The sequence below is a fragment of the Sulfitobacter geojensis genome (assembly GCF_000622325.1).
GTDB lineage: Bacteria > Pseudomonadota > Alphaproteobacteria > Rhodobacterales > Rhodobacteraceae > Sulfitobacter > Sulfitobacter geojensis.
This window is the reverse complement of sequence record NZ_JASE01000005.1, coordinates 3322390-3377095: the sequence shown is the minus strand read 5'-3', so window position 1 is coordinate 3377095 and position 54706 is coordinate 3322390. Positions and strand designations below refer to the sequence as shown.

General features: G+C 58.5%; 60 protein-coding genes and 1 pseudogene (2 of these 61 running past the window's edge). 32 read left to right on the top strand and 29 right to left on the bottom strand.

From position 1 onward, the window contains the following. The 7 genes from Z947_RS0118495 to Z947_RS0118465 form a co-directional block, all read left to right on the top strand. A protein-coding gene (locus Z947_RS0118495; protein WP_179453258.1) for a F0F1 ATP synthase subunit delta crosses the window boundary here: on the top strand, positions 1-24 show its end. Its footprint begins 537 nt before the window's first position; the window shows 24 of its 561 coding nt (coding positions 538-561); its start codon lies beyond the left edge, outside the window; the stop codon is at positions 22-24. Then, positions 25-1563 carry a F0F1 ATP synthase subunit alpha gene (gene atpA / locus Z947_RS0118490; protein WP_025045767.1) on the top strand — a complete coding sequence of 513 codons (1539 nt, stop codon included), beginning with the start codon at positions 25-27 and terminating at the stop codon, positions 1561-1563. A gap of 13 nt (positions 1564-1576) precedes the next feature. Further along, positions 1577-2455, top strand: coding sequence for a F0F1 ATP synthase subunit gamma (locus Z947_RS0118485; protein WP_025045766.1), 879 nt, complete (start codon positions 1577-1579; stop codon positions 2453-2455). Positions 2456-2474: 19 nt separating this feature from the next. Next, positions 2475-3899 (top strand): F0F1 ATP synthase subunit beta, encoded by a 1425-nt coding sequence (gene atpD, locus Z947_RS0118480; RefSeq protein ID WP_025045765.1) that lies wholly within the window; start codon positions 2475-2477, stop codon positions 3897-3899. 14 nt (positions 3900-3913) lie between these two features. Further along, the gene (locus Z947_RS0118475; protein ID WP_025045764.1) at positions 3914-4342 is read left to right on the top strand and encodes a F0F1 ATP synthase subunit epsilon; all 429 of its coding nucleotides are present in this window, start codon (positions 3914-3916) and stop codon (positions 4340-4342) included. Positions 4343-4495: 153 nt separating this feature from the next. Then, on the top strand, positions 4496-4855 hold the full coding sequence (locus Z947_RS21275) for a hypothetical protein (protein WP_025045763.1): 360 nt from the start codon (positions 4496-4498) through the stop codon (positions 4853-4855). Positions 4856-4950: 95 nt separating this feature from the next. After that, positions 4951-5301 (top strand): H-type lectin domain-containing protein, encoded by a 351-nt coding sequence (locus Z947_RS0118465; protein WP_025045762.1) that lies wholly within the window; start codon positions 4951-4953, stop codon positions 5299-5301. Between the two features lie 7 nt (positions 5302-5308). On the opposite strand, the gene Z947_RS0118460 is transcribed toward Z947_RS0118465, so the two are convergent. Beyond that, complete coding sequence (locus Z947_RS0118460) at positions 5309-6325, bottom strand: ribose-phosphate pyrophosphokinase (RefSeq protein WP_025045761.1); 1017 nt, start codon at positions 6323-6325, stop codon at positions 5309-5311. Between the two features lie 92 nt (positions 6326-6417). Between Z947_RS0118460 and Z947_RS0118455 the strand changes: the two genes are divergently transcribed. Both Z947_RS0118455 and Z947_RS0118450 read left to right on the top strand, forming a co-directional pair. Continuing rightward, on the top strand, positions 6418-7014 hold the full coding sequence (locus Z947_RS0118455; RefSeq protein ID WP_025045760.1) for a 2-hydroxychromene-2-carboxylate isomerase: 597 nt from the start codon (positions 6418-6420) through the stop codon (positions 7012-7014). Further along, positions 7011-7814 (top strand): alpha/beta fold hydrolase, encoded by an 804-nt coding sequence (locus Z947_RS0118450; RefSeq protein WP_025045759.1) that lies wholly within the window; start codon positions 7011-7013, stop codon positions 7812-7814. Before Z947_RS0118455 ends, Z947_RS0118450 begins: the two co-directional genes overlap by 4 nt. Before the next feature lie 26 nt (positions 7815-7840). Here Z947_RS0118450 and Z947_RS0118445 read toward each other — a convergent pair whose 3' ends face one another. The 7 genes from Z947_RS0118445 to Z947_RS0118415 form a co-directional block, all read right to left on the bottom strand. Then, positions 7841-8875, bottom strand: coding sequence for a threonine aldolase family protein (locus Z947_RS0118445; RefSeq protein ID WP_025045758.1), 1035 nt, complete (start codon positions 8873-8875; stop codon positions 7841-7843). After that, positions 8875-9345: a YcgN family cysteine cluster protein gene (locus Z947_RS0118440; RefSeq protein WP_025045757.1), complete on the bottom strand. Its 471-nt coding sequence runs from the start codon at positions 9343-9345 to the stop codon at positions 8875-8877. Before Z947_RS0118440 ends, Z947_RS0118445 begins: the two co-directional genes overlap by 1 nt. After that, positions 9342-10274, bottom strand: a complete 933-nt coding sequence (locus tag Z947_RS0118435) for a bifunctional riboflavin kinase/FAD synthetase (protein ID WP_025045756.1) — start codon at positions 10272-10274, stop codon at positions 9342-9344. The genes Z947_RS0118440 and Z947_RS0118435 overlap by 4 nt, the downstream gene beginning before the upstream one ends. 82 nt (positions 10275-10356) lie before the next feature. After that, a complete protein-coding gene (locus tag Z947_RS0118430) occupies positions 10357-10800 on the bottom strand; it encodes a MaoC family dehydratase (RefSeq protein ID WP_025045755.1) in 444 nt (147 codons plus the stop codon). A gap of 89 nt (positions 10801-10889) precedes the next feature. Further along, the gene (locus Z947_RS0118425; protein ID WP_025045754.1) at positions 10890-11762 is read right to left on the bottom strand and encodes a TIGR01459 family HAD-type hydrolase; all 873 of its coding nucleotides are present in this window, start codon (positions 11760-11762) and stop codon (positions 10890-10892) included. Positions 11763-11864: 102 nt separating this feature from the next. Next, positions 11865-12785, bottom strand: coding sequence for a manganese-dependent inorganic pyrophosphatase (locus tag Z947_RS0118420; RefSeq protein WP_025045753.1), 921 nt, complete (start codon positions 12783-12785; stop codon positions 11865-11867). A 74-nt stretch (positions 12786-12859) separates the two neighbouring features. Further along, complete coding sequence (locus Z947_RS0118415) at positions 12860-13213, bottom strand: MmcQ/YjbR family DNA-binding protein (protein ID WP_025045752.1); 354 nt, start codon at positions 13211-13213, stop codon at positions 12860-12862. A 52-nt stretch (positions 13214-13265) separates the two neighbouring features. Between Z947_RS0118415 and Z947_RS0118410 the strand changes: the two genes are divergently transcribed. From Z947_RS0118410 to Z947_RS0118385, 6 genes are all read left to right on the top strand, one after another. Continuing rightward, the gene (locus Z947_RS0118410; RefSeq protein WP_025045751.1) at positions 13266-13946 is read left to right on the top strand and encodes a DUF2161 domain-containing phosphodiesterase; all 681 of its coding nucleotides are present in this window, start codon (positions 13266-13268) and stop codon (positions 13944-13946) included. Between the two features lie 154 nt (positions 13947-14100). Next, the gene (locus tag Z947_RS0118405; RefSeq protein ID WP_025045750.1) at positions 14101-14388 is read left to right on the top strand and encodes a co-chaperone GroES; all 288 of its coding nucleotides are present in this window, start codon (positions 14101-14103) and stop codon (positions 14386-14388) included. Between the two features lie 71 nt (positions 14389-14459). After that, positions 14460-16109 carry a chaperonin GroEL gene (gene groL / locus Z947_RS0118400; RefSeq protein WP_025045749.1) on the top strand — a complete coding sequence of 550 codons (1650 nt, stop codon included), beginning with the start codon at positions 14460-14462 and terminating at the stop codon, positions 16107-16109. A 257-nt stretch (positions 16110-16366) separates the two neighbouring features. Then, a complete protein-coding gene (locus Z947_RS0118395; protein WP_025045748.1) occupies positions 16367-17011 on the top strand; it encodes a sensor histidine kinase in 645 nt (214 codons plus the stop codon). A gap of 117 nt (positions 17012-17128) precedes the next feature. Next, positions 17129-17794 carry a response regulator gene (locus tag Z947_RS0118390; RefSeq protein ID WP_025045747.1) on the top strand — a complete coding sequence of 222 codons (666 nt, stop codon included), beginning with the start codon at positions 17129-17131 and terminating at the stop codon, positions 17792-17794. 81 nt (positions 17795-17875) lie between these two features. Further along, entirely contained in the window at positions 17876-18724 is an 849-nt protein-coding gene (locus Z947_RS0118385; RefSeq protein WP_025045746.1) for a DMT family transporter, read from the top strand. Here Z947_RS0118385 and Z947_RS21270 read toward each other — a convergent pair. Beyond that, positions 18690-19142 (bottom strand): annotated as a pseudogene (locus tag Z947_RS21270) (NUDIX domain-containing protein). The gene Z947_RS0118385 and the pseudogene Z947_RS21270 sit on opposite strands and share 35 nt — an antisense overlap. Positions 19143-19226: 84 nt before the next feature. On the opposite strand from Z947_RS21270, the gene Z947_RS0118375 reads away from it, so the two are divergent. Further along, a complete protein-coding gene (locus Z947_RS0118375) occupies positions 19227-20006 on the top strand; it encodes an alpha/beta fold hydrolase (protein WP_156026704.1) in 780 nt (259 codons plus the stop codon). Beyond that, positions 19993-21135: an alpha-D-ribose 1-methylphosphonate 5-triphosphate diphosphatase gene (locus Z947_RS0118370; protein ID WP_025045744.1), complete on the top strand. Its 1143-nt coding sequence runs from the start codon at positions 19993-19995 to the stop codon at positions 21133-21135. The genes Z947_RS0118375 and Z947_RS0118370 overlap by 14 nt, the downstream gene beginning before the upstream one ends. Here Z947_RS0118370 and Z947_RS0118365 read toward each other — a convergent pair. From Z947_RS0118365 to Z947_RS0118355, 3 genes are all read right to left on the bottom strand, one after another. Beyond that, positions 21125-22192, bottom strand: a complete 1068-nt coding sequence (locus tag Z947_RS0118365; protein ID WP_025045743.1) for a 5-(carboxyamino)imidazole ribonucleotide synthase — start codon at positions 22190-22192, stop codon at positions 21125-21127. The genes Z947_RS0118370 and Z947_RS0118365 overlap by 11 nt on opposite strands. Next, positions 22185-22673: a 5-(carboxyamino)imidazole ribonucleotide mutase gene (purE, locus tag Z947_RS0118360; protein ID WP_025045742.1), complete on the bottom strand. Its 489-nt coding sequence runs from the start codon at positions 22671-22673 to the stop codon at positions 22185-22187. Before purE ends, Z947_RS0118365 begins: the two co-directional genes overlap by 8 nt. Before the next feature lie 98 nt (positions 22674-22771). Further along, the gene (locus Z947_RS0118355) at positions 22772-22996 is read right to left on the bottom strand and encodes a YdcH family protein (RefSeq protein ID WP_025045741.1); all 225 of its coding nucleotides are present in this window, start codon (positions 22994-22996) and stop codon (positions 22772-22774) included. 158 nt (positions 22997-23154) lie between these two features. Here Z947_RS0118355 and Z947_RS0118350 point away from each other — a divergent pair, with 158 nt between their 5' ends. The 3 genes from Z947_RS0118350 (at position 23155) to Z947_RS0118340 (ending at position 24758) form a co-directional block, all read left to right on the top strand. Continuing rightward, complete coding sequence (locus Z947_RS0118350; protein ID WP_025045740.1) at positions 23155-23568, top strand: Hsp20 family protein; 414 nt, start codon at positions 23155-23157, stop codon at positions 23566-23568. A 4-nt stretch (positions 23569-23572) separates the two neighbouring features. Continuing rightward, positions 23573-23806 carry a DUF1150 family protein gene (locus Z947_RS0118345; RefSeq protein ID WP_025045739.1) on the top strand — a complete coding sequence of 78 codons (234 nt, stop codon included), beginning with the start codon at positions 23573-23575 and terminating at the stop codon, positions 23804-23806. Between the two features lie 76 nt (positions 23807-23882). Next, the gene (locus Z947_RS0118340; RefSeq protein WP_025045738.1) at positions 23883-24758 is read left to right on the top strand and encodes a PhzF family phenazine biosynthesis protein; all 876 of its coding nucleotides are present in this window, start codon (positions 23883-23885) and stop codon (positions 24756-24758) included. A gap of 60 nt (positions 24759-24818) precedes the next feature. Here Z947_RS0118340 and Z947_RS0118335 read toward each other — a convergent pair whose 3' ends face one another. The 3 genes from Z947_RS0118335 to trxB all read right to left on the bottom strand — a co-directional run bounded on the left by Z947_RS0118335 (position 24819) and on the right by trxB (position 29434). Next, positions 24819-26534: a bifunctional sulfate adenylyltransferase/adenylylsulfate kinase gene (locus Z947_RS0118335; protein WP_025045737.1), complete on the bottom strand. Its 1716-nt coding sequence runs from the start codon at positions 26532-26534 to the stop codon at positions 24819-24821. Between the two features lie 123 nt (positions 26535-26657). Beyond that, positions 26658-28364: an adenylate/guanylate cyclase domain-containing protein gene (locus Z947_RS0118330; protein WP_025045736.1), complete on the bottom strand. Its 1707-nt coding sequence runs from the start codon at positions 28362-28364 to the stop codon at positions 26658-26660. A gap of 59 nt (positions 28365-28423) precedes the next feature. Next, the gene (gene trxB, locus Z947_RS0118325; RefSeq protein WP_025045735.1) at positions 28424-29434 is read right to left on the bottom strand and encodes a thioredoxin-disulfide reductase; all 1011 of its coding nucleotides are present in this window, start codon (positions 29432-29434) and stop codon (positions 28424-28426) included. Between the two features lie 215 nt (positions 29435-29649). On the opposite strand from trxB, the gene Z947_RS0118320 reads away from it, so the two are divergent. Beyond that, positions 29650-30150 (top strand): Lrp/AsnC family transcriptional regulator, encoded by a 501-nt coding sequence (locus Z947_RS0118320; RefSeq protein WP_025045734.1) that lies wholly within the window; start codon positions 29650-29652, stop codon positions 30148-30150. 35 nt (positions 30151-30185) lie between these two features. On the opposite strand, the gene Z947_RS0118315 is transcribed toward Z947_RS0118320, so the two are convergent. The 5 genes from Z947_RS0118315 to lgt form a co-directional block, all read right to left on the bottom strand. Continuing rightward, positions 30186-30971: a Hint domain-containing protein gene (locus Z947_RS0118315; protein ID WP_025045733.1), complete on the bottom strand. Its 786-nt coding sequence runs from the start codon at positions 30969-30971 to the stop codon at positions 30186-30188. A gap of 381 nt (positions 30972-31352) precedes the next feature. After that, positions 31353-31496, bottom strand: coding sequence for a hypothetical protein (locus Z947_RS22245; protein ID WP_169737476.1), 144 nt, complete (start codon positions 31494-31496; stop codon positions 31353-31355). Positions 31497-31785: 289 nt separating this feature from the next. Beyond that, complete coding sequence (pgeF, locus tag Z947_RS0118300; RefSeq protein WP_025045732.1) at positions 31786-32541, bottom strand: peptidoglycan editing factor PgeF; 756 nt, start codon at positions 32539-32541, stop codon at positions 31786-31788. Next, entirely contained in the window at positions 32538-33599 is a 1062-nt protein-coding gene (locus Z947_RS0118295; RefSeq protein ID WP_025045731.1) for a class I SAM-dependent methyltransferase, read from the bottom strand. Before Z947_RS0118295 ends, pgeF begins: the two co-directional genes overlap by 4 nt. Then, positions 33596-34480, bottom strand: coding sequence for a prolipoprotein diacylglyceryl transferase (gene lgt / locus Z947_RS0118290; protein ID WP_025045730.1), 885 nt, complete (start codon positions 34478-34480; stop codon positions 33596-33598). Before lgt ends, Z947_RS0118295 begins: the two co-directional genes overlap by 4 nt. Positions 34481-34573: 93 nt before the next feature. Here lgt and Z947_RS0118285 point away from each other — a divergent pair, with 93 nt between their 5' ends. From Z947_RS0118285 to Z947_RS0118270, 4 genes are all read left to right on the top strand, one after another. Then, a complete protein-coding gene (locus Z947_RS0118285; RefSeq protein WP_025045729.1) occupies positions 34574-34819 on the top strand; it encodes an accessory factor UbiK family protein in 246 nt (81 codons plus the stop codon). 299 nt (positions 34820-35118) lie between these two features. Beyond that, positions 35119-35619 (top strand): type III secretion system chaperone family protein, encoded by a 501-nt coding sequence (locus Z947_RS0118280; RefSeq protein ID WP_025045728.1) that lies wholly within the window; start codon positions 35119-35121, stop codon positions 35617-35619. Between the two features lie 31 nt (positions 35620-35650). Continuing rightward, positions 35651-36466: a pyrroline-5-carboxylate reductase gene (gene proC, locus Z947_RS0118275; RefSeq protein ID WP_025045727.1), complete on the top strand. Its 816-nt coding sequence runs from the start codon at positions 35651-35653 to the stop codon at positions 36464-36466. After that, a complete protein-coding gene (locus Z947_RS0118270; protein WP_025045726.1) occupies positions 36459-36797 on the top strand; it encodes a tRNA-binding protein in 339 nt (112 codons plus the stop codon). The genes proC and Z947_RS0118270 overlap by 8 nt, the downstream gene beginning before the upstream one ends. 168 nt (positions 36798-36965) lie before the next feature. Here the strand turns inward: Z947_RS0118270 and Z947_RS0118260 are convergent, their stop codons facing one another. Further along, positions 36966-37550, bottom strand: coding sequence for a thymidine kinase (locus tag Z947_RS0118260; protein WP_025045724.1), 585 nt, complete (start codon positions 37548-37550; stop codon positions 36966-36968). A gap of 300 nt (positions 37551-37850) precedes the next feature. Between Z947_RS0118260 and Z947_RS0118255 the strand changes: the two genes are divergently transcribed. Continuing rightward, complete coding sequence (locus Z947_RS0118255) at positions 37851-38309, top strand: hypothetical protein (protein ID WP_025045723.1); 459 nt, start codon at positions 37851-37853, stop codon at positions 38307-38309. Further along, on the top strand, positions 38302-39018 hold the full coding sequence (arsH, locus tag Z947_RS0118250) for an arsenical resistance protein ArsH (RefSeq protein ID WP_025045722.1): 717 nt from the start codon (positions 38302-38304) through the stop codon (positions 39016-39018). Before Z947_RS0118255 ends, arsH begins: the two co-directional genes overlap by 8 nt. A gap of 7 nt (positions 39019-39025) precedes the next feature. On the opposite strand, the gene Z947_RS0118245 is transcribed toward arsH, so the two are convergent. After that, positions 39026-40150, bottom strand: a complete 1125-nt coding sequence (locus tag Z947_RS0118245; protein WP_025045721.1) for a beta-ketoacyl-ACP synthase III — start codon at positions 40148-40150, stop codon at positions 39026-39028. 137 nt (positions 40151-40287) lie between these two features. Between Z947_RS0118245 and Z947_RS0118240 the strand changes: the two genes are divergently transcribed. Then, positions 40288-41127 (top strand): hypothetical protein, encoded by an 840-nt coding sequence (locus tag Z947_RS0118240; RefSeq protein WP_025045720.1) that lies wholly within the window; start codon positions 40288-40290, stop codon positions 41125-41127. Between the two features lie 36 nt (positions 41128-41163). Here the strand turns inward: Z947_RS0118240 and carB are convergent, their stop codons facing one another. Next, positions 41164-44523 (bottom strand): carbamoyl-phosphate synthase large subunit, encoded by a 3360-nt coding sequence (carB, locus tag Z947_RS0118235; RefSeq protein ID WP_025045719.1) that lies wholly within the window; start codon positions 44521-44523, stop codon positions 41164-41166. Positions 44524-44791: 268 nt separating this feature from the next. After that, positions 44792-45556 carry an alpha/beta fold hydrolase gene (locus Z947_RS0118230; RefSeq protein ID WP_025045718.1) on the bottom strand — a complete coding sequence of 255 codons (765 nt, stop codon included), beginning with the start codon at positions 45554-45556 and terminating at the stop codon, positions 44792-44794. A 54-nt stretch (positions 45557-45610) separates the two neighbouring features. On the opposite strand from Z947_RS0118230, the gene Z947_RS0118225 reads away from it, so the two are divergent. Continuing rightward, positions 45611-45985 carry a hypothetical protein gene (locus tag Z947_RS0118225; protein ID WP_025045717.1) on the top strand — a complete coding sequence of 125 codons (375 nt, stop codon included), beginning with the start codon at positions 45611-45613 and terminating at the stop codon, positions 45983-45985. A 3-nt stretch (positions 45986-45988) separates the two neighbouring features. On the opposite strand, the gene Z947_RS0118220 is transcribed toward Z947_RS0118225, so the two are convergent. Beyond that, a complete protein-coding gene (locus tag Z947_RS0118220; protein WP_025045716.1) occupies positions 45989-46384 on the bottom strand; it encodes a (R)-mandelonitrile lyase in 396 nt (131 codons plus the stop codon). A 186-nt stretch (positions 46385-46570) separates the two neighbouring features. Here Z947_RS0118220 and Z947_RS0118215 point away from each other — a divergent pair, with 186 nt between their 5' ends. Further along, positions 46571-47044, top strand: coding sequence for a tRNA (cytidine(34)-2'-O)-methyltransferase (locus Z947_RS0118215; RefSeq protein ID WP_025045715.1), 474 nt, complete (start codon positions 46571-46573; stop codon positions 47042-47044). A gap of 96 nt (positions 47045-47140) precedes the next feature. Here Z947_RS0118215 and glyA read toward each other — a convergent pair whose 3' ends face one another. After that, the gene (gene glyA, locus Z947_RS0118210; protein WP_025045714.1) at positions 47141-48418 is read right to left on the bottom strand and encodes a serine hydroxymethyltransferase; all 1278 of its coding nucleotides are present in this window, start codon (positions 48416-48418) and stop codon (positions 47141-47143) included. A 182-nt stretch (positions 48419-48600) separates the two neighbouring features. On the opposite strand from glyA, the gene Z947_RS0118205 reads away from it, so the two are divergent. After that, the gene (locus Z947_RS0118205; RefSeq protein ID WP_025045713.1) at positions 48601-49356 is read left to right on the top strand and encodes an NAD kinase; all 756 of its coding nucleotides are present in this window, start codon (positions 48601-48603) and stop codon (positions 49354-49356) included. A gap of 20 nt (positions 49357-49376) precedes the next feature. Here Z947_RS0118205 and Z947_RS21265 read toward each other — a convergent pair whose 3' ends face one another. Next, positions 49377-50627, bottom strand: coding sequence for an adenylate/guanylate cyclase domain-containing protein (locus Z947_RS21265; RefSeq protein WP_240477546.1), 1251 nt, complete (start codon positions 50625-50627; stop codon positions 49377-49379). 15 nt (positions 50628-50642) lie between these two features. Then, positions 50643-52538: a propionyl-CoA synthetase gene (locus tag Z947_RS0118195; RefSeq protein WP_025045712.1), complete on the bottom strand. Its 1896-nt coding sequence runs from the start codon at positions 52536-52538 to the stop codon at positions 50643-50645. Positions 52539-52753: 215 nt separating this feature from the next. Here Z947_RS0118195 and Z947_RS0118190 point away from each other — a divergent pair, with 215 nt between their 5' ends. Next, the gene (locus Z947_RS0118190; RefSeq protein WP_025045711.1) at positions 52754-53524 is read left to right on the top strand and encodes a MipA/OmpV family protein; all 771 of its coding nucleotides are present in this window, start codon (positions 52754-52756) and stop codon (positions 53522-53524) included. Between the two features lies 1 nt (position 53525). On the opposite strand, the gene Z947_RS0118185 is transcribed toward Z947_RS0118190, so the two are convergent. Next, positions 53526-54706, bottom strand: the 3' portion of a protein-coding gene (locus Z947_RS0118185; protein WP_025045710.1) for an NADP-dependent malic enzyme. It continues 1093 nt past the right edge of the window; only the last 1181 of its 2274 coding nucleotides appear in the window; the start codon falls outside the window, past its right edge; it ends in the stop codon at positions 53526-53528.

Genomic DNA, 54706 nt, shown 5'->3' with positions numbered 1-54706 from the left:
AATGTAATGAAAGAGGTCGGATAAATGGGTATCCAAGCAGCAGAAATTTCTGCAATCCTGAAAGACCAGATCAAGAATTTCGGTCAAGAAGCCGAAGTTGCCGAAGTGGGTCGTGTACTTTCCGTCGGTGACGGTATTGCGCGGGTTTACGGTTTGGACAATGTTCAGGCTGGCGAAATGGTCGAATTTCCCGGCGGCATTCAGGGCATGGCCCTGAACCTCGAAGCGGACAACGTTGGTGTTGTTATCTTCGGTAATGACCGTGATATTAAAGAAGGTGACACCGTCAAGCGCACCAACTCCATCGTGGACGTGCCAATCGGTAACGGTCTGCTGGGGCGTGTTGTTGACGGTCTGGGTAACCCCATCGACGGCAAAGGCCCGATCGCATCCACCGAGCGCGGCATCGCCGACGTTAAAGCGCCGGGCATTATCCCGCGTAAATCCGTTCACGAACCAATGTCCACAGGTCTGAAATCTGTCGACGCGATGATCCCGATCGGCCGTGGCCAGCGCGAATTGATCATTGGTGACCGTCAGACCGGCAAAACTGCTGTTGCTCTGGACGCCATGTTGAACCAAGCGCAGGTCAACGCCGCTGCTGAAGGCGACGAAGGCAAAAAGATGTACTGTGTGTACGTCGCGATTGGCCAGAAGCGTTCGACTGTTGCGCAGCTTGTTAAAAAGCTCGAAGAAGCCGGCGCGATGGAATATTGCATCGTTGTTGCCGCGACCGCGTCCGAGCCTGCACCGATGCAGTTCCTCGCACCCTATGCTGCGACAGCCATGGCGGAATTCTTCCGCGACAACGGCCGCCACGCTCTGATCATCTATGATGACTTGTCCAAGCAGGCTGTATCCTATCGTCAGATGTCCCTGCTTCTGCGTCGCCCACCAGGCCGCGAAGCTTATCCTGGTGACGTTTTCTATCTTCACTCCCGTCTGCTTGAGCGTTCCGCGAAGCTGGGTGATGACGCAGGCAACGGCTCTTTGACAGCTCTGCCGATCATCGAAACCCAAGGTGGTGACGTTTCTGCGTTTATTCCGACAAACGTGATTTCGATCACCGACGGTCAGATCTTCTTGGAAACAGAATTGTTCTACCAAGGCATCCGTCCTGCTGTGAACACCGGTCTGTCGGTTTCACGTGTTGGTTCATCCGCCCAGACCAAAGCCATGTCTTCGGTTGCCGGTCCGGTGAAGCTGTCCCTCGCTCAGTACCGCGAAATGGCTGCTTTTGCGCAGTTCGGTTCCGATCTGGACGCCGCGACACAGCAGTTGCTGAACCGTGGTGCGCGTCTGACCGAGCTGATGAAACAGCCACAGTACGCGCCATTGTCGAACGCCGAAATCGTCTGCGTCATCTACGCAGGCACCAAAGGCTACCTCGACAAGCTGCCCGTGGCCGAAGTGGGCCGCTGGGAACAGGGCTTGCTGGCACATCTGCGCGGCAAACACGCCGACCTGCTCAAGGACATCACCGACAACGATCGCAAGGTGAAAGACGAGCTGGAAGACAAAATCAAAGCAGCGCTCGACTCTTACGCCGCTGACTTCGCTTAAGGAGAGATAGCCAATGGCAAATCTCAAAGTCCTTAAAAACCGGATCGCGAGCGTCAAGTCGACGCGCAAGATCACGAAAGCCATGCAAATGGTTGCCGCGGCGAAACTTCGCCGCGCGCAGGAAGCTGCCGAAGCCTCCCGTCCTTACACAGAGCGTTTCAACGCTGTGATGTCGGGGCTGGCGGCGAGCGTAGGCGGGTCTGATGCCGCACCCAAGCTGCTGAGCGGCACCGGGTCGGATAAGGTCAACCTACTGGTTGTGATGACGTCAGAACGCGGCTTGTGCGGTGGTTTCAACACGAACATCGTGAAGAAAGCAAAACTGCACGCGCAGCAACTGCTTGCCGAAGGTAAAGAGGTGAAAATCCTTACCGTTGGCAAAAAGGGCCGTGACCAGCTGAAGCGCGATTTTGCCGACCATCTGGTCGGGCATGTCGATATGACCGAAGTCAAGCGCCTGAGCTATGCTGATGCGCAGGGCATTGCCAAAGACGTATTGAACCGTTTTGACGCCGGCGAATTCGACGTCGCGACGCTGTTCTATGCGAATTTTGTGAACGTGGTCAGCCAGATTCCTCAAGCACAGCAGATCATTCCTGCGTCGTTTGAAGAAGCCGGCGAAGGTGACGCGGTCACGACGTTGTTCGATTATGAACCCTCCGAAGAAGCAATCCTTGCGGATTTGCTGCCCCGCGGTGTCGCGACGGCAATCTTCTCGGGGTTGTTGGAAAACGCCGCGTCCGAACAGGGCGCACGTATGTCAGCGATGGACAACGCCACACGCAACGCGGGCGAGATGATCGACAACCTGACAATCGAATACAACCGTTCACGTCAGGCCGTCATCACAAACGAGCTGATCGAAATCATTTCCGGCGCGGAAGCGCTGTAAGCAAAACCGGAGAAACGACATGGCAAATGCAGTCGGCAAAATTACTCAGGTCATCGGCGCCGTCGTTGACGTGCAGTTCGAAGATAACCTGCCAGAGATCCTGAACGCTCTGACTACAGACAACAACGGCTCACGTCTTGTGCTAGAAGTGGCACAGCACTTGGGCGAAAACACCGTGCGTACCATTGCGATGGACGCGACCGAAGGTCTCGTTCGCGGTGCTTCCGTGACAGACACAGGTGCCCCTATTCAGGTGCCAGTTGGCAAGGCCACATTGGGTCGCATCCTGAACGTGACCGGTGACCCGGTTGACGAAAAAGGCGCGGTTGAGACTCAGGAAACACGCGGTATCCACGGCGAGGCACCTGCCTTTGCCGAGCAGTCCACCGAAACCGAAATCCTGACCACAGGCATCAAGGTTATCGACCTGCTGGCCCCCTACACCAAGGGTGGTAAAATTGGTCTGTTCGGCGGTGCCGGCGTTGGTAAAACAGTTTTGATCATGGAACTCATCAACAACATTGCGAAGGTACACTCCGGTGTGTCCGTGTTCGCGGGTGTGGGTGAGCGTACACGTGAAGGTAACGACCTTTACCACGAGATGATCGAATCCGGTGTTATTGTTCCCGACAACCTGGTCGATTCCAAAATTGCACTGGTCTACGGCCAGATGAACGAACCTCCCGGTGCGCGTATGCGGGTTGCCCTGTCCGGTCTGACATTGGCCGAGCAGTTCCGCGACGAATCCGGTTCCGACGTTCTGTTCTTCGTGGACAACATCTTCCGCTTCACACAGGCCGGTTCCGAAGTTTCCGCTCTGTTGGGTCGTATTCCTTCTGCGGTTGGCTACCAGCCAACACTGGCGACCGACATGGGTGCGATGCAGGAACGCATTTCATCCACCAAGAACGGTTCGATTACATCGGTTCAGGCCGTATACGTTCCTGCGGATGACTTGACCGACCCTGCACCTGCGACATCCTTTGCGCACCTTGATGCGACAACGGTTCTGGATCGTGCGATCTCTGAAAAAGGCATCTACCCTGCGGTTGACCCACTGGGTTCCACATCGCGCCTGCTTGATCCACAAATCATCGGTGAAGAGCACTATTCTGTTGCGACCGACGTTCAGCAGATCCTTCAGCGCTACAAATCGCTTCAGGACATCATCGCGATCCTCGGCATGGACGAACTGTCGGAAGACGACAAACTGGCCGTGTCACGTGCACGTAAGATCGAACGCTTCCTGTCACAGCCGTTTGACGTTGCGAAAGTGTTTACGGGTTCCGACGGCATCCAGGTGCCACTGGACGATACAATCGCATCCTTCAAAGCGGTTGTTGCCGGTGAATACGACCACCTGCCCGAAGGTGCCTTCTATATGGTTGGCGGCATCGAGGACGTGAAGGCGAAAGCCGAAAAAATGGCAGCTGACGCAGCCTAAGGGAGACTTGAGCAATGGCAGACACGATGCAATTCGATCTGGTGTCGCCTGAACGGCGGCTGGCCTCTCTTCAGGTCACATCCGTCCAGATTCCCGGCGCTGACGGCGACATGACGGCGATGGAGGGGCACGCCCCCACCATCACCACATTGCGCCCCGGTGTGCTTTCGATCGAAGGTCCTGACGGGCATGACCAATACGTCGTCACGGGTGGCTTTGCCGAAATCCGCGCCGATGGCGTTTCGGTTCTGGCCGAACGCGCTGTGCATCAGGGCGACATGACGCAAGAGCACCTCGACGAGATGATGGAAGAAGCCAAGACCATGTATACAAACGCGAAAGAAGCGTTTGAGAACGAACCCGGTCCGGTGGATGACGCAGCCAAGCTGTTGTCTGACATGGTCGCGATGGGGGATCACATGGGGCTGACTGCCAAGCAGTAAGCAGCTTTCGACCTGAGTAAATTGAAAAGGCTCCGCATCACGCGGGGCCTTTTTTACGTTTTGATATCCCTCGTTTTGCCGCCTTTGCGGCCCAGTCCTGCCGTGCTTGGCCACTAATGCTGGCCCTCTGATCAAAATTTGCGAGGTCCGATTATGCGAACGCTTCTTTCGGCAATTGCCTTGATACTTCCCACCAGTACGGGCGCACAGCCCTATAGCGAAAGCATGGCGGATTGTGCGTCGGTCTATCAGAATGCGGCGCAATGGGTGAATACCGATGAAAGCGCGGATAAATTGATGCACGCCGCGATCCAATGGGCAGAGGCAGCAGTGACCCAGTCCAAAGCAGAGGGGGCACCGGTGTCGTCAGATGTGATCTGGCAACGGATCGACGGGAAAACCGAGAAATGGGAAGCCAAAGGCGGGGCGGTGTTTTTCTCGCAGGAGTTTCGGGACTGGACGCAGTATTGCCGCAAGTTCGCCAAGGCGCGGGGTGTTTCCATCACCCCGTGAATCCGCTTGCCCGGATCATGCCGCGGCCTCTTTAAGACCGGCGCTTGGTCCGTTATCTTACCGGCAAATCTCTCACTTATTCAGGTCCACAAAACATGAAGAAACTGCGCAGCCATACTGTAGGAATCGACAGCGGCGATGTGATCCTGTTCACCGATTATGAGGACGGTGGCGAGATGTGGACCGGCCGTGGCCAACGCGAGCGCCGCCGCCACATCAAGTTTTCCGAAAAGTATAAGGTCGCGCCGACGGTACAGCTGTCCCCGTCGCTTTGGGATCTGGACGCCTCTACCATCATGCGCGCGGACATCGAGGCGGAGTCCGTCACCAAAGCGGGGTTCGATATGGTGTTCCGCACGTGGGGGGACACCCGCATCGCGCGGATCCGCATCGCATGGATGGCGATCGGCGAGATGTCAGAGCTGGACGATTGGGACGTGGTGTAACGCCCGATTAAGGCGTGTACATCCCGTCATAGATAGGTCCCAGCGTGTCTGCTTCGAACAGGGACGATACCGACGTGCCGTTCCAGATGTTCAGAATTGCCTGAGCAAAGATCGGTGCCGTCGGCACGATGCGGATATTGGCCGCGTTCTTGACCTCTGGCGTGGGTTGAATGCTGTCGGTGATCACCAGTGATTTCATCACGGAGTTGGTCACACGTTCGACGGCAGGGCCGGACATCACGCCGTGGCTGATGTAGGAATGCACTTCCTTGGCACCGTTTTCCAACAGCACCTCGGCCGCTTTGCACAGGGTGCCGGCCGTATCACAAATGTCGTCAACGATCAGGCAGGTCTTGCCGGTCACATCGCCGATCACGGTCATTTCGGCAATCTCGCCGGGTTTTTCGCGGCGTTTGTCGACGATGGCCAACGGCGAATTGATCCGCTTGGCCAGCTCGCGTGCACGGGCCACACCCCCGACGTCGGGCGAGACGATCATCAGATCGCTCATCTGGTCTTTGAAGTGGTCCTTGATATCCAATGCAAAAACCGGTGACGCATAAAGGTTATCGACCGGAATGTCGAAAAAGCCCTGAATCTGTGCGGCATGCAGATCCATCGTTAAAACCCGTTCGATGCCGGTGCCAACCAGCATGTTTGCGACCATCTTGGCAGTGATCGGCGTGCGCGCCTTGGTGCGGCGGTCCTGACGGGCATAACCGAAGTAGGGCAGAACAGCAGTGACACGCGCAGCGGAAGAGCGGCGCAGCGCATCCGCCATGATCAGCAGCTCCATCAGGTTGTCATTGGCCGGGTTGGAGGTGGATTGGATAATAAACATGTCCTCGCCACGGACGTTGTCGAAAACCTCGACAAAGATTTCACCATCGTTGAACCGTTCCACCCGCGCTTCGACCAACCCGACGTTGACCCCGCGGTGTAGCGACATCCGTCGGGCGATGGCTTTGGCCAAGGGCATATTGGCATTGCCCGAGATGAGTTTCGGCTCTGATGTGCGTGGCATAGGGGCTCCGTGGCAGCGGTATATGACAGAATCGTTACGTTGAACCTCGCTTAACACGCAGCTACGGTGCGGCAAACCTTAGGGAGGTCCAAATGGCCCAGATCGATTATTTTTTCGCGACACTATCGCCTTATTGCTACCTTGCCGAGCAGCGGTTGGAAGAAGTCGCCGCTAAGCATGGCGCAACCATCAATTACAAGCCCTTTGACTTGCTCACGGCCTTTGGGCGCACGGGCGGCACCCCGCCGAAGGATCGCCACATCAGCCGGATCGAATACCGCGCACAGGAATTGCCACGCCAGGCCAAAAAGCTGGGGCTGCCGTTCAACTTGCAGCCGGCGCATTGGCCGACCAATGGCGCACCTGCGGCCTATGCGTTTATCGCCGCGCAGAACGCAGGCGGTGGTGATCTGGGCAAGCTTGCGCATGCGATTTTCCGTGCCGTTTGGGCGGAAGAAAAGGACATTGCCGAGGATGCGGTGGTGCGGGCCTGCTTGAGTGAAGCCGGATTTGACCCCGAGCTTGCCAACAGCGGTTTGCTGGAAGGGGCAGAAACCTATGCCCGCAATCTGGAAGACGCGGTTGAGGCCGGTGTTTTCGGTGCGCCGTTCTATATCATCGACGGGCAGCGGTTCTGGGGGCAGGACCGGATCACGGATGTTGACGCATATCTGGCAGGCGACTTGTGACGGTTCAGCAAGGATTTACCCCGCATATCACCACGATCGGGCAAGGGGCGCGCCGCGGCCTTGCATTGCATTGTACGATGGCTTTCGGTGGGGCATGGGCCGGTATGGCGCAAGCGCTGCCGGGGCTCAGATTGGTGGCACCCGATATGCCCAGCCATGGACGCAGTGCCGATTGGGACGAAATCAGCAGCTTTGGTGAAACGGCCTTTCAGGCGACATTGGCGGCGATGGACGAGACGCCAATGGATGTGATCGGTCATTCCTTCGGCGCGATGATTGCGTTGCGTCTGGCGGTGGAAGCGCCCGAAAGGCTGCGCAGTCTGACTGTGATCGAGCCGGTGTTCTTTGCGGTGGCGAAAGCGGATGCGCCTGAGTTGTTAAGTGACCATGCCATCAAAGCGAAACCGTTCAGTGATGCGACGGACGCGGGCGATCTTGAAACGGCGGCGCGGACGTTTAACCGGATGTGGAGCGATGCTGGCCCGCCGTGGGACACATTGCCTGAACGCACGCGTGCGGCAATGACCCGCGCGATCCATGTGGTGCCGGACACGCATGAGATGCTGTTTGATGATACGTTGGGGTTGCTGGAACCCGGTGCATTGGATGCCTGTACCATACCCACGCTTGTGGTGCGCGGCGGTGCGTCCCACCCTGTCATGACGGCGACCAACGACGGACTGGTGGCGCGGATGCCGAACGCAACCTCGGCCGCGATCAGCGGGGCAGGGCACATGGCCCCGATCACCCATCCCCTTGACGTGGCAAAGGCAATGGCGCCGTTGTTGGCGCGCAGCTAGCGCAACGCCGACAGGCGGTGGCTGGTTCAGAAGTGGCTTACAAACGCGTCGATCTGATCGCAACCAATGGACCAGTCGCAGACCAGCCGCGCGGCCACGTCCTCGTTCGCGGGACCTTCAAGCGGGCCGTCCCACAGGTAATACCGCGCGCCTGCGTCATGCAGTTTCTGATGTATGGCGCGGGGCCAGCGGGCAAAGATCATATTGGCCTGCGGCTCATGCAGGAAAGTGGCACCAGCCGCGCGCAGCCCTTCGGCAAGGTAGGCGGCATTGGCGTTTGCCGTCTGTGCGATCTCGATGAATGCATCGTCTTGGAGATATCCGGCCATCTGCGCCGACAGAAAACGGTGTTTGGAGAACAGATGCGCCCCGCGTTTGCGGCGCAGTTCGAATTCCCAGGCTTTGGCTGGATCGAAGAACACAACCGCTTCGACGCCCATGCATCCGTTCTTGGTGCCGCCGAAACTGACCACATCGACACCTGATTTCCATGACATTTCCGCTGCTGTGCATCCCAGCGCGGCCATCGCATTGGCAAAACGCGCGCCGTCCAGATGGACAGGCAGGTCATGGGCCTTGGCCACAGCGCTTAGCGCCTTGATCTCTGCTAGTGAATGCACTGAACCGCGCTCGGTGACTTGCGTGATTGATACCGGGCCCGGCTGTGCGCCGTGGACGTTGCCCACTGCCTGTTTCTCAATCGCGGCTTCCAACGCAGCCGGCGTCATTTTGTCGTCGGTATCAATGAGGCTTAGCTTGGCCCCGCCGGCATAGAATTCGGGAGCGTTGCACTCGTCCTCTTCGATATGGGCAACCTTGGAACAGAAAATCGTCTGCCACGGCTGGGTGTAACAGGCCAGCGCCAAGGCATTTGCAGCGGTGCCGGTGGCGACCAGATAAACGGCGGCCTCGGGGGCTTCAAATACCTCGCGGATGCGGGTGCGTACCTCATCCATGATGGTGTCTTTGCCATAGGGCATCTGGTGGGCGCTGTTGGCCGCAATCACGCGTTCCATGACCTTGGGGTGTACAGGGCCGGCATTGTCAGAGGCGAAAAACATCAGGTTGGTTCCTCTATGATGTGGTCTTCCCATTCTTCGAAAGGGGTGTCGAATTCCGAAACGGTTTGCCCTTGGACAGAGATGCCCGCCGCATGCACGCTGTCCTGTGTGCCACTGATCAGCGGGTGCCATTCGGGCAGGGGTTTTCCTTGCCACAGCAGACGATAGGCACAGGTTTGCGGCATCCAATAGGCGTGCGTGTCGAGGTTTTCAGGCTTGAGCACAATGCAGTCAGGCACAAACTGGTGACGGTTTTCGTAATGGGTGCACAGGCAGGTCGCATCGTCGAGAAGCCGGCAGGCAACACGGGTCAGGGCGACCTCTTCGGTGTCCTCGTCCTCCAGTTTGTTCAGGCAGCATTTGCCGCAGCCATCACAGAGGGCCTCCCATTCAGTGGGCGACATTTTCTTGAGCGGTTTCTTTTCCCAGAAGCGCGGAGTCAGACCGGCACGGGTGATCAGATCACTCATAGGGCGGCCAGAATTGCGCGGGCTTGCAGGCTGTCGGCGTCCATTTGGGTGATCAACGCCTCAAGGCTGTCGAATCTTTCTTCACCCCGCAGATGTTGGACCAAGGCGACAGAGAGTTGCGTGCCGTAAAGGTCGCCTTTGAAATCAAAGAGAAAGCTTTCAAGGTTGGCTTTGTTCTCGCCGAACATCGGGCGCACGCCAAGGCTGGCGACGCCATGATAGGTGCCTTTGTGCGGCCCTTCCAGAACATCGACGAGAACCGCATAGACGCCAAAGGCGGGCTGGTGCAGCCCGTCGATGGACATGTTCGCAGTGGGATAGCCCAGCTCGCGGCCCCGTTGTTCGCCGGTGATGACAGGACCGTCGATCCGGTGCCAATGGCCCAACATCGTTCCTGCCGCGGCCATGTCACCGGCGCTGAGCGCCATGCGGATCGCGGTGGAAGAAACAGTTTGCGCATCCTGCGCCATCAGCGGTGCGACCGTCACGCCAAAGCCCAGCTCCTGCCCGAAGCGGATCAGGTCCTCAGCTTTGCCAGCACGCCCTTTGCCAAAGCAGAAATCGGCACCGACGACCACGTGACGCAGGCCCAGCCCGTTCTTGATCACGTCGCGGGCAAATTCCAACGGCGTGAGGGAGGCCAGACCCTTGTTGAAGTTCAACTCATAAAGCCGCTCGACGCCAAGCTTTTCAAGCCGGTGTGCGCGGGCCTCGGAGGACATCAGGCGAAAGGGAGGGGCATCGGGCGCGAAATATTCGCGTGGATGCGGTTCAAAGGTGACAATGCCAAGGGGCGCATCCGGCACGGCGGCGCGTGCCATGTCGATGACCGAAAGGTGCCCTTGATGGACGCCGTCAAAGTTCCCAATCGCGGCGGTTGCCCCGCGATCGGCCTCACTTACAAATTGATAGTCACGTATGATCCGCATGGGCCAAATCTCTAGCCCTGCAATGGGTTAAGGGCAAGCGGTGCATGGCTTGCCCTTTGAAAAATACATCGGGATGGAAAAATCAGTCGAACTTGCGCGACGGGGCCAGCACGGTTGCCTCACCGATCAGGACTTTCTTGCCATCGACGGAGCAGTGGCAATCCATCTTGACCCGGCGTTTGGAGAATTCGATGTCGGTCACTTTGACCTCGGCATAGACCATGTCGCCGGGGCGCACGGGTGCGAGGAATTTCAGCGACTGGCCCATGTAGACGGTACCGTGGCCCGGCAATTGTTCACCGATAACGGCAGAGATCAGCCCCGCCGTCAGCATGCCGTGGGCGATGCGGCCCTCGAATATCGTGTCGCGGGCGTAATCATCGTCCAGATGCACAGGGTTATGGTCGGTGGAAATCTGCGCGAACATCTCGATATCTTCATCCGTCACGACCTTGCGCAGATAGCGCATCATGCCGATTTCGATGTCTTCGATACAGATCGTGCCGCGCGGAAGATTGTCCAACATTTGTCACCCCTGAGTAATAATCTGCTGTTTAGATTGCGTTAGTTGTAACTTAATTACTTCGCAGGCGCAGAAAATCAAGGGGAAAATGATCAGCGCAGAAACCCGATTGTGTAGGTCGGGTTAGACATTTCCTTTTGTAAATAGTCGTTTAGCGCATTCGGGTCCGGCTGCGCGTCAGTTTTTGTTTCTGCAGCGGCCAGACCACCGGAGATGAAAAGAGAATCGATGTCCTCGCCCATCGCCCCTTTGATGTCGGTCAGAACACCGTCGCCGATGCATAGGATGCGGTCATCGGGGATCGTGGTGCCAAGGGCGGCAAGCCGGCGGCGGGCAAGGTCGTAAATTGGCGGATGGGGTTTGCCGAAATACAGGCTTTCGCCACCCATTTCGGTATAAAGCGCGGCCAAGGCACCGGCACACCATTCACGGGTTTCACCGCGATCAACCACTATATCTGGGTTGGCGCAGAGCAATTTTAGGCCCTTTTGCTTGGCATAGAGGAACTGGGGGCGCATCACTTCGGGGGCGGCGAGGGGGTCTTCGGGGCCGGTGCAGATGATGCCTTCGGCCTCTTCCAGCGGAACTTGGGTGATGTCGACCGGATCGTCGAGCAGTTCGAGGGGTTCAAAGAAGTTCTGGTCGTGCGGCTGGCCGATGAACCATACTTTGCGGCCCGCGGTGCCGCGAAACATCGCCGAGCGTGCGGAATCGCCGGAGGTGGCAATGGCGTCCCAGCTGTCGGTGGCCACGCCAAACCGGTCTAACTGTTTGGCAACGCTGTCAAAAGGGCGCGGCGCATTGGTGACAAGCGCGACCTTGCCGCCGGATTTGCGGTAGGTTTGCAGGGCGGCAACTGCGTCGGGCAGGGCCGCGACACCGTTGTGGACGCAGCCCCACAGGTCGACAAAAAGCGCGTCATATTGCGCGGAAATCTCGGCAAGGGTTTCGACGATTCGGGTCATGGGACGGGCCTTTTTCTGGGACTGTGGAGCGTCGAAAAGGGGGGGCACCGGGCGTACACCCCCTGTACACCCCCCATGCACCCCTTCGGGTGCATCATTCGCTTACATCTTGAGGTTCGGGATGATCTGCTTTTTGCGGCTCATGATGCCGGGCAGGACCACGGAGTCGCCGCTGACCGTCGCGCCAAAACTGTTTTCAGCGATGGTTTTGACGGTGTCGTTGGGGACCAGCAGTGTCGCTTCTTCTTTCAGGATATCCACAATGAACAGCAGCACTTGCGCCGCGCCGTCAGCCGTGGCGACCGTGGGCATTGCGCCCATCAGCGCATCCTTGCGCGCCAACAGCGGTGCCGGCGAAGTGGTTTCAAGGACGGACACGCGCAGGTTGGTGCCGTTCAGATCGAATTCCTTGCTGTCCATGCGCAGCAGCTCTTCTTCGGAGAAGGCAGAGACATCGGATTTTGCGGCGAACATGTCAGCGGCAAAGGCAGAGATGTCGACGCCCAGTTCTTCGGCGATGGAATAGGCGATTGCCTTGTCTTCCTGCGTGGTGGTCGGGCTGCGGAATTCCAGCGTGTCGGACAGGATGCAGGACAGGGCCGCGCCCTTGATCTCGCGGGGGGCTTGTGCCCAATCCTTGCCGATCATCTTCCACATGATGGTGGCGGTACAGGCCAGCGGCTGGATGTTGATTTCGATCGGGCCACGGGTTTCCAGACCGGCCACAAGCCGGTGGTGGTCGATGATGCCGGTGATATTTGCATCGTTGATGTTGTCGGGCAGTTCGGCGGGGTTGTTGGTGTCGACGATCACAACGTCTGTATCAGCCGCGAGGTCGGTCATGATTTCGGGTTTGTCGAGGTTCCAGTGGTCCAGCATGAACAGGGCTTCGGTGTTGGGTTCGCCCAGCAGGACGGGCTTGGCAGGGACACCTTTGATTTCGTTCAGATACCACGCCCAGACAATCGGGCTGCCGGTGCTGTCTGTGTCGGGGGATTTATGGCCAAATACGAGGGTTGTCATGGAAGGGTTCCTTGCGTGGGATATCGGTTCGAGGGCCTTATATGCACGGCTGGCAGGCTTGTCACGACCCAGCGTCAGAGACCCAGTGCGCTACGCTTTTTGCGGGTTAGTCCGGCCACAACCATATCATAGGACGCGCGGATGTGATCACGCAGGCTGTCATCGGAAAGGCCCGGTTCGGCGTAATGCTGGATCCATTTGAGGCCGCGCGAAGCGAGATAGGGGGCGGGGCGCAGACCGGGGCTGTCGGAGAGGATTTCAAACGCCATTTCGGAGGCTTTGAAAGTGACGGCAGCGTCAATGCCGCTCATTCCAATGACGGCGAACAATTTGTCGCCAACTTTATACACGTCGGAATTGCCCCATTGGACGACATGGGTGGCATGGGGCAGGGAGGCACAGAAACGGTTCAGTTCATCACGGGTCATGACGTGAGACTAGCGGGTTGGACTGGCGGTGCAAATGGGTCAATCTGCGCAAATGAGCACCGCACGCGAAACCGACCTGTATCCCCCGATCAAATCCTTTCTGGAGGATCAGGGGTATGTTGTGAAATCCGAAGTTGGTGCCGCGGACGTTGTGGCGATCCGCGGCGCGGAGCCGCCGGTGGTGGTTGAGCTGAAGCTGGGCTTTTCGCTGGCGCTGTTTCACCAATGTGTGGAGCGGCTGAAGGTCAGCGATGAGGTTTACATGGCCGTGGCGCACAAGACGGGCAAACCGTTTCACAAGGCGGTAAAGGCAAACACGGCGATGGCGCGTCGGCTGGGGCTGGGGTTGATCACTGTGCGGCTGAAGGACGGGCTGGTCGAGGTGCATTGCGATCCGGGGCCCTATGCGCCGCGCAAGTCACCCAAGCGGCAGGCGCAGTTGTTGCGCGAATTTGCGCGCCGGCAGGGGGACCCCAATGACGGCGGGCAAACGCGGATGGGGCTGGTGACGGCTTACCGTCAGGATGCGTTAAAGTTGGCGGTTTATTTGTTCGAGGTCGGGGCGAGCAAGGGTGCCGATGTGGCAAAGGAAACCGATGTGACGCGCGCCACGACAATGATGCGGGACAATCATTACGGCTGGTTCGAGAAGGTGGAGAAGGGCGTTTACGGGCTAACACCCGCAGGTGCCGAGGCGGTCGCCACAACCGCGCGCGTTTTGGGCGCGGGATAGCAGCAAATTTTTTCCAAAGCGTTGGTTGACTCCTGAATGGGAGGTGCCTAGCTATGCGTCGTTATCACTCGAGCATGATGAGTGCTAACGCCTGAGCGTTCCACGAAGGGACGGCAGGCTTGGAATAACCTTTGAGCCTTAAGGAGCTGCAAAGATGGCATTAACACCGCTTCACGACCGCGTGCTGGTAAAGCGTACCGAAAGCGAAGAGAAAACCGCTGGCGGTTTGATCATTCCTGAGTCCGCGAAAGAAAAGCCCTCCGAGGGCGAAGTTGTATCTGTTGGCGAAGGCGCCCGCAAAGACAACGGTGAGCTGATCACACCTGCGGTTAAAGCTGGCGACAAGATCCTGTTCGGCAAATGGTCCGGCACGGAAGTTACTGTCGACGGCGAAGAAATGCTGATGATGAAAGAGAGCGACATCATGGGGATCATTTCCTGATTTGAGGGAGATGGTGGGCTTTGCCCACTCCAAGGTTCGACGCTTAATTCTGAAATAAATGGAGAAGACAAATGGCAGCTAAGGACGTCAAATTTGACACCGATGCCCGCAACAAAATGCTGACGGGTGTAAACACTCTCGCAAATGCGGTTAAAGTTACCCTCGGCCCGAAAGGCCGCAACGTGGTTCTGGACAAATCGTTCGGCGCCCCGCGCATCACCAAAGACGGTGTATCCGTGGCCAAAGAGATCGAGCTGGAAGATAAGTTCGAGAACATGGGCGCACAGATGGTTAAGGAAGTTGCTTCCCGTACCAATGACGAAGCAGGCGACGGTACAACAACCGCCACTGTTCTAGCGCAAGCCATCGTTAAAGAAGGCATGAAATCAGTTGCAGCGGGCATGAACCCGATGGACCTGAAGCGCGGCATCGACATGGCGACGCTGACAGTTGTTGAGGCCATCCGCGCCGCAGCACGCCCCGTATCCGACAGCGACGAAGTTGCACAGGTCGGTACAATCTCTGCAAACGGCGAAAAAGAAATCGGCCGTCAGATCGCAGACGCGATGCAGAAGGTTGGCAACGAAGGCGTTATCACTGTTGAAGAGAACAAAGGTCTGGAAACAGAAACCGATGTTGTTGAAGGCATGCAGTTCGACCGCGGCTACCTGTCACCATACTTTGTCACCAACTCCGACAAAATGACTGTTGAGCTGGAAGACGCGATCATCCTGCTTCACGAGAAAAAGCTGTCTTCCTTGCAGCCAATGGTTCCACTGCTCGAGCAGGTGATCCAGTCGCAGAAGCCACTGCTGATCATCGCAGAAGATGTTGAAGGCGAAGCGCTGGCAACTCTGGTTGTGAACAAGCTGCGCGGCGGTCTGAAAATCGCAGCTGTTAAGGCACCTGGTTTTGGCGATCGTCGCAAGGCGATGCTGCAGGACCTCGCGATCCTTACAGGCGGTCAGGTGATCTCCGAAGATCTGGGCATGAAGCTTGAGTCCGTGACAATGGACATGCTGGGTTCCGCCAAGAAGGTTTCCATCACCAAGGACGAAACCACTGTTGTGGACGGCGCTGGTGAGAAAGCCGAGATCGAAGCACGCGTTGCACAGATCCGTAACCAGATCGAAGAAACCACATCCGATTACGACAAAGAAAAGCTGCAAGAGCGTGTTGCGAAACTCGCCGGTGGTGTTGCTGTGATCCGCGTTGGCGGCATGTCCGAAGTGGAAGTCAAAGAGCGTAAAGACCGCGTTGACGATGCACTGAATGCGACACGCGCTGCTGTGCAAGAAGGCATCGTTGTTGGCGGTGGTGTTGCACTGGTACAGGCCGGCAAGAAGCTGGAAGGTGTCGCAGGCGAGAACAACGATCAGAACGTCGGTATTTCCATCGTGCGCAAGGCACTGGAAGCGCCACTGCGTCAGATCGCTGAAAACGCTGGTGTTGATGGCGCTGTTGTTGCGGGCAAAATCCGCGAGAGCGACGACCTGACATTCGGCTTTAACGCGCAGACCGAAGAGTATGGCGACATGTTCAAATTCGGCGTGATCGACCCTGCCAAAGTTGTGCGTACAGCGCTTCAGGATGCGGCATCTGTTGCGTCTCTGCTGATCACAACCGAAGCCATGGTTGCCGACAAGCCTTCTAAAGAAGGTGCCGGCGGCGGTATGCCTGGCGGCATGCCCGACATGGGCGGCATGGGCGGCATGATGTAAGATCATCCCCATTTATCTTGTTGTTAAGGCAGGATACGCAAAAGGCCCTTCGGGGCCTTTTGTCGTTTTAGGCGGGGCTGGATAGGGGCAGGAAATTTCGATGTTTTAGAGCGCACGTTAAGCTTCCATCAAGGGCAGGGATGTTAGGGTCTGCGTTCCTGAGAGTGGTGAGTGTTCATGAAACCTGAAAGCGTCCAACCCCCCCCATCGTCGAAAAACAATCCGGTGCCTCTCAAGATATTGAGGATTTCATATATTTGATCAGCCATGACGTGCGCGCTTCTGTGCGGGCTTTACTGGAATTGCCCCGCTGGATTGAAGAGGATCTTGAAGAGGCGGGTGTGAAAATTGACGGCTCTGTTGCAGCGTCGATCGAGCTGATGAACCGGCACACCGGACGTCTGGATAGGATGTTGGTGGATTTGCTGACCTTTTCCCGCATCGGACGCATGCAGGAGGTCCGTGAAAACCACTTGCCCCGTGTATTAGATCAAGTGCTGGAAGATATTCCGGTCCCCGCAGGGTTTGCTGTGATCCGCGATATGGAGTGTGATCAACTGGTCATGGGGGATCGCGATGTTCTGACGCTATTTGACGCGCTGGTCGGTAACGCGTTGAAGCATCACGATAAATCGTCCGGCCAAATTGTGATCAGCACGTCCGTGCAAGCAGGCGAAGTTGTTCTGTCGGTTGCAGATGACGGGCCGGGTATCCCGCCCGAATACCGCGAGAATGTTTTCGGAGCGATGCGCACTTTGCGGCCGCGCGACGAGGTGGAGGGCAGTGGCATGGGGCTCGCCAATGTCCGCAAAATCGCAACGCTTTATGGTGGCTCGGCACGAATTACTGATTCCCCATACGGTCGCGGCACCCTTGTCGAAGCGCGGGTCGGGGTGAATTAGGGGCATCAGGTTCCTCCCAATTTCATCAATTGCGCTGCGTCTTGCGCGCTACGTTAAGGAAACGGCAGGAAATATCCGCAATCCTGTAGCTGAATAGACCAACCAAGGACCACGCCAATGCTGAGTACAGCAGAAAACAAGTCTTCCTTTCCCGGTGTTCCACCGATCCCGCATGACATCCGCGCGTTGCTGTTGGATGACAGCAACTTCGACCGTGCCCGCATCCGGCGGTTGAGCCAGAAAACCGAATTGTCCATTCATCTGGACGAGGTCGATAGCATTCAAGCCATGGACATGGCGGTGGCCAAGCAGAATTATGATCTGATCCTTATTGATTACAGATTGCCGGTCGGTGACGGGATGGAGGCGCTTCACCATGTTCTGTCTAATGACGGGAACAAGGATGCGGGCAAGATCATGATCACCGGCGATGGTGCCCGCCAGACCGCGATGCAAGCCATGCGTGGCGGGTACCATGATTTTCTCACCAAAGAAGAGATGGATGCCCAAGGATTGCGCGATGCCATGCTGAACGCGGTGGGCATGGCCCGCCAGCAGCAGCAGTTGATGTTGCAAGCGACCCAGCATCGCGAATTCTTACGCCAGGGTTTGGTCGCTGCGCTGCAGGATAGTGATGTGCAGGGCAGTGTCGTGTCGTTGGTCCGGCGCAACATGGCAGGTGCGGGCGACCGGTTTAACGAGATGATTGGCCGGTTTGACGCGGCAGATGTCGATGCCTTGCTGGCCGGGTTGGATGACGAGGATGATTTTGTTTTCCATTGATGCGCACGGCGCGGGCTGGTGATGACGAAATCCTGAATACTGACCTCTTGGCGCTGGGGATCAGAGTCGTTAAGCCAAGGTATGCGCCTAGCCCTTGCCATCACCGTAACCATGATCGCTTTCGCCGCGAATTCCGTGTTGACGCGCATGGCGATTGAAGGCGGGTTTATCGATCCGTCAGGTTTCGCGTTGGTGCGGGTTGTGTCCGGTGCGCTGGTGCTGGGCATGATCATTTCCCTGCGCGGCAGCGGTCTTCCGCTTTTGCGCCGCAACAGGATACCGGGCGCGCTGAGCCTTGCCGTCTATCTTGTCGGATTTTCACTGGCGTATCTCACCCTTGATGCGGGGTTAGGGGCATTGATTTTGTTCGGTGTGGTGCAGGTCACGATGTTCGCCCATGGCGCACTGCGCGGGACAGCCCCCACGGGGCGGCAGCTTACCGGTGGGGCTGTGGCATTCATCGGGTTGCTTTGTGCCCTGTGGCCCGGTCCGGGCGGTGTGGCCGATCCGACAGGCGCGGCACTGATGGTTTTTGCAGGGCTCGGTTGGGCCGCCTATAGCATCATCGGGCGTGATGCGCAGGATCCGCTGGCGGCGACATCTGCCAATTTTCTGCTGTGTATCCCGATTTTGCTGATCCTGCTTGCGGGTACCGGTCTGACGTTTAGCGCGACTGGCGTCGCCTTGGGCGTGTTATGTGGCGGGCTGACATCGGGTTTGGGTTATGCTTTGTGGTATGCGGTTTTGCCGAAAATCGAAGGGGCCACAGCCGCCATTGTTCAGTTGAGCGTGCCAGTAATTGCAATCCTTGCAGGGGCGTTGTTGTTGAATGAAGGCATTGGCCCGATCGTGATCTTTGCCACGTTTCTGGTCGTGGGGGGGATTGGGTGGTCGGTCACCGGACGAGCAGCTCCAGCGGATCGTAGCTGATCCCGAAGCCCCCGAAAGCGACTGCGCCAAGGCTGTCGGGTTTATGACGGGTCGCGCCAAGCTCGGTTTGGGTTAGCTAATGCCACTGTGTCACTACGTTTTCGCTGTCTTGCCAAGTCGGGTCGATCTTTGACGTGCCAGTTAGCGTGCAGCGGAAATAGATGTCGACCTGATGAAAGCCGCTGGGCGGATCATGGAATTCATTCACCAGACAGGGGTCACCGACCCGTACGGTCAATCCGGTTTCCTCAAAGACCTCGCGGCGCAGATTGTCCGGCAGGGAAGCACCCGGTTCGACACCGCCGCCCGGCGCGCAGAGCAGATCACTTTGACCATCAGGAAAAGCATTTACCATAAGCAAACGCTTGTCGTGAAGTATGAGGGCGCGGGCCGCCAGTCGCGGGGATTTTGCGGGCATTGGTGTTCTTTTCAATCTGGTGGTGCACATGCAGCATTTCACAACACCCGCTTTCGGTCTATCTGATAGCGCATGACCCGTCAGATGTTCCTTCTTGCCGCCCTTATGGGGCTTACGGCGTGCCAGCAGTCCCCTGCGCAGGCGCGCTGCGTGGTGTTGTTGCACGGGTTGGCGCGCACCGAGACATCCTTTGCGCTGATGGAAGCGGCGCTGGAGACGGAAGGCTACCGGATCGTTAGGCCGGGCTATCCGTCGACCGAAGCCCCGATCGAGGCGTTGACCCGCGAAACGGTGCCTGCAGCTGTGGCTGCTTGCGGCACGCCCAAAGTCGATTTCGTGACCCATTCGATGGGCGGGATCCTTGTGCGCCAATGGGTGAGCGAGGCGGGCGGCGACCGCGTGGGCCGCGTGGTGATGTTGGGACCGCCAAATCAAGGCAGCGAGGTGGTCGATCAATTGAACGATATCGTCGCGTTTGACTGGATCAACGGGCCAGCGGGGCAACAGATGGGCACGGGGCCCGACAGCCTGCCGCTGAAACTGCCCGCTGCGACGTTCCAGCTTGGGGTGATCGCGGGATCGCAATCGCTGAACCCCTATTTTTCAACGCTGTTGCCGGGGCCGGATGATGGCAAGGTTTCTGTTGCTTCGACCAAACTGGCGGGGATGCAGGACCATATTGTTTTGCCCGTGACCCATACGTTTATGATGAACAATCCACGGGTGATTGCCCAGACGATGCACTTTCTGAAGGTCGGAAGGTTCGACCGCAGCATGACGTGGTTCGAGGGTGTGCTTGATTCAATTGGTTGCCCCGAAGGCGGCTGTATTCTGGGAGAAGAAGAGACCGATGCCAAACCTTGATCTGACCGGCGCGCAGGTGTTGCATGCGGATGGTCTGCGCGCGGCGACGCTTTCTTTTGCGGAGGGGATTGTGTGTGACACCCCCGTTGGGCGGGGCGTTGATCTGTCCGGATTCATGGTGATGCCGGGCATCGTTGATTTGCACGGGGACGGGTTTGAACGCCATCTGGCGCAACGGCGCGGCGCGATGAAGCAGATGGACGCAGGGCTGATCGCTTGCGAAGCGGAACTGGCGGCGAACGGGATCACCACCGCGGTGCTGGCGCAGTTCGTCAGCTGGGAAGGCGGGATGCGGGGGCTGGAATTTGCAGAACGCGTTTTCGCGTCAATCCGCGATACGAAACAGGCGCTGGTGACGGACCTGCAAGCGCAGCTGCGATTCGAGACCCATCTTTTGGAGCTTTATGACGACCTGCCGCAGCGGTTGGCTGATTGGGACATTCGTTACATGGTGTTCAACGACCATCTGCCGCATGACCGTCTGGACGAAGGCAAATTGCCACGGCGGTTGAACGGGCAGGCGTTGAAGGCGCGGCGCAGCCCCGAAAAGCACCACGCCTATATGAAAGAACTGCACGCCTTGGGGCCGGAGGTGCCTGCGGCGTTGGATGCGCTGTGCCCACGTCTGGCGGCGGCAGGAATTTGTATGGGTAGTCATGATGACGCTACCGCTGAAACCCGTGCAATCTGGCGGGCACGGGGCGTGCATGTGGCCGAATTTCCAGAAACGCTGGAAGCGGCGGAGGCAGCGCATGATGCCGGTGATCCGGTTCTGATGGGCGCGCCCAACGTGGTGCGCGGCGGATCGCATAATGGGAACCTGTCGGCGATTGATCTGCTGGCGATGGGGTATTGCGACGCGCTGGCGTCCGATTACCACTACCCGTCGCCACGGCGCGCGGCGTTGATGTTGGCCGACGCGGGGGTGATGGATTTGCCAAGCGCCTGGGCGTTGGTGTCCTCGGGACCGGCGTCCGTATTGGGTTTGAGCGACAGGGGCACATTGGAGGCCGGCAAACGCGCCGATTTCGTGGTGCTGGACGCGCAAACACGCCGTGTGGCCGCGACCTTTGTGCAAGGTCGCGTGTCCTATATGAATGGCGCAGTTGCGGAGCGGTTTATCGGGTGATGCGGTTGACGTGGCCCATTTTGCGGCCCGCTTTAACCTCGGCCTTGCCGTAAAGATGCAAGGCCGTGTCTTTCTCCGCCGCCAGTGCCGGAACGCGGTCCATATCGTCGCCGATCAGGTTCTCCATCACAACGTCAGCATGGCGTGAACCATCGCCCAACGGCCAGCCGGTGATCGCGCGGATGTGTTGTTCGAATTGATCGACCGTACAGCCGTTTTGCGTCCAATGGCCGGAGTTGTGCACGCGCGGGGCGATTTCATTGACGATCAACCCTTGGCGCGTGACGAAAAGCTCAACCCCCAGCACGCCAACATAATCGAGTGCATTCAGCACCTTGGCGGCCAGGAGGACAGCATCCATCCGTTGCGAGCTGGTCAGTTTTGCAGGCACGGTGGTGCTATGCAGGATGCCGTCACGGTGGACGTTTTCACCGGGGTCGTAACAGGCGACATCGCCCGCAGGGCTGCGCGCGGCGATAACGGACACCTCGTGGGTGAAATCGACAAACCCCTCAAGCACCGCCGGAGCACCGTTCATATCTGCGAAAGCCTGATCGGCATCATCAGGGGTGCGCAGCCGCGCCTGCCCCTTGCCGTCATAACCGAAGCGGCGGGTTTTCAGGATGCTGGGGGCCCCGATGGTCGCAACGGCGGTGGCCATCGCAGCGGTGTCCGACACATCGGCAAAGGGGGCGACCGTCAGGCCCAACCCTTGCAGGAATTCCTTTTCGGTCAGCCGGTCCTGCGAAATGCGCAACGCTTCGCGGCCCGGGCGGATCGGCACCTGTGCCTCGATCAGGTCAAGGGCGGCGGTGGGGACGTTTTCAAATTCGAAGGTCACGACATCGCAGGCGGCGGCAAAGCTGCGCAGGGCGTCGGCGTCTTCATATGATGCTGTGGTGACGGCGTCGGCGACATGACCAGCGGGCGGGTTTGCGCCTGGTTCGAAAATGTGGGTTTTGAACCCTAGACGCGCGGCGGCGACCGATAGCATGCGGCCTAACTGACCGCCGCCCAGAATGCCAATGGTGCTGCCAAGTGCAAGGGGATCAGTCATCGGAGGGTTCCTGTGGAATGGACGCGCTCAGCGCGTCGCGCCATGCGTCAAGCCGAGCGGCAAGGGCGGTGTCTTGCAAGGCGAGAATGCCCGCAGCCATCAGGCCCGCATTGGCGGCACCGGGGGCACCAATGGCCATGGTCGCCACGGGAAATCCTTTGGGCATTTGCAGAATGGAGTAAAGGCTGTCGACACCTGACAGGGCCTTCGTCAGCACCGGCACGCCGATCACCGGCACACGGGTTTTTGATGCCATCATACCGGGCAAATGGGCGGCCCCACCGGCGCCTGCGATGATCACCTGTAATCCACGATCAGCGGCGGTTTTGCCGTAGTCCCAAAGGCGGTCGGGCGTGCGGTGCGCGGAAACGATGCGGGTCTCATAAGCGACGCCGAGTTCATCCAGCAGCACAGCCGCTTCGCGCATGGTGGGCCAGTCGGATTGCGAGCCCATAATGATGCCAACAGGAGGGGTGGTCATATGAATGCGCCTTTGCTCGAAAATCAGGAATGCGCACTATAGCCAGACTGCGCGGGGGGGCAATGCGGTGAATGGGGGCTGTGCCCGTGGGCTGGAAATCAGGCGATGATATCGGGGGTCAGCCGGTCCTCGATCTGGGCAATCAGATCTTTCAGCCGCAGTTTGCGCTTTTTCAGCCGCTGGACCGTCAATTGGTCGGCTGTGCCCCGTTCGGTCAGGGCTGAAATCGCCTCGTCCAGATCGCGGTGTTCACGGCGAAATACCTCAAGCTCAACGCGCAAAACGTCATCGTTTTTCATCGACAGATCGGCAGGCGCGTTCATAACCGGATGATTCCATTAGGGTCTACGGTTACAATATAGTCGTTCACCTTGCTTGCGCATAGCCCTTGCACGAAAGCGATGCTGCCCCCATATTCATGTCAACGGTTGCCATAACGGGGCCGAAATGACTGTCGCTTGAGAGTATAAGGACGTGTCGCATGACGAAAATGACGCTAGCCTCTTATCCCCACATGTTGGGATTTGAACAGCTGGAGCGCGTGCTGGAACGCACCGCCAAGACCGGTAACGAGGGGTATCCACCTTTCAATATCGAACAGACCTCTGATTTCAGCTATCGCATCACGCTGGCTGTGGCCGGTTTCGCCGAGGGTGATCTGGCCATTACCGTAGAAGACCGACAACTGGTTATTCGCGGACGCCAGGCCGATGACAGCGACGGGCGAATTTTCCTGCACCGCGGGATCGCCGCGCGGCAATTCCAACGCTCCTTTGTGCTGGCCGACGGCGTTGAAGTCGGCGAGGCGCAGATGGAGAACGGATTGCTGCATGTGGATCTAACCCGCGCCAAACCAGAGACTGTTGTACAAACGATCAAGATCAAGAAAGGGTAGGACGATGCAAGATACGAACTCCCAAACCAAGGCTGCAGAGCCAAACGACCGCACCGTTTATGTGAAATCAATTCTGGTGACCGATTTGCCCCGCGAGGTGCGCGATCAGGCCGAAGGGTTGGAACAGCTTTATTCGGTACATGATGCGCAGGGCCAGCAACTGGCCCTTGTGGGAGACCGCAAAATGGCCTTCATGCTGGCGCGCGAACACGACTATGCGCCGGTGATGGTGCATTAAACTGGCACCTCGCCATGAATGAGTTAATGTTTGAAGGGCTGCACATTGGTGTGGCCCTTTTTGCATGGGAGCTGACATGGAATTTGATTTCGACTGGGTAGATGCCTTTGCCGACGTACCATTTGGTGGCAATGGCTGTGCGGTGGTGCATGGCGGCGCGGTGTTGTCTGATGCAACCTCAATGGCCTATGTGCGCGAAACATCTTTGGTCGAATGCACTTTTACCGGTCCGTCTGATGTGGCTAATTTCAAAGTGAAATACTATTTGGCCAGCCGTGAAATTCCCTTTGCCGGCCACCCTACGATTGCGACGGTGGCCGCGCTGCTGCACCGCCAGATCATCGGCGAGGGCGCGTTGACACTGGAAACCGGTGCGGGGATTGTCGCGGTGTATGTGGCGGATGGTTTAATCACGATGACGCAGGTGGCACCGGAGTTCGGTGCGCAGGTGCCAGCAGACGTCGTGGCGCGGGTGGGCGGCATCGCGCCCGACGCCATCATTGCACCGCCGCAGGTTGTGTCGACCGGATTGCCATTCTGCATTACCGTTCTGCGCGATCGGGCAACGCTGGACGCGCTGCGCTTTGACGGTGCGGGGTTTGCGCAGTACTGCCGCCACTTGGGCCTGTCGTCGGACGATCTGATGGAACCTTACTGGATCACTTTGGATGGGGCGACGGCGGCAGGTGATACCTATGCGCGGCTGTTGCTGGCACCGCCCAGCCCGCCGGAAGATCCCTTTACCGGATCAGCCACAGGCGCGGCGGCGTCTTATCTTTGGGCGCAGGGGTTGATTGAACACCCAACATTTGTGGCGCAGCAGGGGCACGGCATGGGCCGTCCCGGTCAGGCGCAGGTAGAGGTCTTGGGCCCACGGGATGCAATCAGCGGTGTCAAAGTAGCGGGGCGCGGTGTGGTGGTTATGTCCGGCCAAGTTTACCTGCCGGAATAGAAAAAGCGCGACCCGTTGAGGGCCGCGCATTCTTCGTGGCTTAGGTAGGGCGGGTTGGGATCAACCCGAGATCAGCCCCATGCTTTCCAGTTTCAACAGCACCTGATGGGCGCAGTTGTCCACATCGACGTTTTCGGTTTCAACGGCCAGTTCAGGGGCTTCGGGCACATCGTAAGGATCTGAAATGCCTGTGAATTCCTTGATCTTGCCTTCGCGGGCCAGCTTATAAAGGCCTTTGCGGTCGCGGCGTTCGCATTCTTCGATGCTGGTCGCGACGTGGACCTCGACAAAGGCACCGAAGTCTTCGACGTCTTCACGCACGGCGCGGCGGGTGGTGGCATAGGGCGCGATGGGCGCACAGATGGCGATGCCGCCGTTCTTGGTAATCTCGGACGCGACATAGCCGATGCGGCGGATGTTCAGATCGCGGTGTTCCTTGCTAAAGCCCAGTTCGGAGCTGAGGTTCTTGCGCACGATATCGCCGTCCAGCAGGGTCACGGGGCGTCCGCCCATTTCCATCAGTTTGACCATCAAGGCATTGGCGATGGTGGATTTGCCAGAGCCCGAGAAACCGGTGAAGAACACGGTGAAGCCCTGTTTGTTGCGCGGCGGACGGGTGCGGCGCAATTCGGTGACGACTTCGGGGAAGGAGAACCATTCAGGGATCTCCAGACCTTCCTGCAAACGGCGGCGCAATTCAGTACCGGAGATGTTCAGGATGGTGACGTTTTCCTTGTCGGCAATTTCGTCTGCGGGTTCGTATTGGGCGCGTTCCTGCACATAGACCATGTGTTTGAAATCGACCATTTCGATGCCCATTTCGTCCTGATGTTCGCGGAACAGATCCTGTGCATCATAGGGGCCATAGAAGTCGTCACCGGCAGAGTTTTTGCCGGGGCCTGCGTGGTCGCGACCGACGATGAAATGGGTGCAGCCGTGGTTTTTGCGGATCAAGCCGTGCCAGACTGCTTCGCGTGGGCCGGCCATGCGCATGGCAAGGTTCAACAGGGACATCGACGTGGTCGCCTGCGGGTATTGATCGAGCACCGCCTCGTAGCAGCGCACGCGGGTAAAGTGGTCGACGTCGCCGGGTTTGGTCATGCCGACAACAGGGTGGATCAGCAGGTTTGCCTGTGCTTCACGCGCGGCGCGAAAGGTCAGTTCCTGATGCGCCCGGTGCAGGGGGTTGCGGGTTTGAAAGGCCACAACCTTGCGCCAGCCGACCTTGCGGAAATAGGCGCGCAGTTCGTTCGGCGTGTCGCGACGGGCGCGGAAATCATAATGCACGGGCTGCTGGATGCCGGTCACGGGGCCGCCGAGATAGATTTTGCCCGCCTGATTGTGCAGATAGTTCACCGCCGGATGGGCGCTGTCATCGGCACCGAAAACTTTTTCAGCTTCATGCGCCTTGTTCGGCTCCCAGCTGTCGCTGACGGTCATGGTGGCAAGGATAACGCCCTCTTGGTCGCGCAGGGCGATATCCTGCCCGATTTCCAGCGAGGCGGCGAAATCTTCGGAGACATCAAGCGTGATCGGCATCGGCCAAAGCGTGCCATCGGCCAGCCGCATGTTGTCGACAACGCCGTTGTAATCCTCTTGCGACAGGAACCCTTTCAGCGGGTTGAAGCCGCCGTTCATCAACAGTTCAAGATCGCAGATCTGGCGCGGCGTCAGGTCATGGCTGACAAGATCGGCGGCCTCTGTCTTCATTTTCTGCGCGGATTCGTAAGATACATAAAGCTCCGGGATCGGAGCGAGATTTGCCAACATGCTCATAGTTTTCTCGTTTTTTGCCTCAGACCGGACCGGCCAATTGCCTGCCCTATGCCGCTTGAATACGGCAAAAGTCTAGCAGTCCGGCGGCAAAATCTACAAAAACAGGAGAAAATCGCGGCTTTTTCAGGATTTTGGAACCTGTGTCTCTTCGTTGCTACGAAACCGTGCCAATTGTACGCTAAGGTCGCTGGCCTCCTGCACCGGCCACGCGAGAAGCGGGCTGCTCAGACCGCGCAGATCAAGCGCTTTCATCTGGTCTTGGGGCACCGCATGGCCAGCCGCCGCCAAAAGCGGGGCGGAAACGAAAGCCTGTACTTTGAATTCCTTGGTCACCCCTTCGATGCGGGATGCGGTGTTGACGGTATCACCGATCAGCGTGCGCGGGGCCTGACCTGCGGCACCGATTTCGCCCAGAACAACATCGCCCAGATGGGCGCCGATACCGATGGCGACCGGGCTTTGCCCTTCGCGGGCGAGGGTTGCGTTGAAATTGGCAAGGGCTTGGGCGATGCCCTCGATGGCGCGCAGCGCTGCATGGGCGGAACTGTCGGAGGCGGGGAGTTCGAAGACAGCCAGAAAACCGTCGCCCAGATATTTGTCGACTGTACCGCCCTGCGCATTGATCGAGGGGACAATGGCGTCAAAGAAGCGGTTCAGCAGGAACACGACGTCGTAGGGCAATTGCCCGGTGGTGCGCGCCGTAAAGCCGCGCATGTCCAGAAACAGCAGTGCGAGTTCTTTTTCTTCGCCCTGACTGGCGTGGCCGCGGTTTTTGCTGCGCCCGTCGGGTTGAAACACGCGCATCACCGTCATCGGGTCCATCGGTTTGATCTGACAGGCAAGCCGTGTGTTCGGTTCCGCACCCACCGCTGCCAGACTACGGGCTTCGGACTCGCTAGGGGGGTGCAGCAGCTCTAACCCCTCTTCGATCACCACGCGGCAAGTTGTGCAGCGGCCGCGCCCGCCACACAGGGCGGCATGGGGGATCCCGCGCAGCCGCGACATTTCCAGCAGGGTCAAGCCGCGCGGGGCGTTGATCTGCGCCCCGCTGTGATAGCGGATGGTCACGGACTGTTGGCGCGCGCGGATGTACTTCACCAGATAGGCCAGCGCGACAAGGGCCATGATCGCGCCGAACAACCAGCCCATTTGGTCCGTGAGCGTAATCAGTTCTTCAAAGGTTTCACGGTCGGGAAAGTTGAAGCGGTCGATCATCGCCTCGCGTGCGTCGGGATCGCTGAACTGTGCCTTGACCCGTCGCCCTTCAACCAGAAAACCGGCCAGCGCAAAAGCGGGGACAAGGACCGCCGCGCCCGAGAGTGCCGGAAGATATCGCCGCCACCATGCTTTGCCCCGCAGCCAGAAATGCAGCCCCGTACAGCCGTGCAGCCAGACCACCAGCAGCAAAAGACTTTGTTTCCAGCCGTCTGCCGTGTTGTAGAGCAGCAGCATGATATAGCCCATCTCGTCATTGACGTTATGGATTTCGTGGGCGGTCCGGGTGTGGACCAGATGAGCGACCAGCAGAATGGGGATGGTGATGCCCAGTCCGATTTGGACAGCTTCCCAAAAAGGCATACGCAGGGTGCCGCGCCGCGCGAGTTTGACGAGGGCAAAAGTGATGTGGACCGTAAAAGCACCGTAAAGCAGCAAGGAACCCAAAATGCTGCGTGTGACCAACTGGCGCGCGTCCTGCATGGCGTCCATCCAGACCGGCGACAACATACCAAGCCCGATGTTCACAAAATGCAGCAGGGCATAGGTGAAAAGCACCAGACCGCTTGAAATGCGCAGACGCGTGGCCAGAGTGCCGCGCCAGAGATCGTTCATAGGTTGTCCCCCGCTACCGCCTGACTTTGGGCGGCGATAGAGGGGGCGTCAAGCGATGGCTACTGTGCAACCTCGGCGCCGTGCCCCAGCGGCAGAGTGATTTCCTTGTCGACCGGGCTGTCGTCATCGTCACCGACTTCGGCCAGAAAACGTTCGGCCTCCAGCGCGGCCATACAGCCCATACCGGCGGATGTGACCGCCTGACGGTATTTATGGTCGGTCAGATCGCCCGCGGCAAAAACGCCGGGGATGGAGGTTTCCGTGCTGTCGGGTTTGGTCACGACATAACCGCCCATGTGGGTTTCAAGCGTGTCCTTGACCAATTCGTTGGCGGGCGCATGGCCGATGGCGACAAAGACGCCTTTGCACGGGATGTCGGTGATTTCGCCGGTTTTGGTGTGTTTGACTTTCACACCTTCAACGCCCAGCGGGTTTTCACTGCCGTAGACTTCGTCAAGTTCGTGGAACCACAGGGGCACGATTTTGGGGTTCTTTTCCAGACGGTCGATCAGGATCTTTTCCGCGCGCAATTCGTCGCGGCGGTGGATCAATGTGACCTTGGAGGCAAAGTTGGTCAGAAACAGCGCTTCTTCGACGGCGGTGTTGCCGCCACCGATCACGACAATTTCCTGACCGCGATAAAAGAAGCCGTCGCAGGTGGCACAGGCGGACACGCCGAAGCCTTTGAATTTCTCTTCTGTCTCAAGCCCCAGCCATTTGGCGCGCGCACCAGTGGCAAGGATCACGGAATCGGCCACATAGGTCGTGCCGCTGTCGCCTTTGGCGTGGAACGGGCGGCTGGACAGGTCCAGATCAGTGATGATGTCGCCGATGATTTCGGTGCCCATTGCTTTGGCGTGGGCTTCCATGCGGATCATCAGATCGGGGCCCTGAACTTCGCTGTCGCCGGGCCAGTTTTCGACTTCGGTTGTTGTGGTCAACTGACCACCCGGTTCGATGCCTTGTACCAGAATGGGCTCCACCATGGCGCGGCTGGCGTAGACGCCTGCGGTGTATCCCGCAGGGCCGGAGCCGATGATCAGAACCTTGGTTTTACGTGTCTCGGCCATCTGGCACCCCCGATAAATATGTTTGCGGCCCGCCTGATATAGACGCGCAGGTCGCCATCTTAAACCCCCCTCAACACCTGCTGTATTGGGGGAGATGCCCGCCCCTCTGGCAAGAGGGCGAACGCGTGCTAGATAGAATATTGCGCTGAGGCGTAATAATATTGCGCCTGCCCGCGTCGCTGTTATAAGAATCGCAAATTCAAAGAGGAAATTCGATGGCAGGTTTACGGCTTGATCCGATTGACCGGAAAATTCTGGCCGAGTTGCAGGCAGACGGACGGATGACGAATGTGGAGCTGGCCAAAAGGGTCGGGATTTCCGCGCCGCCCTGTTTGCGCCGTGTGCGTACATTGGAAGAACAGGGTTTTATCCGTGGTTATCACGCCGATGTCGATGTGCGCGGATTGGGGTTCGAGGTGCAGGTTTTTGCTATGGTCGGTTTGCATTCCCAAGCCGAAGCGGACCTGAGCGCCTTTGAACAGAAATGCCGCGAATGGCCGTTGGTACGCGAGTGTCACATGCTGAACGGCGAGGTCGATTTTGTGCTGAAATGTGTGGCACCGGACCTGTCGTCGTTCCAAAGCTTTCTGACCGGTGACCTGTTGACGACGCCAAATGTCGAAAGCGTCAAGACGTCATTGGTGATCCGCTGTGCTAAAGATGAACCCGGCGTGCCGTTTGACGTGCTGGAAAAGCGGCTTGAAGTGGCCCCCTGACGGAGGGAACAGAGGGCCATCGCGCAGGTGATCCGCTAGATCGCGTCGACCCCGGTTTCTTGTTCGGGTGCACGTGGGTGCGCCAGGGGGCCGAAATCAGTGGTATGGCTGATCCGGGGAAACATGCCCAAAAACCGGTCGCGCAGCGATTGTGATGCGTTTTGGGTTGCCTTGGCACCGGGGTGAAATGTTTCCATTTCGATACCGCCGGCACGGATCGCGGCATGGCGTTCAAGACAGATGTGGAACAAGCGAACGGGCGTCGGAGGGACCACCTCGATCACATTCACACCATCAAGAAATTCGCGCACCGGTGTCAGCATACGTTTTTCGCCTGCCTCCGAACGCAGGTGATGCGGCGTGTGCAGGATACGCGCGGCGGGGCCAACGGTCAGGAATGAATTGGGGCGGCCCGGACCAAAAGTATCTGCCATAATGCGCATCAAGGGCATCCGGCGGCCCGCATCCGCGGGGACAAAGCTGCTTGACCCGATCCACACCAGTTTGGCGGGTTCACCGGTGGAGGTGTTCACCATATCGCCCGGTTGCAGGTCCTCGACGGCCACATCGCCGTGTGGTGTCGCAATCAGGGTGCCCCTTGCGAAAGCGGAAAACGCATTCTCGAACAAGGGGATGGCGGGTGCCTTGTCTTGGCCGATGTAGAGGGAATCGTCACTGCGCAAGGCGGCAACCTCAAAGCTGCGCATCGGCATTTTGGTGGCTGGCAACAGGCCCCGCGCAGAAGGCGCGGAAGGTGCAAAGCCACGCATATTCGCGGCAGTCGAGGTCGGGCGCGAGCCCATAGCAGCAGTCAGTGTCATGCGATCACCTTTTGTCAGGTTGGTCACATCCGTGTTGGCCCCCACCAACAAGCACGGAAATAACAAATGTCATTTCGTTCTTCGTTGGGACCTAAATCACCTGATCTGCCCGCCATTGTCAAAGTTTGAACAACATTGAGACCGCATTTTGCGCCAATTCGGGCGTCTTTCGCCTTTCTGTTTCCTTAATTTGCCGCAGTGCCGCCACATTCCGGCACAAAAACAAAACCCCGCGTGCGAATCAACGCAGGCAGGGTTTGTTCGTTTTCCGTCAGATTTTGACGTTCGATGGTGGCACCAAGCTACTCATTAACCCACGAACCTTGGAGGAGGTTTGTCCGGGAAGAGGGGGGCGGCAATGCGCGGGAGAAACGCATTGCCTTAAGCGGAGCGGCGCTCCACTTTGATGTCGTTGCGTTTCGCGATGAAAGCTGCGCGCCGTTTGCCGCGCGTCCATGGCATAACTGTTTCTTCTTTGGCAGCTGCTGCGACGATGCCTTTGATGAAGCGTGTGTTGGTTTTCATGGCTCAATCCTCGATGTGTCTGGTTGCGGGCTTTTGTGCCCTTTGCTTGAGGATGAATATGACGGTTCAATCGGGCCGGTTTTTGACGGCGGCGCAGGTATTCAAAAAAACTTCGGGAAAATTTAAGGCAGATTGTGGCGGGCCTGCCCCATTTCGCCAAAGCCCTTTTTCTTATGGCGATCTCGTGCCGGGCGCTGGCTAATCCTGTCGATAATTCAGGATTGTTTCCAAATTAGCGGCATTCAATCGGGCGGCAGCGGGGCAAATTCCGCCCCAATTGCGCCCAGATCTAAAGGGTGATGGCCGCAATCAACCGGCCATAGTCGGCTTCTTTGGCGTGGGTGGTGCGGCGATAGGAGTAGAATCGGTTCGCATCCGCGTAGGTGCAATGGCGCGTCCACTCGGCCACGCCGACACCCGCCGCGCGCAGACGGCTCAGGCCAAAGCCGGGCAGGTCGAAGAGCATCCGGTCGCCTTTCCCTTGCGCAAAGAACCGGTCGAAGCCCCTGTCCTGAGCAAGGAAGTCTTCGAAAAATTCGGGGCCGACCTCATAAGCGCCCTGACTGATGCAGGGACCGATGACCGCCGCGATATTCTTGCGATCGGCACCCAGACCTTCCATCGCGTCGATGGTGGCATCAAGGACGCCATCCAGCGCACCGCGCCATCCGGCGTGGGCGGCACCGATGACACCTGCCTGCGGGTCGGCAAAAAGCACCGGCTGACAATCGGCAGACAGCACCGACAGGGCGACGCCGGGGGTCTTGGTGACCATTGCGTCCGCTTTGGGTTTGTCAGGCATCGGGCCGGTCACGTCGATGACAGCGGCGGAATGGATTTGATGCACCCCAACCAGATGATCGGCCGCCACGCCCATGGCTTCGGCCACACGGGCGCGGTTGATATGCACGATGTCGGTCTGGTCGGTGCTGCCGTAGCCGCAGTTCAAGCCTGCAAAAACGCCCGAGGACGCACCGCCGCGGCGCGTGAAAAAGCCGTGTCGGGTGGTGCCGAGGTGATCAGAGGTCAGGATTTCGAGTGTCATGGGTCCACTCCGGGAGGGGGGGCACCGCCTTGCGGATAAAGTGCCATTACCTTGAACAGATTTCCCATTTCTGTGGGGTGCGTCAACCGGTGATGCGCCGCGATATGGGATTGCAACGCCGCACCGGTCAGTTTTGCGGCAAGGTTTTGCGCACGCTGTGTAATGCCGAGGCGTTCCAGAAACACCCCTTGGGGGGTGAGGGCGGAATGGGCGCAAGAAGGCGCGGCCTGCGCGATGGCTTCGAAATCGACATGCGCCGTCAGATCCGCATCGCCGGGGCAGTCCAGCGGCGATACCTTTTGGTGTTTGCGCAGCGCCTGCAAGGTATCGCCGGTCTGGTGCCAGTCGCCATAATCGATGATCAGCGCCATACCGCCATGCGCGGTGATGCGCGCAGCAACAGCGTCCATTACCGGTGCAACAGCCGCGCAGCTTTCGACAAGATCGCCGTCTGTGGTATCCGCCAGACGCGCGTTGAGGGCCGGTTGCGGTTGGGCGGGCGCAAGGCCGAAGGTCAGCGTTTTGTCCTCCAAGCCCACCTGCCGTTCCCGCCAGCCGTCGCCATCGCGCAGAAACTGGCGGATTGGCAGGGCATCGAAAAATTCGTTCGCGATGAGGTAGAGGGGACGTTCCGGCAGGTCCTCTGGCGTGTCGGCGAAGGCCAGCTTGTAACCGGCCAAGTTTTCGGTCTGGATCTTGCGCAGGGGGGGCGAGGCCTCAATCAAGGTGATTTGCGCCGCTTCAACGAATCCCGGTACAGCGCGACAGGCGCGCAGGGCGTCCGCCATTAAAGTGCCGCGCCCCGGTCCCAGCTCGGCCAGGGTGAAGGCGGCCGGTGATCCCTGATCCAGCCAGGTTTGCGCAATGCAAAGACCGATGAGTTCCCCGAACATCTGGCTGATTTCCGGCGCGGTGATGAAATCCCCACCGGCGCCGAAAGGATCGCGGGTGGTGTAATAACCCATGCTCGGATGCAGCAGGCAGGTGGTCATGTATTCGTCGATGCGCATCGGCCCCTGTGCTGCGATCCGCGCTACGATGTGGTTGTGCAAGCTCATGCCGAACGGCGGGCCCGCAGGATAAAGAACAGCCCGACCAGCACCATCGGAATGCACAAGAGCTGCCCCATGGTCAGCCCGTAGCCGCCTGATTGCAGCGCCAGCCCCAAGGGGTTGCCGTCCGATACGAACTGGGCATCGGGCTGGCGCACGAATTCAACAAGGAAGCGCGCCGCGCCATATCCGGCCAGAAACACGCCCATCACCAGACCGGGCAGTTTGAAAGCACCGCGCCGCCAGACCAGCCAGATCAGGACTGCGCCAAGGACGAGCCCCTCAAGCAGGGCTTCATAAAGCTGGGAAGGGTGACGGGCGCAGAGGCCGACAATGTCGGGGCAGTATTGCGCGGCCTGCGTGGGAAACGCGACGCCCCATGGCAGATCGGTCGGGCGGCCCCAAAGCTCGGCGTTGATAAAGTTCGCGATGCGTCCCAGAAACAGACCGGGGGCAAGGCCAAGCGCGACCAGATCGCCCACGGAAAGGGTTTCCAGTTTGTAGCGTTTGGTGAAAAAGAAGGCGGCCAGAATGACACCGATGGCCCCGCCGTGAAAGGACATGCCGCCCTCCCAAAGTTGCAGCACGCGCATGGGATTGGAGAGGTAATAGCCGAGTTGATAGAACACGACATATCCCAGCCGCCCGCCAAGGATTACGCCAAGGATGACCCAGAACAGCAGATCCTCGATCTTGCCGGGGGTCATGACGGGTTGATCATTGCGCCACAAGCGCGGCGTGCGCGCGGCGGCGACAACAAGCCGCCAGCCCAGCAGAATGCCGACGATGTAGGCCAGCGCGTACCAGCGCAGGGTAAATACCGTGCCGAACAGGGTGACGGAAAATATCTCGGGCGAGATATCGGGAAAGGAGAGTATTGCGTTCATAGCGGTGATTGAGACGGGTTGTCACGGGATGTCAACCTTGCCTGAGCGCGCCCGAGACCCCATATAGGGATCGAGCAACGCCCGGAGGCCAATATGCAAACCCGTAACAAGTTTTTCGACGACATGTCCCAGATGATGACAAACGCAATGGGCGTGGCGCAGGGGGCCAAAGACGAGGCCGAGAATGCCCTGAAAGGCATGATGGACCGCTGGCTGGCGGATCGCGATTTTGTGACCCGCGAAGAGTTCGATGCGGTGCGTGCGATGGCGCAAAAAGCGCGCGAAGAGAACGAAGCGCTGAAGGCGCGGCTGGATGCGATGGACGCGTCCAAAGGTTAATGCGCTGCTGCGGCGCGGGGAAACGCGGGCCGCAGCAAGCAGTTGATCCCGTGCTTTTGAGCTTAACAGCACGGTGAAGTCGGACGCCGGAACGCCCTATATGGTGGTGTTTTCGGGTGATCTGGCGCTTTCTCCACAAGATATTGCAGTTATCCCCAGAAAAGGGGGTTGCCAGATTGGCACCCTAGGCCCACCATATCTTGTATGGGCGGTTGGGTGACCAACGGCCTGTTGTGGAGGCGTCCAAGTTTGGTGTGGATAACCGCGCCGGATCTGGAGACAAAAACAGAGGTGTCAAAATGGCCCTGACCGAGCAGTACCTTGAAGAAGAAATCCATCCGATTGATATCGTCGAGAATTTGGCGGCCTATCACGACTGGGACTTTGACCGGATATCGGATGAACAGATCGCCATGTCCGTAGAGGGGCAATGGCGGACATATGCCATCACGCTGGCGTGGTCGGCATATGATGAAACGCTTCGCCTGATCTGCACATTCGAGATGGACCCGCCGGAAGAAAAGATGGCGGGGCTGTTTGAATTGTTGAATGATGTGAATGACCAGTGCTGGGCGGGTGCGTTCACCTATTGGGCAGAACAAAAGCTGATGGTTTACCGGTACGGGCTGGTGTGTTCCGGCGGTGTGGACGCCAGTGCCGAACAGATCGACACAATGATCGGCGCGGCGGTGATGTCGGCGGAACGGTATTATCCGGCACTGCAATTGCAGGTCTGGGGCGACAAGACACCGAAAGAAGCCCTTCAGGTCGCCATTGCAGAGGCCTACGGGCGGGCGTAACACTTTCCCCTGACATAACGGGGGAAATCACATGAAAGACAGTCGTATCGCCGCACAGGGTCTGGTCCTTTTGGGCTGTGGCAAGATGGGATCAGCGATGTTGGCGGGTTGGCTGGCGCGCGGATTGCCGGCAGCGTCGGTTTGGGTTGTCGATCCGTTTCCATCCGACTGGCTGCGCGGAACCGGTGTGCATTTGAATGCGACATTGCCTGCCACGCCGGCCATCGTTCTGGTTGCGGTCAAACCGCAGATGATGGCGGATGCCTTGCCCACATTGCAGGCGATGGGCGGCGGCGAGACCGTATTCGTGAGTGTCGCGGCGGGCACAACGATCCGCTATTTCGAGGAAACATTGGGCGCAGGCACCCCCGTGGTGCGGGCCATGCCAAACACGCCCGCGGCGATTTCGCAGGGCATTACCGCGATTGTAGCCAATGATGCGGCGGGGGCGGCGGCACTGGATGAGGCTGAAGCCTTGTTAAGTGCTGTTGGGCAGGTAGTGCGCCTGAGCGAAGAAGCGCAAATTGATGCGGTGACAGGGGTCAGCGGGTCGGGACCGGCCTATGTGTTCCACATGATCGAAACGATGGCGGCGGCAGGGGAGGCCGAAGGGCTGCCCGCTGAACTTGCAATGCAGCTGGCCAAAGCGACGGTGGCGGGTGCGGGGGCACTGGCGCAGCAATCAGACGAAAGCCCGTCGCAATTGCGTGTCAACGTGACCTCGCCCAATGGCACGACACAAGCGGCGCTGGAGGTTTTGATGAACGAGGCGGACGGTTTTCCGGCCCTTTTGCGCCGTGCGGTCAAAGCGGCGGCGGATCGTTCGCGGGAGCTGGCAAATGGGTGATCTGGCGTTTGATGATTTCCTGAAGGTAGATATTCGCGTGGGCACCGTGGTGCGGGCAGAGCCTTTTCCAGAGGCGCGCAAACCGGCGATCAAGCTGTGGGTGGATTTCGGACCGGAGATTGGCGAACGCAAGACATCTGCGCAGATCACTGTGCATTATGATCCCGAATCGCTGATCGGCCGGCAGGTGATGGCGGTGGTGAATTTCCCGCCCCGCCAGATCGGACCGTTTATGTCCGAGGTGCTGGTATTGGGTGTGCCGGACGCAGACGGCGCAATTGTGTTGCTATCGCCGGATCAAGATGTGCCAGATGGCGGACGGATGCATTAACGCCACTGGCTGTTTGCCCCGATGCTATTCGCCCTTTGTCGGTGTGTTTGGTCGCCAGATCAAGGAACAGCGCAATGCGTTACCCTGCGCCTCTGAAAGGCATCGCCATGCCCTCTTTTTGATCAACTTTTTCAAATTGAAACATTGGGGGACGCAGGAAACGTTGGTTTAGGCGGGGTCGCCAACCGCTTCGCGCCAATGCCGCCGGCATAGGGAGACATAGGTTTCATTGCCACCGATTTGCACCTGCGCACCGTCTTTCAACACCTCGCCGCTGGCGTCCGTGCGCACCACCATCGTGGCCTTCTTGCCGCAATGGCAAATCGTGCGGACTTCGCGCATTTCATCTGCCAGCGCCAGAAGGGTGGCCGAACCGGGGAACAGTTTGCCGCGAAAATCTACCCGCAGGCCGAAGCACATGATCGGCACGCGTAAATCATCCACCGCGCGGGCCAGTTGCCAAACCTGATCTGCCTCGAGAAACTGGGCTTCGTCCACAAAGACGCAGGCGCAGGGGCCAGCGTCAAAGCGTTGTTTTAATTTGGCAAACAGGTCCTCGCCGGGGCCGTATGTATCGGCGTCTTCACCAATGCCGATTCGCGAGGCAATGCGCCCGTCGCCGGCGCGCCCGTCAAATTGCGCCGTCAGCAAATAAGGCACCATGCCGCGCTCGACATAGTTGTGGGCCGCCTGCAAAAGCACGGTCGATTTGCCCGCGTTCATGGTGGAGTAATGAAAGTAGAGTTTTGCCATAGCCGCCTGTTACGCCAAAAGGCAGGATCTGTTCAAGACAACACCAAGCCTTGTGCGGTGACCTGTGACTAGCCCGTACGCCACTCGCTGTTGGATATGCTGTGCGGAGCAAACCCGACAGGAGGACGTACGGACCTGTAATATCCCCGGCTTCTGCCAGGGTACTCATGAAGTCCCACCAACGTGGTGGGATGATTTGTAAATGACATTTACGCCCCAACCAATTAATGGGAAAAGCCAAGGGTCTTTCCCCTGCGGTGCGGTTCGGGGAAAGTAAGCGATGTTTGGGGAACGAGACATATGGCCAATATTGGCAGCTATCTGAAGAAACACACCGAAGCCTTGGTCAAGGACGTCGGAATCGAACCGGCCTGTGAGGTTACAGGCAAGTCAAAGGCGACGCTGGGGCGGTATTATTCCGACAATGACGAACATTCCGACCGCTTCATGCCGATTGATGCCGTGGCACAGCTTGAGCAGGTGTCAAGTTATCCGCATGTCACGGCGGCGCTGGCCGAGCTGAAAGGGATTGGCCTGAACTTTGAGGACCGGCGCGACAATGCTGAACGCAAGGGCGGGGTGAATTCGGATGTCATCGCCCTGTCACAACGGTTCGCGATGTTGATGGCGGAATATCAACAGTCGATGGAAGACGGCAAGATCAGCGTCAACGAGGCCAAGCGCCTGTTGAAAGAGACCACCATGTTGCAACAAGTGTTGGTGGACATGAAGCTGAACCTCGAGGACGAAAGTGACTGACGATCTGGAGGCTTTGCACGCGGATCAACTGCCGCAAATTGATGTGGATGCGCTAAAGGCGGCGGGTGATCCGGGGCATAAGCCGCGGATTTTGCTGCTTTACGGGTCGCTGCGCGAAACCAGCTATTCGCGCAAGGCCGCAGAGGAAGCGGCGCGGGTACTGCACTTTCTGGGCTGTGAAACGCGGATGTATGACCCGACCGGTCTGCCTTTGCCTGACAGTGTCGAGCCTGATCACCCTAAGGTCGCGGAGTTGCGTGAACTGGCGGTCTGGTCGGAAGGCATGGTCTGGTCCAGCCCCGAACGCCACGGCGCGATGACGGGGATCATGAAAACCCAGATTGACTGGCTTCCCCTGTCCTTGCAGGGCGGCATCCGCCCGACCCAAGGCAAGACACTGGCGGTGATGCAGGTCAGCGGTGGATCGCAATCGTTTAATGCGGTGAACCAGATGCGTATTCTAGGGCGCTGGATGCGGATGGTCACGATCCCTAACCAGTCCAGTATTCCAAAGGCCTGGCTGGAGTTTAACAGCAATGGACAGCTGCCAGACGGTCCGTTTTACGCGCGGATCGTCGACGTGATGGAAGAACTGGTGAAATTCACATGGATGGTGCGCGGACGTGCGGAGTATCTTGTGGATCGTTATTCGGAACGGGTTGAAACCGTCGCCGAAGTGCACAAACGGGTGTCGAAAAAAGGCGTTTAAGCCGCCCTTAACCGTGTTTCTGCACGATGACCGATCCCACGGAATACCCCGCCCCGAACGAACAGATCAAACCGGTATCGCCATCTGACAAGTCGTTGGAATATTTGGAAAATGCAATGATCGACCCTGCGGATGAGGTATTGGCGTAATCTTGCAGAATGTTGGGTTGTTCGCCCGCTTCCGGTGCCCGGCCCAACACTTTGCGGCCAATGAAATCATTCATCGACTTATTGGCCTGATGCAGCCAAAGCCGTTTGAGATCATCGGCTTGCACGTCATTGTCCGCCATATGTCCTGCGATATGATCCGCGACCATAGGCAGCACTTCTTTAAACACTTTGCGCCCGTTCTGCATGAACTGCATGTCACGCCGGTCGGCCACGCCATCTGGACGCGAACGGCGCAAAAAGCCGTTGTTGTTGCGGATGTTATTCGAGAACTCTGTCGCGCAACGGGTTGATTTTATTTCGAAATACGGCCCGCTTGCGTCTTCGGCCCGTTCGATCAATGTGGCCGTGGCGACATCCCCGAAAATAAAGTGGCAGTCGCGGTCGCGCCATTCCAGATGGGCCGAGCAAATTTCAGGGTTCACCACCAAGGCACTGCGGATCGAGCCGCTGCGCACCATGTCTGCGGCGGCCTGAATGCCGAAGGTCGCAGAGGAACAGGCGACATTCATGTCGAAGGCAAAGCCGTTGATTTGCAACAATTCCTGAATTTCGATGGCGACGGCGGGGTAGGCGCGTTCCAGATTTGACGCCGCGCAGATCACGGCATCCACATCGGCGGCTGTCTTTCCCGCTTGCGCGAGCGCCTTTTGTGCTGCGTCCAACGCCATTTCGGCCATCAGGCCGGGTTCGTCATCGCTGCGCTGACGCAACAAAGGGTGCATGACTTTCGGATCAAGGATGCCCGTTTTATCAATCACATAGCGCTGTTCGATTCCGCTGGCCTTGAAGATGAATTCTTCCGAAGAATAAGTCTTGGCAGGCAGTTCGCCGGTTGCAATCGCGTCTGCATGTTCGGCGTTGTAAAGGTCGACGTAGGCGTTGAATGCACGGACAAGTTCCGCGTTAGTGATGGTTTCGGACGGCGTGAAAACGCCGGTGCCTGTGATGGCTGGTGTATGCATGAGGACCTCTTGAGTTGGGTGATGATAGGCTTGGTCCCTTGTCCTTCGCAAGAGCGGACTGAACGGCAGCTAAGCGGTGATAAAGATTTAAGACTTCCGTGACATCGTGGCGCAACGGGTTGATTTGGGTTTGATAGATGCTGCGAATTATAACTGCGGCTGTCCTGATTTTGGGCGGCATTGTTCCGGTTTTTGCCCAAGATGCTGATGCGGTGCGCCAGTCCCTGTTGTTTGAACAGCTTCAGCGCGCCCAACGCATTGGGAAATCTGCGTGCATGGTTTTATCAGGCGCTGATTCCCAACTGCATTCGGACGCTACGATCGACAATGCAGTGGCGTTTACAGGTGTTATGGGCAGTATCATCGACGGTGATCCAGCGCTCGCGCTGCCACCAATGACCGCCGGCCCCCACCGGACCGTCCTGATCGAGATCGAGCGTTTTTCACGTGGGCTGACCCTGTCGGCGCAACAAGTGGCTGCGGGGGATATGCATGCGGTTCCTGTCGGGCTGATTCTGTCGCGTACGGGCCTTGTGGCTAACAGGTTGCACGCGACGTTGAAGGACATGCGTCAAAGCGGCAAAAGCATCACGGGGCCGTCCGCCAATGCGATTGAGATATTGCATCAACAAAATGCGCTGTTGGAGGAAATTCTGAAAGATTTTTGCCATCTGCGCCTTTCGATTGGCGGATCGGATGCCGCGGCGCATATTACCGACAATATGGCCTCATTCATGAACATGAACGCGGCGCTGATCGGCGGGGATCGCATATTGGGTTTGGAAAAGGCACCCAACATCAAGATCAAGATCACGTTGGGCCAGATCAACAGCAAATGGGTATCATTCGAAGGGCTGTTGAAGGCGGCGCTTGCCGGTGAGGAAATGGGTCTGCGCGATGCGCAACTGGCGTCGGTCATTGGTGAAACGATGTCACAACGCCTGACGAAGCTGATCGGGATGTATCAAGCTTTGTAAGGTGCCCCGAACTCTAACGGCGCACCCCATGTTCGATTACCCTTGCAGGGACTTCACACCGATTTCATCCTCGGCCTGAGCTTTGATGGCCAAAGTGGCGGCATATGCCCCCGCTGCAGTGGTGAAATAGGGGATCTTGTCAAACAGCGCGATGGAACGGATTGATTTGCTGTCTTCAACCGCTTGCGATCCTTCGGTGGTGTTCAGCACCAGATGAATCTGCTCGTCCTTCATCATATCGGTGATGTCGGGGCGTCCCTCGTATACCTTGTTCACTGTCTCGCAAGGAATGTCATGTGAGGCCAACCACGTCGCAGTGCCGCGGGTTGCGACGATGCTAAACCCTTGCGCGATCAGAATATTTGCCGCCGTTAACATGTCGTCGGTTTTGTCCATGTCTTTTATCGACAGGAAGGCACAACCGGTGCGGGGCAGTATCGTACCCGCGCCCATCTGCGCCTTTAGGAAGGCGCGGGGGAAGTCGCGGTCCCAGCCCATGACTTCGCCGGTGGACCGCATCTCAGGGCCAAGCAGCGTGTCGACACCGGGGAAACGGGCAAAGGGCAGCACGGCCTCCTTGACCGAGAACCACGGCATATTGGGGTCGGCCAGCGTCATCGGGTCGCCCAAGGGCAGCGTGTCGGAATAGGCGGATTGTTCGGGGTAGGCTGCGCGCAGCGGGAAGTTGCTGAGGGGCTCACCTGCCATGATGCGTGCGGCGATGCTGGCGATGGCACTGTCGGTCGCTTTTGCCACAAAAGGCACGGTGCGTGAGGCGCGCGGGTTGACTTCGATCAGGTAAACATCGCCGTCTTTGACCGCGAACTGGATGTTCATCAGCCCGACAACATTAAGAGCGAGCGCCAAGGCTTTGGTCTGTTTGGTGACTTCGTCGATGATGTCCTGGGGCAGGGAGTAGGGCGGCAGGGAACAGGCGCTGTCGCCAGAGTGCACGCCGGCCTCTTCGATGTGCTGCATGATGCCTGCGACATGCACGTCCTTGCCATCACACAGGGCGTCCACGTCAAGTTCAACCGCGCCGGACAGGTAGCTGTCGAGCAGGACAGGGCTGTCGCCGGAAACCACAACAGCTTCGCGGATGTAGCGTTCAAGCTGGGCCATGTCGCGCACGATTTCCATGGCACGCCCGCCCAAGACATAAGAGGGCCGGATCACCAGCGGGAAGCCGATATCAGCTGCGATTTCAAGGGCCTGCGCGTCGGTAGAGGCGATGCCGTTATGCGGCTGTTTCAGGCCGAGTTGCTGGACAAGTTGCTGGAAACGCTCGCGATCTTCGGCCAGATCAATCGCGTCAGGCGTGGTGCCGAGGATCGGGATGCCGGCGTCTTGCAAGGCATTGGCAAGCTTGAGAGGGGTTTGACCACCGAACTGAACGATGACGCCATGCAACGTTCCGTTTTCCTGCTCGACGCGCATGATCTCCATGACATGTTCAAAGGTCAGCGGTTCGAAATACAGACGGTCCGAGGTGTCATAGTCGGTCGAGACGGTCTCTGGGTTGCAGTTCACCATGATGGTTTCATAGCCCGCGTCCGTCAGCGCATAGCAAGCGTGACAGCAGCAGTAATCGAATTCGATACCTTGCCCGATGCGGTTGGGGCCACCACCGAGAATGACGACTTTCTTACGGTCGGAAGGACGGGCCTCGCATTCGACGTCGCCCATCATCGGGGCTTCGTAAGTGGAATACATATACGGGGTTTGTGCTTCGAATTCGGCAGCGCAAGTGTCGATGCGTTTGAACACGGCAGTAACGCCGAGCTGGATGCGGGCGGCGCGGACCTGTGTTTCGGTCTGGCCGGTCAGGGTCGCAAGGCGGGCGTCGGTGAAGCCCATCATTTTGAGGTGACGCATGCCAGCCTCATCAGCTGGCAGACCGGCGGTCCGCACAGCTTCTTCGGCGTCGATGATTTCGCGGATGCGGTCAAGGAACCATGGGTCAAACATGGTAGTGCCCTGAATATCATCGTTGGACATGCCGTGGCGCATGGCCTGTGCAATGGTGCGCAGGCGATCCGGCGTTTGTTTTGCGATGGCTTTGGTGATGGCGGCGGTGTTCTGCGGTGCGTCCGACGGCACATCGGCACTGAACCCATCGATGTCGATTTCATCAAAACCGGTCAGGCCGGATTCCATCGAGGCCAGCGCTTTTTGCATCGATTCGTGGATGGTGCGGCCGATCGACATGGCTTCGCCCACGGATTTCATCGCGGTTGTCAGGTAGGGTTCGGAGCCGGGGAATTTTTCAAAGGCGAATTTCGGGATTTTGGTGACCACATAGTCGATGGTCGGCTCAAAGCTGGCGGGCGTGACGCCGGTGATGTCGTTGTCGAGTTCATCGAGTGTGAAGCCCACGGCGAGTTTCGCCGCAATCTTGGCGATCGGGAAACCGGTGGCTTTCGATGCGAGGGCCGAGGAACGCGACACGCGCGGGTTCATTTCAATCACGACCATGCGACCATCGGCTGGGTTCACGGCCCATTGCACGTTGGACCCGCCGGTTTCCACGCCGATCTCGCGCAGGACAGCGATCGAGTGGTTGCGCATGATCTGATATTCTTTGTCGGTCAGGGTGAGCGCAGGGGCTACGGTGATCGAATCGCCCGTGTGCACGCCCATCGGATCGACGTTTTCGATGGCGCAGACGATGATGGCGTTGTCGGCGGTATCGCGCACGACCTCCATCTCGAATTCTTTCCACCCCAGAAGGGATTCGTCGATCAGGATCTGGCCAACCGGAGAGGCATCCATGCCGGAGCGACAGAAGAATTCATAATCCGCGCGGTTATAGGCCACACCGCCGCCGGTGCCGCCCATGGTGAAGGCGGGGCGGATGATGGCTGGCAGACCGATTTCTTCGAGTGATTCCAACGCGATCTGTACGCCTGCGGCGAGGTCTTTCTTGCCGTCGGCGTCTTTCGGGGCAGTGCAGATGGTCGCTTTGGGGTTTTCGATCCCAAGGCGGTCCATTGCGTCGCGGAACAGTTTGCGGTCTTCGGCCATTTCGATGGCTTCACGTTTCGCACCGATCATTTCGACGTTGAATTTGGCAAGCACGCCCATTTCTTCCAGTGCCAGTGATGTGTTCAGGCCGGTCTGGCCGCCCATGGTCGGCAAAAGCGCGTCGGGGCGTTCTTTTTCGATGATCTTGGCGACGATTTCGGGGGTGATGGGTTCGATATAAGTCGCATCCGCGAGCCCCGGATCGGTCATGATTGTCGCGGGATTGGAGTTGACGAGGATGACGCGGTAGCCTTCCTCTTTCAGCGCCTTACAGGCTTGTGCGCCGGAGTAGTCGAACTCGCAGGCCTGTCCGATTACAATAGGCCCTGCACCAATGATCATAATCGATTGGATGTCGGTACGCTTTGGCATCGGAGGCCCCCAAAAATATGCAAATTTATCGCGTTATAGGGAACGGGCGGTTGGGTGCAAGGGGGTTTGGCCCCCTGTTTTGTGTAACAAGGGGTGGCAGCGATTATTATGGGGGTAGGCCCCGTCGATCACAGATCGACAGATTTGATTAATAGGGGCTCTGCCCCGTCGATCACAGATCGACAGAAGAGATAAGAAGGGGCTCTGCCCCATCGATCAAAGATCGATTCCCCGCAGGATTTAAGGCCAAAAAGAGAAGAGGATTGGATCAGGCGTCAAGGAAGGCACGCACGGAGGCCTCGAACGGGCGGGGCTTTTCGGCGTGAAGCCAGTGGCCCGCGTCAGGTATTTTAGCGAAACGGGCGCGGGGGAAAAGAGATTTGATCTTGGGGCGGTGTTGCGCCGTGACATAGTCACTTGCGCCGCCGGACAGAAAGAAGGTCGGGCCATCGAAGGGGCCGGTGATGTCGTCAGGCCAGCCGATGATTTTGTCCATCTCCGCTTCGAGCACGTCGAGGTTCAGCCGCCATGCTTTGTTCGGGACGTCCAGTGATTGGGTGAAAAAGCTTTGCAGTGCAGGTTCAATGCCGGCTGCTGCCAGTTGCGCTTCGGCGTCCGAGCGGCGGGTAAGTGTGGACAGGTCAACGCGGCGCATGGCGTCGATCATGCCTTGTTGTGTATGGCCATAGGCAACGGGGGCGATGTCGGCAACGATCAAGCGGTTGATCAGATCAGGCTGCGTCAGGGCAAGGGCCATCGCGGTTTTGCCACCCATGGAGTGGCCCAGCAGGTCAACAGGGCCGCCGATGTGGTGGATCAGTTCAGCGATGTCTGCAGCCATGTCCGGGTAGCTTTGCGTCTGGGCGCGCGGGCTGGTGCCGTGGTTGCGCATGTCCGGCGTGATGACGTGGCGGGTATCGGACAGGCGTTTGGCGATCACGCCCCAGTTGCGCCCGGAGCCGTAAAGGCCATGTGCAATGATCAGGGGCGGGGCATCGGTGCGGCGCGTGCCGTATTCGGAATAGGTAAGCATGATTGAAGGCCTAGCGCCATTGCGGCGACTGTTCCAGTGGGTTTAAGTGGCACCATGATCGATGCCAAAGATATCGCCCGCAAGGTGGACGCCGTGCAGGAGTTGCTGAGCGTGAAGTTTGGCATCAAACGTGCACCTTTGGAAAAGATGCTGGCGCGGGCGGGGCGGCGTATTCCCAAGCGCATGCAGGCCAGAACCAGAACCCTGATCAAGGCGCAGCATTTGGCGGGGCACCCCAAGCTGGCGCACCAGATAGATGGCGAACAGGTCGCGCAGGCCTATGCGGACGTCACGGCGCATCTGAAAAGCATCGACGTGGCGGACCGGCGCAAGAGCAGGATTCTGGGCTTGGCCGGTGTTGTGGTTTTCAACCTCTTGTTTGTGATCGTGGTTTTCGTCGTCTGGATGTGGTGGCGGGGATACGTTTAGGGTTTAGCCGCCGTATTCTGCATCACTCACCTGTTCCAACCAATCTGCGGCTGATCCGTCCTGTGCCTCTTGCAGTGCGATATGGGTCATTGCGCAATCGGGGGCGGCCCCGTGCCAGTGTTTTTCGCCCGGTGCAAACCAGATCACATCACCGGGATGAATGCGCTGGATCGCTTCGCCGGCTTTCTGTGCAAGGCCTGCGCCTGCGGTGACGATCAGTGTCTGGCCCAGCGGATGGGTGTGCCAGGCAGTGCGTGCGCCGGGTTCAAAGGTCACGGAGAGGGCATTCAGCCGTGCGGGGGCGGGGGTGTTGATCAACGGGTCCATCCGAACAGTGCCGGTGAAATAGTCGGGGTTGGGCGTGGTGGACGGGCGCGATCCGGCGCGGTGAATGATCATGACGGCTCCTGACGGGGTTGTTTTGACCAGAGTACAGGAGGCGGACAGAACGAAAAGGCCTTTCGAGCAAGGCGCGCCGCACAGGAGGCAGGGGAGCGGGGCCATCAGTCTGGGCGGATTGCCCTGTTTCCCCTGTACGTGTTGCGGTAAGGGAGGCGCGATCCCAGAGTAAGAAAGCTGTTACCCATGACCGAGCCGCGCATGAAGATGGTGTTGGTGACACCTGAAATACCTTACAATACCGGTGCCATCGGGCGGACCTGTGTCGCGCTAAACCTTGAGCTGATCCTGATCAAGCCTTACGGGTTTTCGCTGGACGAGAAATCTGTCCGCCGCGCGGGAACGGATTACTGGAAACACGTCACTTTAAGTGAATATGACGATTGGCAGAGTTTTCTCGCCGCGCGCAATCCGCCCCGCGAGGCGCTGTATTTCTTTGAAGAGCACGGCGCGCAAAGCCTGTATGCCCCTGAGTATCGCAAGGACGCCTATCTGGTATTTGGCTGCGAATCCGCCGGTTTGCCGGCGTCGGTGATCGGGGGGCAGGAGGATCGGGTGTTCCATCTGCCAATGCTGGATCGCCGTGTGCGGTCGCTGAATCTTGCCAATGTGGCGACTGCGGTGATTTATCAAGCGATGCGGCCGCAGTTGGGCGGCTGAACGTTGCGCCGGGCCTGCAAATAGAAAAAGGCCCCGCACGGTGACGGCGGGGCCTTTGCAATTGTAAGGGACGGGCGTGATGCCCGATCTTGAGCGTTACAGGTTCGGGTACATCGGGAAGCGGGCGCAGAGCGCTTCGACTTCGGCTTTTACCTTTGCTTCGACTTCGGCGTTACCCTCTTCGCCATTGGCGGCCAGACCGTCGACGACTTCGATGATCCAATCGGCGATTTGACGGAACTCTGCCTCGTCAAAGCCGCGCGTTGTGCCGGCAGGCGAGCCAAGGCGGATGCCGGAAGTGATCGTCGGCTTTTCAGGGTCAAACGGCACGCCGTTTTTGTTGCAGGTGATATGCGCACGGCCCAATGCCTTTTCGGTCGCATTGCCCTTCACGCCTTTGGGGCGCAGGTCGACCAGCACCACATGGGTATCGGTGCCATGTGTGACTGTGTCCAACCCGCCTTTGATCAGCTGGTCCGACAGGGCTTGGGCATTTGCGATCACGCGCTGGATGTAGGTTTTGAACTCGGGGCGCAGGGCCTCGCCGAATGCCACGGCTTTAGCGGCGATGACGTGCATCAACGGGCCGCCCTGAATGCCGGGGAAGATGGCGGAGTTGAACTTTTTCGCCAGCGCCTCGTCGTTGGTCAGGATCATGCCGCCCCGCGGGCCGCGCAGGGTTTTGTGAGTGGTTGTTGTGGCCACATGCGCATGCGGGAAGGGGGAGGGGTGTTCGCCCGCCGCCACCAGACCGGCAAAATGCGCCATGTCCACGTGCAACAGGGCACCAACAGAATCGGCAATCTCGCGCATGCGTTTGAAATCAATCTGGCGCGGGATGGCAGAACCACCGGCGATCAGCAGCTTGGGTTTATGTTCATTGGCCAGTTCCTGCACCTGATCGTAATCTAGCAGGTTGTCCTGTTTGCGCACGCCGTATTGGATGGCGTTGAACCATTTACCGGACTGGTTCGGTTTGGCCCCGTGGGTCAGGTGGCCACCGGCGTCCAGCGACATGCCAAGGATGGTATCGCCGGGCTGGAGAAGCGCCTGAAAAACACCCTGATTTGCTTGCGAACCGGAGTTCGGCTGCACATTTGCAAAGTCACATGCAAAGAGTTTGCACGCCCGTTCGATGGCAAGGTTTTCTGCCACATCGACCCATTCGCACCCGCCGTAATAGCGCCGTCCGGCGTAGCCTTCGGCGTATTTGTTGGTCATCACCGATCCCTGCGCCTCAAGCACAGCGGCAGATACGATGTTTTCCGACGCGATCAATTCGATCTCGTTACGCTGGCGGCCCAGTTCGCCGGTGATCGATGCCTTGAGATCGGGATCGGTGTCAGCAAGCGTTGCGGTGAAGAAATCTTTCATGGTGCAGGTCCTTTTTGCCCAAAAGTTGGGGGTTTCGTATCGGAAACGCGCCGGATCGGAAAGCCGTGAAAGCGTCCTACGTGCGGTTATGTGCGACCAAGCTGGCCCTCTCAGGAATAATGTGTTTGGTTTGAGGGAAATTGCGGCGCATCGGAAACCCAGAACAGGACGGCCCTGACTTTATGAAAATTGCTTTTGCCGCCAGTCGCGCGATTGTCGCCCAAACCGCGCGCGCGGCTTTGATCGGGCGTTATGGTGACGTCCCCCAAGCCGAGGCCGAAGTGATCGTGGCGCTCGGCGGCGACGGTTTCATGCTTCAGACGTTGCATGACACCCAAGGAATGAACGCGCCGATTTACGGGATGAACCGCGGTACCATCGGGTTTCTGATGAACGAATATGCCGAAACTGGGCTGATCGAACGGTTGCAAGCCGCCGAGCGCGAGGTGTTGAACCCGCTGAGCATGACCGCGACCCATGTGGATGGCAGCATATCAAAGGCGTTGGCGATCAATGAGGTGGCATTACTGCGGGCGGGACCGCAGGCTGCCAAGCTGCAGATCACGATCGACGGGCGTTTGCGGATGCAGGAACTGGTTTGCGACGGGGCACTGGTGGCCACCCCTGCGGGGTCCACCGCCTATAACTACTCGGCGCATGGCCCCATTCTGCCCATCGGGTCGGATGTATTGGCCCTGACGGCGATGGCCGCGTTCCGTCCGCGCCGTTGGCGCGGGGCGCTATTGCCCAAAGCGGCGAAGGTGCGGTTTGATGTTCTCGAACAGGAAAAGCGCCCGGTGATGGCCGATGCGGATGGCAACAGCTACCGCGACGTTGTGACCGTCGAAATCGCATCGGATGCCGGTATCGAACATGAAATTCTGTTTGATCCCGGTCACGGCTTGGAAGAGCGGCTGATTTCGGAACAGTTCACCTGATATCAAAGGACCGGGCGCGCCTAATCAAGTGTGAACAATTCCAGCCGTTCGCGCACGCCGCGCAGGCGGTACTGGCCAAGCGATACAAGATCGGGACGGGCCGCGCAGACCTCGGCGGCGACCTGTGAGGAAATCACAATGTTCTGATCCAACGCACCGGACATGCCCAGAATGCGGGCGGTGGCGTTCACTGCGGGGCCGATGACGGTGAAGTCCAGACGGGTTTTGCCGCCGATATTACCGTAAAGAACATCGCCCGCATGCAGCGCGAGGGCGAAGCCGGTGGTATAAAGGCCGGCGGCGGCGCGGCGTTCGTTGGTAGCGGCGAAGACCTCGCGCAGTTCAACAGCAGCTTTCACAGCAACGTGGCGGGCATTCGGTATGTCATTGAGATCAAAGATCGCCAACATGCCGTCGCCCATGAATTTCAATACATTGCCGCCGTTGTTTTCGACAACATCCACAGCTTCGGCAAAGTAATCGTTCAGCAGTTCGATGACAGCATCGCCGGGCAATTGTTCAGAAAGTTTGGTGAACCCTTTCAGATCGAAATACAGGATCACCGCTGAAATCGTGTCCGATGATCCGCGCGAGATGGCACCGGACAGCACTCGGCGGCTGGCGTCACGGCCCATATAAGCGGCGGTGATATCTTCGGCCATCAACCGGTTTGCGCTGCATTTCAAGGTCAGACACATCGGCACGAGCAGGGGGCGCAGCAGATCAAGCTGCGCGTTGGAAAACCCGCCTTTCTGATCCGTGGCCATCGAGATTGTCATGTTTTCTTCGATCGGGCGGGTCGGGTCGGAGATGTGTTCCTGATTGCTGCGCAGAAAGTACCGTTTGGCGGCGTAATACTCCGTCATCCCCTGTGCGCGCAGTTCGTCGAATATCGGAAAATCCAGTTCGGGGGCGGGCACATCAAGGCGCTGGCGCATCTCTGAAATGGGATTGGACATCAGATAAAATAGCGGACTGCGCCGGTATTCTTCCATCAGGTCAGACGCGGGGCTGGTTGAACGACTGTATTGAAACCGCTCGCTTTCGCCATCGCGGCGCCAGCGGAAGGCAACTGCGCCAATTTCTGGATGATGGGCGCGGGTGGACAGGTTGACGCGGGCCAGCGGAATGCCCGCCTCGTTCACCTTGTCGCAGAATTGCGAGAGCCAGAGGTCGGTTGGCGTGTTCTCCAGTCCCTGTTGCACCAGCCATGTCGACAGGTCGGTCAAAGCCGCGGCCATCTCAAAACTGTCGAGGATCGGCGCGGCCATGGCGTATTCCCTTAGTTATGTGTCCTGCGCATAGCCAATTTCTTGCAGTGCAGCTTTAATTTCGTCCAAAATGGCAGGATCGTCAATTGTAGCGGGCAGCTTGAACGGTTGGTTGTCCGCTATCTTGACCATCGTGGCGCGCAGGATCTTGCCGGAGCGCGTCTTGGGCAGGCGGTCCACCACCAATGCGGTTTTGAAGGCCGCAACAGGGCCGATCTGGTCGCGGATGCGTTTCACGCATTCGGCGGTAATTTCGGCGTGGGGGCGGTCGACGCCTTTTGACAGGCACACAAACCCGACGGGCGATTGCCCCTTGAGCGCGTCACTGACACCGACAACCGCACATTCGGCGACATCGGGGTGACCGGCCAGCACTTCTTCCATGGCACCGGTGGACAGGCGGTGACCGGCGACGTTGATCACATCATCGGTGCGCGCCATGATATAAAGGTATCCGTCCTCATCCATCATACCCGCATCGCCGGTTTCATAATACCCGGGAAAGGTGGTGAGGTAGGATTTGATAAAGCGGTCGGTCGCACCCCAGAGTGTTGGCAACGTACCCGGTGGCAAGGGCAGTTTGATCGCAATCGCACCCAGTTCACCGGGTTTTTGCGGATGGCCCGCTTCGTCAAGGATTTGCACGTCATAGCCGGGCATCGGTACCGTGGGCGAGCCGATCTTGACCGGCAGCGCCTCAAGTCCCGCGGGGTTGCCGGCGATGGTATAGCCGGTTTCGGTCTGCCACCAGTGATCGTAAACCGGTTTGCCCAGCTTATCCTGCGCCCATTCAATGGTGTCGGGGTCTGCGCGTTCCCCCGCCAGATAAAGGGCACGCAGACTGGAGAGATCGTATTTCTTGATGAATTCGCCGGTGGGATCTTCGCGTTTCACGGCGCGAATGGCGGTGGGCGCGGTAAAAAAGCTGCGCACCTTGTGTTCTTCGATGATGCGCCAGAAGGTGCCCGCGTCCGGCGTGCCGATGGGCTTGCCTTCGAACACCACGGTGGTGTTGCCGTGGATCAGCGGCGCATAGCAGATATAGCTGTGCCCCACGACCCAACCCACGTCAGATGCGGCCCAGAACACGTCACCCGGATCGACGTTATAGATGTTTTTCATGGTCCAGTTCAGTGCGACCAGATGGCCACCGGTGGGACGCACGACACCTTTGGGCGCACCCGTGGTGCCGGAGGTATAAAGGATATAGGCAGGGAAATTCCCCTCGACCGGAAAACAGGCGGCGGGCAGGCAGTCTTTTTGCGCCTCATACCAATCCAGATCGCGCCCTTCGATCAGGTCGCAGCGGTGTTCGTCGCGTTGCAGGATCAGGCAGAGTTCGGGTTTGTGATCCGCCTGTTCGATCGCACTGTCCAGCAGGGGTTTGTATTCAACCACACGGCCCGGTTCCAAGCCGCAAGAAGCGGCCATGATCGCCTTGGGTTTGCAATCTTCAATGCGTACGGCCAGTTCGTTGGCCGCAAAGCCGCCAAATACGACCGAATGGATCGCACCCAGTCGCGCACAGGCCAGCATCGCCTCAAGCGCTTGAGGGATCATCGGCATGTAGATGATCACGGTATCGCCCTTTTCCACGCCCCGCGCCAACAAGGCACCGGCAAGGTATTCGACACGCTTTTTCAGTTGGGAATACGTGATTTTTTCGCTTTTACCAGTGATTGGGCTGTCGTGGATGATCGCCAGCTGGTCGCCGCGCCCCTGTTCCACGTGGCGGTCAACGGCGTTGTAACAGCCGTTCACCATGCCATCGGCGTACCATTCATAAAGGTTGTCGCCATGGTCCGTCAGCGCCTTGGTCGGGGGGGTGATCCAGTCAATCGCGGATGCCTGATCCATCCAATAAGCTTCTGGATCGTCCTTACAGCGGTCGTAGGTTTCGCGGTATCCCATGGTCTTTTTCCCTCCCGTTTCTCTTTTGTTAGGCAGCGGCAGGCGGAGGGGCAAGCCCGCATGGTCCGCAGCCTAGACCTCGGGAAAGTTAATTTTCACGGTTATCGTTGAAATTGTGCAATAATTTACACAGTTACGCGTAATTGGCCCGCTGGTAACTATTTCATAAGCTGCTAACTGTCATAAACGAGCTGCCCTTTCTGGAGAATCAAACCATGCGCTTGCCCCTTACTTTTGTTCTGGCGGCCTCAACCAGTGTTGCTATGGCGCTGCCTTTGGCTGCGCAGGACCGTTCACTGAACTTTGGCATCGGTATCGGTGCGGTGGGGCAGCGGGCCTATCCCGGTGCGGATGACTATGAAGGGTCGGCGGATCTGAAGTTTACTTTCGGCAATCTGACGTGGGGCAATGTCGATATTGGTGCAGGGATCGGGAATGTACCGGCCAATGGTGTGTCGCTTGGCGGGGCACTGCGGGTCATCGGGTCGCGCAAGGTTGACGATAACCCCGAACTTGCAGGGCTTAGCGATATTGATACTGCCGTTGAGCTGGGGCTTGGTCTGACGTTTCAGCAAACCCACTGGCGCGCTTTTGGCGAAGTGCGTCAAGGCTTTGGCGGACATGACGGCGTGGCCGGAACGCTTGGCGCGGATGTGATTTTCCGCCCCACCGACCGTTGGACAGTGACCGCCGGTCCGCGTCTGAACCTTGGCGACAGCGAATATGCCGGTACCTATTTCGGCGTGACCGGTGCGGAAGCGCTTGGATCGAACTTTAACGCTTTTGACGCCGATGGGGGCGTGTTGGGCGCGGGTGTCGAAATCGGCGCGACCTACCGGATCGACAAGGATTGGTCGGTTGAGGGCTTGCTGAGCTATGAAAAGCTGCTGAATGATGCCGCGGACAGCCCGATCACGCAAATCGGTTCGGAAAACCAGCTGAGCCTGCGTATCGGGCTCAGCCGGGCATTTACCCTTAACTTCTGATCTATCCGTAATGCGCGACGGGGGTGCCAGCGATGGCCCCCACGTTCAGCAACCCGCGCGCGGTAATCGACGGGGAAACAATATGGGCCTTGTTGCCCATCCCCATCAGGATCGGGCCGACTTCCAGTCCGCCGCCCTTCATTTTCAGGATGTTACGCACGCCGGAGGCGGCATCCGCATGGGCAAAGACCAAGACATTCGCGGCACCCTGCATTCGGTTGGCCGGCATAAGGCGTGCGCGCAATTCCGGATCAAGCGCTGTGTCGATGTTCATCTCGCCCTCGTAGCAGAAGTCCGCGTTTTCAGCATCCAGCAACCCGATGGCGGCACGCAGGCGTTTGCCGGAGCCTTCGCCCTGATTGCCGAATTGCGATTGTGAGCAAAATGCAATGCGCGGTTCGATCCCGAAACGGCGGACGTGGCGGGCAGCGCCGCGGGCAATTTCGGCCAGTTGCTCTGGATCGGGGTGCAGATGCACCTGCGTGTCGGCGATGAACAGTGGGCCATCCTCAAGGATCATCATCGACAGCGCGCCATGGGGGCGTAACCCGTCGCGGCCCAACACCTGTTCCACATAATTCAGATGCCAACGAAATTCGCCGAAAGTGCCGCAGATCAGGCTGTCGGCTTCGTTGCGGTGCACCATGACGGCACCAATCGCCGTGGAATTGGTGCGCATCACGGCTTTCGCAATATCGGGACTGGCCCCACGACGACACATAAGTGTATGATATGTTTCCCAATAATCGCGGTAGCGCGGGTCGTTTTCGGGGTTCACGAGTTCAATGTTGTCACCAATACGTAAATTCAGGCCTGCCTGTTCGATGCGGCGCTGGATCACCTCTGGGCGGCCAATGAGGATTGGCATTTCCACGGTTTCCTCGATAATCGCCTGTGCCGCGCGTAGTACGCGTTCGTCTTCGCCTTCGGCAAAGACGATTTTGCGTGGCGAGGAGCGGGCGGCCTCGAAAACGGGACGCATCAGAAGGGCGGATTTGAACACCGAACCGTCGAGCTTCAGGCGATAGGCGTCGAGATCCTCAATCGGGCGGGCCGCTACGCCAGTTTCCATCGCAGCTTTCGCCACCGCCGAAGACACAACGCCGATCAGGCGCGGGTCAAAGGGTTTGGGGATCAGGTATTCCGGCCCGAATGTCATCTCTTCGCCCTGATAGGCTGCAG

Bases quoted from the DNA above. Each gene is read 5' to 3' on its own strand.
- atpA (WP_025045767.1), top strand. From the start codon at position 25: ATGGGTATCCAAGCAGCAGAAATTTCTGCAATCCTGAAAGACCAGATC.
- Z947_RS0118485 (WP_025045766.1), top strand. From the start codon at position 1,577: ATGGCAAATCTCAAAGTCCTTAAAAACCGGATCGCGAGCGTCAAGTCG.
- atpD (WP_025045765.1), top strand. From the start codon at position 2,475: ATGGCAAATGCAGTCGGCAAAATTACTCAGGTCATCGGCGCCGTCGTT.
- Z947_RS0118475 (WP_025045764.1), top strand. From the start codon at position 3,914: ATGGCAGACACGATGCAATTCGATCTGGTGTCGCCTGAACGGCGGCTG.
- Z947_RS21275 (WP_025045763.1), top strand. From the start codon at position 4,496: ATGCGAACGCTTCTTTCGGCAATTGCCTTGATACTTCCCACCAGTACG.
- Z947_RS0118465 (WP_025045762.1), top strand. From the start codon at position 4,951: ATGAAGAAACTGCGCAGCCATACTGTAGGAATCGACAGCGGCGATGTG.
- Z947_RS0118460 (WP_025045761.1), bottom strand. From the start codon at position 6,325: ATGCCACGCACATCAGAGCCGAAACTCATCTCGGGCAATGCCAATATG.
- Z947_RS0118455 (WP_025045760.1), top strand. From the start codon at position 6,418: ATGGCCCAGATCGATTATTTTTTCGCGACACTATCGCCTTATTGCTAC.
- Z947_RS0118445 (WP_025045758.1), bottom strand. From the start codon at position 8,875: ATGTTTTTCGCCTCTGACAATGCCGGCCCTGTACACCCCAAGGTCATG.
- Z947_RS0118440 (WP_025045757.1), bottom strand. From the start codon at position 9,345: ATGAGTGATCTGATCACCCGTGCCGGTCTGACTCCGCGCTTCTGGGAA.
- Z947_RS0118435 (WP_025045756.1), bottom strand. From the start codon at position 10,274: ATGCGGATCATACGTGACTATCAATTTGTAAGTGAGGCCGATCGCGGG.
- Z947_RS0118430 (WP_025045755.1), bottom strand. From the start codon at position 10,800: ATGTTGGACAATCTTCCGCGCGGCACGATCTGTATCGAAGACATCGAA.
- Z947_RS0118425 (WP_025045754.1), bottom strand. From the start codon at position 11,762: ATGACCCGAATCGTCGAAACCCTTGCCGAGATTTCCGCGCAATATGAC.
- Z947_RS0118420 (WP_025045753.1), bottom strand. From the start codon at position 12,785: ATGACAACCCTCGTATTTGGCCATAAATCCCCCGACACAGACAGCACC.
- Z947_RS0118415 (WP_025045752.1), bottom strand. From the start codon at position 13,213: ATGACCCGTGATGAACTGAACCGTTTCTGTGCCTCCCTGCCCCATGCC.
- Z947_RS0118410 (WP_025045751.1), top strand. From the start codon at position 13,266: ATGAGCACCGCACGCGAAACCGACCTGTATCCCCCGATCAAATCCTTT.
- Z947_RS0118405 (WP_025045750.1), top strand. From the start codon at position 14,101: ATGGCATTAACACCGCTTCACGACCGCGTGCTGGTAAAGCGTACCGAA.
- groL (WP_025045749.1), top strand. From the start codon at position 14,460: ATGGCAGCTAAGGACGTCAAATTTGACACCGATGCCCGCAACAAAATG.
- Z947_RS0118390 (WP_025045747.1), top strand. From the start codon at position 17,129: ATGCTGAGTACAGCAGAAAACAAGTCTTCCTTTCCCGGTGTTCCACCG.
- Z947_RS0118385 (WP_025045746.1), top strand. From the start codon at position 17,876: ATGCGCCTAGCCCTTGCCATCACCGTAACCATGATCGCTTTCGCCGCG.
- Z947_RS0118375 (WP_156026704.1), top strand. From the start codon at position 19,227: ATGTTCCTTCTTGCCGCCCTTATGGGGCTTACGGCGTGCCAGCAGTCC.
- Z947_RS0118370 (WP_025045744.1), top strand. From the start codon at position 19,993: ATGCCAAACCTTGATCTGACCGGCGCGCAGGTGTTGCATGCGGATGGT.
- Z947_RS0118365 (WP_025045743.1), bottom strand. From the start codon at position 22,192: ATGACTGATCCCCTTGCACTTGGCAGCACCATTGGCATTCTGGGCGGC.
- purE (WP_025045742.1), bottom strand. From the start codon at position 22,673: ATGACCACCCCTCCTGTTGGCATCATTATGGGCTCGCAATCCGACTGG.
- Z947_RS0118355 (WP_025045741.1), bottom strand. From the start codon at position 22,996: ATGAACGCGCCTGCCGATCTGTCGATGAAAAACGATGACGTTTTGCGC.
- Z947_RS0118350 (WP_025045740.1), top strand. From the start codon at position 23,155: ATGACGAAAATGACGCTAGCCTCTTATCCCCACATGTTGGGATTTGAA.
- Z947_RS0118345 (WP_025045739.1), top strand. From the start codon at position 23,573: ATGCAAGATACGAACTCCCAAACCAAGGCTGCAGAGCCAAACGACCGC.
- Z947_RS0118340 (WP_025045738.1), top strand. From the start codon at position 23,883: ATGGAATTTGATTTCGACTGGGTAGATGCCTTTGCCGACGTACCATTT.
- Z947_RS0118335 (WP_025045737.1), bottom strand. From the start codon at position 26,534: ATGAGCATGTTGGCAAATCTCGCTCCGATCCCGGAGCTTTATGTATCT.
- Z947_RS0118330 (WP_025045736.1), bottom strand. From the start codon at position 28,364: ATGAACGATCTCTGGCGCGGCACTCTGGCCACGCGTCTGCGCATTTCA.
- trxB (WP_025045735.1), bottom strand. From the start codon at position 29,434: ATGGCCGAGACACGTAAAACCAAGGTTCTGATCATCGGCTCCGGCCCT.
- Z947_RS0118320 (WP_025045734.1), top strand. From the start codon at position 29,650: ATGGCAGGTTTACGGCTTGATCCGATTGACCGGAAAATTCTGGCCGAG.
- Z947_RS0118315 (WP_025045733.1), bottom strand. From the start codon at position 30,971: ATGACACTGACTGCTGCTATGGGCTCGCGCCCGACCTCGACTGCCGCG.
- Z947_RS22245 (WP_169737476.1), bottom strand. From the start codon at position 31,496: ATGAAAACCAACACACGCTTCATCAAAGGCATCGTCGCAGCAGCTGCC.
- pgeF (WP_025045732.1), bottom strand. From the start codon at position 32,541: ATGACACTCGAAATCCTGACCTCTGATCACCTCGGCACCACCCGACAC.
- Z947_RS0118295 (WP_025045731.1), bottom strand. From the start codon at position 33,599: ATGAGCTTGCACAACCACATCGTAGCGCGGATCGCAGCACAGGGGCCG.
- lgt (WP_025045730.1), bottom strand. From the start codon at position 34,480: ATGAACGCAATACTCTCCTTTCCCGATATCTCGCCCGAGATATTTTCC.
- Z947_RS0118285 (WP_025045729.1), top strand. From the start codon at position 34,574: ATGCAAACCCGTAACAAGTTTTTCGACGACATGTCCCAGATGATGACA.
- Z947_RS0118280 (WP_025045728.1), top strand. From the start codon at position 35,119: ATGGCCCTGACCGAGCAGTACCTTGAAGAAGAAATCCATCCGATTGAT.
- proC (WP_025045727.1), top strand. From the start codon at position 35,651: ATGAAAGACAGTCGTATCGCCGCACAGGGTCTGGTCCTTTTGGGCTGT.
- Z947_RS0118270 (WP_025045726.1), top strand. From the start codon at position 36,459: ATGGGTGATCTGGCGTTTGATGATTTCCTGAAGGTAGATATTCGCGTG.
- Z947_RS0118260 (WP_025045724.1), bottom strand. From the start codon at position 37,550: ATGGCAAAACTCTACTTTCATTACTCCACCATGAACGCGGGCAAATCG.
- Z947_RS0118255 (WP_025045723.1), top strand. From the start codon at position 37,851: ATGGCCAATATTGGCAGCTATCTGAAGAAACACACCGAAGCCTTGGTC.
- Z947_RS0118245 (WP_025045721.1), bottom strand. From the start codon at position 40,150: ATGCATACACCAGCCATCACAGGCACCGGCGTTTTCACGCCGTCCGAA.
- Z947_RS0118240 (WP_025045720.1), top strand. From the start codon at position 40,288: ATGCTGCGAATTATAACTGCGGCTGTCCTGATTTTGGGCGGCATTGTT.
- carB (WP_025045719.1), bottom strand. From the start codon at position 44,523: ATGCCAAAGCGTACCGACATCCAATCGATTATGATCATTGGTGCAGGG.
- Z947_RS0118230 (WP_025045718.1), bottom strand. From the start codon at position 45,556: ATGCTTACCTATTCCGAATACGGCACGCGCCGCACCGATGCCCCGCCC.
- Z947_RS0118225 (WP_025045717.1), top strand. From the start codon at position 45,611: ATGATCGATGCCAAAGATATCGCCCGCAAGGTGGACGCCGTGCAGGAG.
- Z947_RS0118220 (WP_025045716.1), bottom strand. From the start codon at position 46,384: ATGATCATTCACCGCGCCGGATCGCGCCCGTCCACCACGCCCAACCCC.
- Z947_RS0118215 (WP_025045715.1), top strand. From the start codon at position 46,571: ATGACCGAGCCGCGCATGAAGATGGTGTTGGTGACACCTGAAATACCT.
- glyA (WP_025045714.1), bottom strand. From the start codon at position 48,418: ATGAAAGATTTCTTCACCGCAACGCTTGCTGACACCGATCCCGATCTC.
- Z947_RS0118205 (WP_025045713.1), top strand. From the start codon at position 48,601: ATGAAAATTGCTTTTGCCGCCAGTCGCGCGATTGTCGCCCAAACCGCG.
- Z947_RS21265 (WP_240477546.1), bottom strand. From the start codon at position 50,627: ATGGCCGCGCCGATCCTCGACAGTTTTGAGATGGCCGCGGCTTTGACC.
- Z947_RS0118195 (WP_025045712.1), bottom strand. From the start codon at position 52,538: ATGGGATACCGCGAAACCTACGACCGCTGTAAGGACGATCCAGAAGCT.
- Z947_RS0118190 (WP_025045711.1), top strand. From the start codon at position 52,754: ATGCGCTTGCCCCTTACTTTTGTTCTGGCGGCCTCAACCAGTGTTGCT.